The sequence below is a fragment of the Chryseobacterium sp. LJ668 genome (assembly GCF_019613955.1).
GTDB lineage: Bacteria > Bacteroidota > Bacteroidia > Flavobacteriales > Weeksellaceae > Chryseobacterium.
On sequence record NZ_CP080443.1, the window covers coordinates 57,672 to 115,342 of the forward strand.

At 35.8% G+C, this 57,671-nt stretch carries 52 protein-coding genes (2 of these 52 cut by a window edge); 12 read left to right on the forward strand and 40 right to left on the reverse strand.

Features of this window, described 5'->3' with window-relative positions:
* The 7 genes in view from K0U91_RS00305 to K0U91_RS00335 are tightly spaced (at most 26 nt apart) and all read right to left on the reverse strand, a layout consistent with a single transcriptional unit that may run on beyond the window.
* Positions 1–906: the 5' portion of a hemin-degrading factor gene (locus K0U91_RS00305; protein ID WP_220179504.1), read on the reverse strand. It extends 123 nt beyond the left edge of the window; 906 of the gene's 1,029 nt are visible here — the first part of the coding sequence; it begins with the start codon at positions 904–906; its stop codon lies off the left edge, out of view.
* 4 nt (positions 907–910) lie between these two features.
* Complete coding sequence (locus K0U91_RS00310; RefSeq protein ID WP_220179505.1) at positions 911–1,561, reverse strand: class I SAM-dependent methyltransferase; 651 nt, start codon at positions 1,559–1,561, stop codon at positions 911–913.
* Positions 1,562–2,335 carry a heme ABC transporter ATP-binding protein gene (locus tag K0U91_RS00315; RefSeq protein ID WP_220179506.1) on the reverse strand — a complete coding sequence of 258 codons (774 nt, stop codon included), beginning with the start codon at positions 2,333–2,335 and terminating at the stop codon, positions 1,562–1,564.
* On the reverse strand, positions 2,335–3,375 hold the full coding sequence (locus K0U91_RS00320) for a FecCD family ABC transporter permease (protein ID WP_220179507.1): 1,041 nt from the start codon (positions 3,373–3,375) through the stop codon (positions 2,335–2,337). The genes K0U91_RS00315 and K0U91_RS00320 overlap by 1 nt, the downstream gene beginning before the upstream one ends.
* Positions 3,359–4,237, reverse strand: a complete 879-nt coding sequence (locus K0U91_RS00325) for a heme/hemin ABC transporter substrate-binding protein (RefSeq protein WP_220179508.1) — start codon at positions 4,235–4,237, stop codon at positions 3,359–3,361. Before K0U91_RS00325 ends, K0U91_RS00320 begins: the two co-directional genes overlap by 17 nt.
* A 26-nt stretch (positions 4,238–4,263) precedes the next feature.
* Complete coding sequence (locus tag K0U91_RS00330; protein WP_220179509.1) at positions 4,264–5,364, reverse strand: HmuY family protein; 1,101 nt, start codon at positions 5,362–5,364, stop codon at positions 4,264–4,266.
* A 9-nt stretch (positions 5,365–5,373) separates the two neighbouring features.
* A complete protein-coding gene (locus K0U91_RS00335; RefSeq protein ID WP_220179510.1) occupies positions 5,374–7,512 on the reverse strand; it encodes a TonB-dependent receptor plug domain-containing protein in 2,139 nt (712 codons plus the stop codon).
* Positions 7,513–7,607: 95 nt separating this feature from the next.
* Between K0U91_RS00335 and K0U91_RS00340 the strand changes: the two genes are divergently transcribed.
* Positions 7,608–8,435: a T9SS type A sorting domain-containing protein gene (locus tag K0U91_RS00340; protein ID WP_220179511.1), complete on the forward strand. Its 828-nt coding sequence runs from the start codon at positions 7,608–7,610 to the stop codon at positions 8,433–8,435.
* A 138-nt stretch (positions 8,436–8,573) separates the two neighbouring features.
* Here the strand turns inward: K0U91_RS00340 and K0U91_RS00345 are convergent, their stop codons facing one another.
* Together K0U91_RS00345 and K0U91_RS00350 are read right to left on the reverse strand one after the other, a co-directional pair.
* Complete coding sequence (locus K0U91_RS00345) at positions 8,574–8,864, reverse strand: putative quinol monooxygenase (RefSeq protein ID WP_219968531.1); 291 nt, start codon at positions 8,862–8,864, stop codon at positions 8,574–8,576.
* A gap of 117 nt (positions 8,865–8,981) precedes the next feature.
* Positions 8,982–9,389, reverse strand: a complete 408-nt coding sequence (locus K0U91_RS00350; RefSeq protein WP_219968530.1) for an RrF2 family transcriptional regulator — start codon at positions 9,387–9,389, stop codon at positions 8,982–8,984.
* Positions 9,390–9,511: 122 nt separating this feature from the next.
* Between K0U91_RS00350 and K0U91_RS00355 the strand changes: the two genes are divergently transcribed.
* The 3 genes from K0U91_RS00355 (at position 9,512) to K0U91_RS00365 (ending at position 11,411) form a co-directional block, all read left to right on the forward strand.
* On the forward strand, positions 9,512–9,940 hold the full coding sequence (locus tag K0U91_RS00355; RefSeq protein WP_219968529.1) for a DUF4268 domain-containing protein: 429 nt from the start codon (positions 9,512–9,514) through the stop codon (positions 9,938–9,940).
* Positions 9,941–10,023: 83 nt separating this feature from the next.
* A complete protein-coding gene (locus K0U91_RS00360) occupies positions 10,024–10,590 on the forward strand; it encodes a Crp/Fnr family transcriptional regulator (RefSeq protein WP_219968528.1) in 567 nt (188 codons plus the stop codon).
* An 83-nt stretch (positions 10,591–10,673) separates the two neighbouring features.
* The gene (locus K0U91_RS00365; RefSeq protein ID WP_220179512.1) at positions 10,674–11,411 is read left to right on the forward strand and encodes an SDR family NAD(P)-dependent oxidoreductase; all 738 of its coding nucleotides are present in this window, start codon (positions 10,674–10,676) and stop codon (positions 11,409–11,411) included.
* A 103-nt stretch (positions 11,412–11,514) separates the two neighbouring features.
* Here K0U91_RS00365 and K0U91_RS00370 read toward each other — a convergent pair whose 3' ends face one another.
* Positions 11,515–12,192, reverse strand: coding sequence for a YceI family protein (locus K0U91_RS00370; RefSeq protein WP_219968526.1), 678 nt, complete (start codon positions 12,190–12,192; stop codon positions 11,515–11,517).
* A gap of 303 nt (positions 12,193–12,495) precedes the next feature.
* On the opposite strand from K0U91_RS00370, the gene K0U91_RS00375 reads away from it, so the two are divergent.
* Together K0U91_RS00375 and K0U91_RS00380 are read left to right on the forward strand one after the other, a co-directional pair.
* Positions 12,496–13,305 carry a helix-turn-helix domain-containing protein gene (locus K0U91_RS00375; RefSeq protein WP_219968525.1) on the forward strand — a complete coding sequence of 270 codons (810 nt, stop codon included), beginning with the start codon at positions 12,496–12,498 and terminating at the stop codon, positions 13,303–13,305.
* Positions 13,306–13,515: 210 nt separating this feature from the next.
* On the forward strand, positions 13,516–15,051 hold the full coding sequence (locus K0U91_RS00380; protein ID WP_259429435.1) for a serine hydrolase domain-containing protein: 1,536 nt from the start codon (positions 13,516–13,518) through the stop codon (positions 15,049–15,051).
* A 53-nt stretch (positions 15,052–15,104) separates the two neighbouring features.
* Here the strand turns inward: K0U91_RS00380 and gldG are convergent, their stop codons facing one another.
* From gldG to kbl, 5 genes are all read right to left on the reverse strand, one after another.
* On the reverse strand, positions 15,105–16,772 hold the full coding sequence (gldG, locus tag K0U91_RS00385; protein ID WP_220179514.1) for a gliding motility-associated ABC transporter substrate-binding protein GldG: 1,668 nt from the start codon (positions 16,770–16,772) through the stop codon (positions 15,105–15,107).
* A gap of 4 nt (positions 16,773–16,776) precedes the next feature.
* Positions 16,777–17,505, reverse strand: a complete 729-nt coding sequence (locus K0U91_RS00390; protein WP_220179515.1) for an ABC transporter permease subunit — start codon at positions 17,503–17,505, stop codon at positions 16,777–16,779.
* An 82-nt stretch (positions 17,506–17,587) separates the two neighbouring features.
* A complete protein-coding gene (locus K0U91_RS00395; protein WP_220179516.1) occupies positions 17,588–18,136 on the reverse strand; it encodes a CopD family protein in 549 nt (182 codons plus the stop codon).
* A 93-nt stretch (positions 18,137–18,229) separates the two neighbouring features.
* Positions 18,230–18,757: a hypothetical protein gene (locus K0U91_RS00400; protein ID WP_220179517.1), complete on the reverse strand. Its 528-nt coding sequence runs from the start codon at positions 18,755–18,757 to the stop codon at positions 18,230–18,232.
* 27 nt (positions 18,758–18,784) lie between these two features.
* A complete protein-coding gene (gene kbl, locus K0U91_RS00405) occupies positions 18,785–19,981 on the reverse strand; it encodes a glycine C-acetyltransferase (RefSeq protein ID WP_220179518.1) in 1,197 nt (398 codons plus the stop codon).
* Positions 19,982–20,135: 154 nt separating this feature from the next.
* Between kbl and K0U91_RS00410 the strand changes: the two genes are divergently transcribed.
* Positions 20,136–21,047, forward strand: coding sequence for a cupin-like domain-containing protein (locus tag K0U91_RS00410; RefSeq protein WP_220179519.1), 912 nt, complete (start codon positions 20,136–20,138; stop codon positions 21,045–21,047).
* 16 nt (positions 21,048–21,063) lie between these two features.
* Here K0U91_RS00410 and K0U91_RS00415 read toward each other — a convergent pair whose 3' ends face one another.
* The 8 genes from K0U91_RS00415 to K0U91_RS00450 form a co-directional block, all read right to left on the reverse strand.
* Complete coding sequence (locus K0U91_RS00415) at positions 21,064–22,983, reverse strand: M1 family aminopeptidase (RefSeq protein WP_220179520.1); 1,920 nt, start codon at positions 22,981–22,983, stop codon at positions 21,064–21,066.
* Between the two features lie 141 nt (positions 22,984–23,124).
* The gene (gene dacB / locus K0U91_RS00420; protein WP_220179521.1) at positions 23,125–24,594 is read right to left on the reverse strand and encodes a D-alanyl-D-alanine carboxypeptidase/D-alanyl-D-alanine endopeptidase; all 1,470 of its coding nucleotides are present in this window, start codon (positions 24,592–24,594) and stop codon (positions 23,125–23,127) included.
* Positions 24,595–24,752: 158 nt separating this feature from the next.
* Entirely contained in the window at positions 24,753–27,200 is a 2,448-nt protein-coding gene (gene priA, locus K0U91_RS00425; protein WP_220179522.1) for a replication restart helicase PriA, read from the reverse strand.
* A gap of 116 nt (positions 27,201–27,316) precedes the next feature.
* Positions 27,317–29,803 carry a beta-mannosidase gene (locus K0U91_RS00430; RefSeq protein ID WP_220179523.1) on the reverse strand — a complete coding sequence of 829 codons (2,487 nt, stop codon included), beginning with the start codon at positions 29,801–29,803 and terminating at the stop codon, positions 27,317–27,319.
* Positions 29,804–29,938, reverse strand: coding sequence for a GxxExxY protein (locus K0U91_RS00435; RefSeq protein ID WP_219969585.1), 135 nt, complete (start codon positions 29,936–29,938; stop codon positions 29,804–29,806).
* 91 nt (positions 29,939–30,029) lie between these two features.
* Positions 30,030–30,692, reverse strand: a complete 663-nt coding sequence (locus tag K0U91_RS00440; RefSeq protein WP_220179524.1) for a copper homeostasis protein CutC — start codon at positions 30,690–30,692, stop codon at positions 30,030–30,032.
* Positions 30,693–30,743: 51 nt separating this feature from the next.
* Positions 30,744–31,739 (reverse strand): isoaspartyl peptidase/L-asparaginase family protein, encoded by a 996-nt coding sequence (locus K0U91_RS00445; protein WP_220179525.1) that lies wholly within the window; start codon positions 31,737–31,739, stop codon positions 30,744–30,746.
* Positions 31,740–31,825: 86 nt separating this feature from the next.
* Positions 31,826–34,075 (reverse strand): family 20 glycosylhydrolase, encoded by a 2,250-nt coding sequence (locus K0U91_RS00450; RefSeq protein WP_220179526.1) that lies wholly within the window; start codon positions 34,073–34,075, stop codon positions 31,826–31,828.
* A 104-nt stretch (positions 34,076–34,179) separates the two neighbouring features.
* On the opposite strand from K0U91_RS00450, the gene K0U91_RS00455 reads away from it, so the two are divergent.
* Positions 34,180–34,986: a DUF4197 domain-containing protein gene (locus K0U91_RS00455; protein WP_220179527.1), complete on the forward strand. Its 807-nt coding sequence runs from the start codon at positions 34,180–34,182 to the stop codon at positions 34,984–34,986.
* Positions 34,987–35,098: 112 nt separating this feature from the next.
* The gene (locus K0U91_RS00460) at positions 35,099–37,360 is read left to right on the forward strand and encodes a glycoside hydrolase family 3 C-terminal domain-containing protein (RefSeq protein ID WP_220179528.1); all 2,262 of its coding nucleotides are present in this window, start codon (positions 35,099–35,101) and stop codon (positions 37,358–37,360) included.
* A 173-nt stretch (positions 37,361–37,533) separates the two neighbouring features.
* Here the strand turns inward: K0U91_RS00460 and K0U91_RS00465 are convergent, their stop codons facing one another.
* The 11 genes from K0U91_RS00465 to K0U91_RS00515 form a co-directional block, all read right to left on the reverse strand.
* Complete coding sequence (locus K0U91_RS00465; protein ID WP_220179529.1) at positions 37,534–37,911, reverse strand: response regulator; 378 nt, start codon at positions 37,909–37,911, stop codon at positions 37,534–37,536.
* Positions 37,892–39,397, reverse strand: a complete 1,506-nt coding sequence (locus K0U91_RS00470; RefSeq protein ID WP_220571809.1) for a PAS domain-containing sensor histidine kinase — start codon at positions 39,395–39,397, stop codon at positions 37,892–37,894. Before K0U91_RS00470 ends, K0U91_RS00465 begins: the two co-directional genes overlap by 20 nt.
* 526 nt (positions 39,398–39,923) lie before the next feature.
* Positions 39,924–40,865 (reverse strand): hypothetical protein, encoded by a 942-nt coding sequence (locus K0U91_RS00475; RefSeq protein ID WP_220179531.1) that lies wholly within the window; start codon positions 40,863–40,865, stop codon positions 39,924–39,926.
* A 2-nt stretch (positions 40,866–40,867) separates the two neighbouring features.
* Entirely contained in the window at positions 40,868–42,802 is a 1,935-nt protein-coding gene (locus K0U91_RS00480; RefSeq protein WP_220571810.1) for a type VI secretion system Vgr family protein, read from the reverse strand.
* 428 nt (positions 42,803–43,230) lie between these two features.
* The gene (gene tssD / locus K0U91_RS00485; RefSeq protein ID WP_219971757.1) at positions 43,231–43,635 is read right to left on the reverse strand and encodes a type VI secretion system tube protein TssD; all 405 of its coding nucleotides are present in this window, start codon (positions 43,633–43,635) and stop codon (positions 43,231–43,233) included.
* Positions 43,636–43,855: 220 nt separating this feature from the next.
* Complete coding sequence (locus tag K0U91_RS00490; RefSeq protein ID WP_047445827.1) at positions 43,856–44,050, reverse strand: cold-shock protein; 195 nt, start codon at positions 44,048–44,050, stop codon at positions 43,856–43,858.
* Between the two features lie 73 nt (positions 44,051–44,123).
* Positions 44,124–44,768, reverse strand: coding sequence for a DEAD/DEAH box helicase (locus K0U91_RS00495; RefSeq protein WP_219970929.1), 645 nt, complete (start codon positions 44,766–44,768; stop codon positions 44,124–44,126).
* A 233-nt stretch (positions 44,769–45,001) separates the two neighbouring features.
* Positions 45,002–45,562: a helix-turn-helix domain-containing protein gene (locus K0U91_RS00500; RefSeq protein WP_219970930.1), complete on the reverse strand. Its 561-nt coding sequence runs from the start codon at positions 45,560–45,562 to the stop codon at positions 45,002–45,004.
* Between the two features lie 223 nt (positions 45,563–45,785).
* On the reverse strand, positions 45,786–47,297 hold the full coding sequence (locus K0U91_RS00505) for an acyl-CoA dehydrogenase family protein (RefSeq protein WP_219970931.1): 1,512 nt from the start codon (positions 47,295–47,297) through the stop codon (positions 45,786–45,788).
* A gap of 277 nt (positions 47,298–47,574) precedes the next feature.
* Positions 47,575–47,835, reverse strand: a complete 261-nt coding sequence (locus K0U91_RS00510) for a SemiSWEET transporter (protein WP_219970932.1) — start codon at positions 47,833–47,835, stop codon at positions 47,575–47,577.
* Between the two features lie 91 nt (positions 47,836–47,926).
* On the reverse strand, positions 47,927–48,253 hold the full coding sequence (locus K0U91_RS00515; protein WP_219970933.1) for a hypothetical protein: 327 nt from the start codon (positions 48,251–48,253) through the stop codon (positions 47,927–47,929).
* A 136-nt stretch (positions 48,254–48,389) separates the two neighbouring features.
* On the opposite strand from K0U91_RS00515, the gene K0U91_RS00520 reads away from it, so the two are divergent.
* Positions 48,390–48,986 (forward strand): YciE/YciF ferroxidase family protein, encoded by a 597-nt coding sequence (locus tag K0U91_RS00520; protein ID WP_219970934.1) that lies wholly within the window; start codon positions 48,390–48,392, stop codon positions 48,984–48,986.
* Positions 48,987–49,067: 81 nt separating this feature from the next.
* Here the strand turns inward: K0U91_RS00520 and K0U91_RS00525 are convergent, their stop codons facing one another.
* The 5 genes from K0U91_RS00525 to K0U91_RS00545 form a co-directional block, all read right to left on the reverse strand.
* Positions 49,068–49,571: a CinA family protein gene (locus K0U91_RS00525; RefSeq protein ID WP_220179982.1), complete on the reverse strand. Its 504-nt coding sequence runs from the start codon at positions 49,569–49,571 to the stop codon at positions 49,068–49,070.
* Positions 49,572–49,617: 46 nt separating this feature from the next.
* The gene (locus K0U91_RS00530; protein ID WP_220179983.1) at positions 49,618–50,784 is read right to left on the reverse strand and encodes a zinc-dependent alcohol dehydrogenase; all 1,167 of its coding nucleotides are present in this window, start codon (positions 50,782–50,784) and stop codon (positions 49,618–49,620) included.
* Between the two features lie 39 nt (positions 50,785–50,823).
* Positions 50,824–52,968, reverse strand: coding sequence for a catalase (locus K0U91_RS00535; RefSeq protein WP_220179984.1), 2,145 nt, complete (start codon positions 52,966–52,968; stop codon positions 50,824–50,826).
* Between the two features lie 28 nt (positions 52,969–52,996).
* A complete protein-coding gene (locus tag K0U91_RS00540) occupies positions 52,997–53,608 on the reverse strand; it encodes a hypothetical protein (RefSeq protein WP_220179985.1) in 612 nt (203 codons plus the stop codon).
* Between the two features lie 288 nt (positions 53,609–53,896).
* Positions 53,897–54,349 (reverse strand): ferritin-like domain-containing protein, encoded by a 453-nt coding sequence (locus K0U91_RS00545; RefSeq protein WP_219970939.1) that lies wholly within the window; start codon positions 54,347–54,349, stop codon positions 53,897–53,899.
* Positions 54,350–54,629: 280 nt separating this feature from the next.
* On the opposite strand from K0U91_RS00545, the gene K0U91_RS00550 reads away from it, so the two are divergent.
* On the forward strand, positions 54,630–54,854 hold the full coding sequence (locus K0U91_RS00550; protein ID WP_219970940.1) for a glutathione synthase: 225 nt from the start codon (positions 54,630–54,632) through the stop codon (positions 54,852–54,854).
* A 53-nt stretch (positions 54,855–54,907) separates the two neighbouring features.
* On the opposite strand, the gene K0U91_RS00555 is transcribed toward K0U91_RS00550, so the two are convergent.
* Positions 54,908–56,428, reverse strand: a complete 1,521-nt coding sequence (locus K0U91_RS00555; protein ID WP_219970941.1) for a carbon-nitrogen hydrolase family protein — start codon at positions 56,426–56,428, stop codon at positions 54,908–54,910.
* A 557-nt stretch (positions 56,429–56,985) separates the two neighbouring features.
* On the opposite strand from K0U91_RS00555, the gene K0U91_RS00560 reads away from it, so the two are divergent.
* Positions 56,986–57,671 carry the 5' portion of a cytochrome-c peroxidase gene (locus tag K0U91_RS00560; RefSeq protein WP_220179986.1) on the forward strand. 481 nt of this gene lie beyond the right edge of the window, so only the first 686 of its 1,167 coding nucleotides appear in the window; it begins with the start codon at positions 56,986–56,988; its stop codon lies off the right edge, out of view.

A 57,671-nucleotide genomic window follows, 5' to 3' on the forward strand; every position in this document is an offset into this window, starting at 1 on the left:
TTCTCCGTCGTCAGTCGGTTTTTTCACGATCCAGGCTTCGGCAATTTTTGTCACATCCAAATGCAGGTTAAAATCAGGATCCATCACATTGAACCAGTGTTGATGCCACAATGTTTTATTTACCTCCCCTGTATGAATCTGGATAATCCCTCGGTTTCCCACGAAAATCATGATCGGAAGATTTTTTTCAGAAGCATCTTCAAGTATGTTCACGACTTTTGAAGGTTCTATTTTTTTCGCATATCCTTCGGGAGCCAATCTCAACGCCTGCGTTCTTGAAACGCCGAATTTTCTGGTCATCATGAAGAAATCGTGGGTATCTTTCAATTCCGTCCATGCTTTTTTGAAACCTTCGGTATCAATTTCAGAATCGTCTTTTTCAGGAGCTTTTGGTGTAACTGCTTCAAATTCAAAAGTTTCAGTTTGGTTTTCAGCTTTAAAGAGCGTAACAATCGCATCAAACGCTTCTTGGTTGCTGTCTTTCGTCAAATATATTTTATGAAGCGCCAAACCGTCTTTACCGAAAAACTGAAGACTCTTTTTATCTCCTTCTGCCACGGCAAAAGCGAACTTCCAGTGATTCATAAAAATCCGCAGATCAATGTCTTCTCCTACGAAAAGCTGAGCATGAGGACTGCTGAAATCACCATTCAGATAGGTTCCTTTTCGTTCGTGAACGCATTCTTCATTTCTCGTTAATGCCATCACTTTTCCTAATTTTTCAGCCTCTGTTAAGATATTTGCAAATTCAGGTTTCAGAATCGTTACTTCTTCGCCTGTGTTGGTCAATAACAATTCAGCTTCGCTTACACCTAGTTGTGCTGCTGCATTTCTTATTCTCAAATGTGGGTTTTCTGCTTTCAGAGTTTCCCATTTTTCTTTCAGTTCGTTAACTAATGTGTTCATTATTTTATTTTTTTATGGTTAAAACTGTATATATTCTTTTAATGATCTCATCTCCGGATTTGCTTTTTATCTCTTCTTCTTTCTCGGAAATTTTCATTCTTTTAAAATGGCTTTTGGAGATCAATTCCTCCATTTCGTCATTGTTGTATAGCTTAAAATTATATTTGGTGAAAGGCAATTTTTCCATAAAATGTCTTTGCCCGAATGTGAGAACAAAAGTTCCATTATCTTTCAGTAACCGGTAAATTTCATTTAAATATTCTAAAGGGTTTTTCCAGAAATAAACAGTATTTACTGTAAATATTTTATCGAAAGCTTCATTTTTAAAAGGAAGTTTATTGCCTTCATACAATACAAAATCAGCCCGATCTGTAAATTCTGAATTTAATTTCTTAGCTTCATTGTACATTGTTTCTGAGATATCAATTCCCGTATAATGCAGGTTTTTTGCTTTATTAAGAAGACTTTTCAGATGACCGGCATTTCCGTGGCCAATCTCAAGAATCTGCTCGTTATCTTCTATCAGTAAAGCATGAATACTTTCCATCGTCATTCCGATGTTGTTTTCATTCATCATTTTGCCGATTTCAATGCCTTTCTCACCTTGCGGATTGGCTAAATTCTGGGCTAGTATTTTTAAATCTTTCTCTTCCATTTATCCAAAAATAATCATTGGGTTGGCGTTGACAGGATGTTCACAAATTGTACATGGGAAATTATATGCACTACTGATATTTTCAGCGGTAAAAACTTCTTCAGGTGTTCCGTAAGCCGCTACTCTACCGGCCTTCATCAATAAAATTTTGTCGGCAAACTGTGCTGCCAAATTCAGATCGTGTAAAACGACAATCGCACTGTTTTCTTTGTGCGTAAATTTTCTGATGATTTCCAAAGCTTTGTATTGATGCTTTACATCCAAATTATTCAAAGGTTCGTCGAGAAAGACCAGTTTATGATCAATTGCATTATCCAGCTGAGCCATTACTCTCGAAAGGTGTACACGCTGCTTTTCACCTCCAGATAAGGTATTATAATCCCTGTCTTTTAAGTGATAAATATCTGTTTCGTACATCATTGTATTCATCGCTTCGTGATCTTCCTGTTTCGGCTGAGATTCAAAATACGGATAACGCCCCATCATCACAACATCTTTTACCTGCAAAGGAATCTCGTTAGAATTGTGCTGGGAAAATTTAGATTTATGCATCGAAAGTTCTCTCACATTCCATTCAGAAATCTGTTTATGTTTAAATAAAATTTTCTGTTTTCCCTGTTTTACCTCATTCGCCAAAACACTCAGCAGACTCGATTTTCCAGCTCCGTTCGGGCCCACAATCGCAAGAAATTCACCATTTTCCAAAGAAACATCAACCTCATCAAGGATAGAAAATTCTCTGTGCTTATAATTGATCTGATGCGCTTTTATCATTACAGTGACTTTTTAAATTTGATTAAAATTGCAATAAAAATCGGTCCTCCCATTAAAGCTGTCAAAATACCAATCGGCAGTTCGGATGGTGCAACGATACTTCTGCTTACCGTATCTGCCGTCAAAAGCAAAATGCTCCCAAAAACGGCTGACAGAGGTAATATGTAGGAATAATTTGATTTAAATAAAAGTCTTAAAATATACGGTACGATAAGGCCAACAAAACCAATGGTCCCAGAAAATGCGACACACGTTCCTACCATTAAAGCAACAATCACAATGATCTGCTTTTTCAGTCTTTCAACATTGATTCCTAAATGCTGTGCATCTTTTTCGCCCAGCATCATTGCATTTAAAGCTTTTCCTTTTGGGAGCAAAACCATATATGAAATGACTAAGACAGTGGCTAAAGCAATATTTTTCGTCCAGGTTGCTGCGGCAAGACTTCCCATATTCCAGAAGGTCAGATCTCTCAACTGCTCGTCTTTTGAGATGTAAATCAAAAAACCCGTAATTGAAAAACCTATTGCCGTAATGGCAACACCACTTAGAAGCATCATTACAACGTTGGTTTTTCCTCCGCTAGTAGAAATTTTGTAAACGAGCATCATTGCCAATAAAGCCCCTACAAAAGCTGAAATACCGACCAGTGAAAACTGTACCGCTTCTGGAAGAAATTCTTTGAATTGCCCTCCTAAAACAATTGCAATTGCAGCCATTAAGGTTGCTCCCGAAGTTAACCCTATAAGATCACCTGTAGCCAACGGATTTTTAAATAATCCCTGTAAACCTGTACCTGAAACTCCTAGCATACTTCCTACCAAAATGGCCATGATAATCCGTGCTGTGCGTACATCCCAAATGACATATTTATCACTTAATGCTAAATTTGCATCACTTGTTAAAAATTGTTTTAAAACCGTAAATGGCGAAACCGCATTAAAGTCGTAAACTCCAATATAAAGCGCCCCAATTGCCAGAAAAATCAGTAAAAGAGCACTTATGGTTAAATAAATATATAATTTACTTGGTGTTTTCAATTAAAAGTTTGTTTAATGTAACTGCAGCTTCACCTAATCTTGGACCGAAACCTGAGACTAACCCTCCGTCCATAGCAATAATCTTCTTGTTTTTACCTGCATTAGTCTGAGAAACACCCGGCATTTTTAGTACACCGTTATTACCTCCAGATCCCTGTAGACCGCTTAAGAAGAAGAATAACACATCCGGATTAGCTTTTAAAACAGCTTCGGGAGTTAAAGGTTTGAAATCTTCAAAGTCGGTGATTGCATTTTCACCTCCTGCAAGCTCGATCAAGGCTGCCATCGGAGTATTTTTACCTGAAACCATCATCATGTTTCCTCTTGCGTAGATGAATAATACTTTTGGTTTTTTATCAATCGGCTGAACCTGCTTTAAATCAGTATCAATTTTGTCGATTAATTTTTGATAATCAGTATTTCCGACAGCTTTGGCAACGTCAACGATTAATTTTTTGGTTCCGGCAACTGTAAATTCTTGTTTAAATAATTCAGTTTTGATTCCTGAAGCTTCTATTTTCCTTAACAGATCAGGATTAATGTCTTTATCTGAAGCTAAAATCAAGGTTGGTTTTACAGCCATAATCGGCTCAATGGTCATTGATTTTACGTGTCCTAAATCTTTGGCAGTCGCTTTCAAAGTTTCAGGATAAGTGCTTGTAACGTCTGTGGCAACGATTTCCCTGTCGTGACCTAAAGCGCTTACAATCTCTGTTATTCCACCGCTCAGTGAAACAATCTTGTTGTTTGTTTTCGGAGTTTCTGAAGATATATCCGTTTTGTTTTCTGTTGGCTTTGAAGTTTCTTTTTTGCACGAGTATACTGCGGCAAGCACAGAAACAGCGAGAATGATTTTTTTCATACTTTACTTATTTATTTTAATAGTATCTATAAAGGTTTATATTCGAATTGAGGTCTTCCGCGCTCACCTTCAAGACTTGTGAGTCTCATGAATTTCAATTTAAAATAATATCCGTTCGGATCTTTTATCACGTAAAAGACGCTTGTATTTACAGAAGATCCGGAAGGGCCTGCTGTACGCCAATTTCCGCCAATTGTTCTCTGGTCGTCATACACAAACTTAGACTGGTCAATATCTGATGCCTTAAAATTGTTATACGCTTCGACACCCGTCAACGGAGCATCAACTTTTACTTCATACACACCTGCACCTCCGGAAATATTGTGAGTAACAAAATCAGCATATACATAACTTCCTGCGCCATCAATGAGATTGGTAAATACTGTAAAACTAATATCCCATTTCTTTTTTTCGGGCTGAATGGCAACTTCTGCATTATTTTTTAAACTTAAAAACTTAAAGTTATAGGCATTGTTTTTTGTGATTACAGCTTCCTTTACAGTGTTAGAATTAAGTTCTGCATATTTGATTTTATAACCTTCACCATACCTTACAATCTGAATTTTCATCCAGCCGCGATTGTCACCGCCAGTGAGCGCAGAGCCTGTAGGCACGGTGCCATTATAAATATCTTTACCCATATTGATCAGATAGATGCCATTTTCCGCATCATTGGTCTTGATTTCTCCTATTGCTGTACTGCCTGTCGGAAAGTTTCCTCTTACATCATCAATATAAACTGTATTAGCCGGATTGAAGTTGGCCACCTGAATCTGATTCATTAACGTTGCAGCATTCGCTTCTGTAACCTGAGTCAGACTGGTAGCATTATCCACTTTTCCTGCTGCCATAGCAATTGAAGAATTTAAGACTACTCTGAATTCGTTTCCGGAATAAAAAGCGAGATCCCAATCTGTTCTGCGGTTAAAAGTCTGCAGAGGATTTCCTTTTTCATCAACTTCACTCAGGTCTATCCAAACCTGGTTGGGCTGTGCACCGCCTCCTACAGACGGCTCGACTGTTTTCCCTTCGATGGGAGGAACGGCAATGGGATCATCATTATCATTGAGACAAGACTGAGAAATAAAAGAAGTACCTATCAAAAGGCAGAATAGTAGTTTTTTCATTTAATTTATTTAAAAATTATAGTTTAATCTTACGAAATAGCTTCTTCCATAGAATAGATTCTGATTATTGTCAGCCGCGGAATGCCCGTCTCCCGAGAGCACCGTATTTCTGATTGTGGATACGTCAAAAATATTCTTCACACCCGCACTCACTTCAAAATGATTGTTAAAGAAAGGCTGACTGACTGTAAAATTCATCATACTATACCCATCAATCTCGCCCAAAATATATTCACCGGGGTCAACTGCGGGATTAACAGAAGCTTTATGGGTAAACTGTTTTCTTTTTCCTGTGTATTTGTAATAAAGTGCAAAGAGTGTTTTGGTTTTATCTAGGGTATAATTTGCTCCTAAATTTGCCTCTGCATAATAATTAAAATCATTGGGTGAAGTTATTTGCCCAGTGCTTAAAATCTGAGAAATCCCCATGAGCGAAACTCCTGTGTTTAATGAAAATTGATTTTTCCTTAAGTTAATTCCTCCTCCAAATAGTACAGATTTGTAATGGTCTACATTGAGGTATGTGAATTTTAGAGGTTGATTATTAACAATCACACTTTCAATTCTGTCTTTTATATCTAAATACATTGCCGAAAGGCTGAAATTAATTACCCAATTTTTGGATGATAGGGTATTGTAATCCCAAAACAAACCTGCAGAGTATCCAGTTTCCGGATTCAGGTTTTCATTACCTCTTATATCGTGGTTGTTGTCTACAACGTAGGTATATAATTCGTCATAAGTTGGGAATCGGTTTGCAGAACCAAAAACTGCACGCACATCAGACTTTTGAGAAGTATTGTATTTAGCTGTTAAAGAATAATTGTATTGCGAATCGAATTTATCACTCAACGCCAATCTCAAACCGGGACGCACTGAAAATTGATCATTAATTCTCCATTCTGCAGACAAGAAATTTGCATAATTAAAAATTGTACGTTCGATATTGTTTCCGTTATTATTCGATTCGAACGTGGATGCGTCCGCATATCCGCTGGTGCGGTCTAGTTCGTAGCCCAACTGAAAATTGATCTTCTCGCTATCCAGAAAATTGCTGAACATCCCTCTGGAATAAAATATTTTAGAATTGTAGAAAACAGATTTCTCTTCTTCTGAAAAAACCTGTCTGTTGGGAACATCATATTTATATTTTTGAGATTGTCTCTCCTGCGTTTGGTAAGAAAAATCACCGTTATAATTGATCCGCGATCCTATTTTTGCTTGAATATTAAACTGATGGATCCATCTTTTGGTGAAATAATCTATATCTTCTGCCGTATAGGTTCTATTGCCGTTACCTAACGGAAGGTCGGTAAGCTCATCATCATAATAATTGATGGTTTCAGAAAGAAAATTGACTTTATAGAAAAAAGAAGTTTTTCCCTTGGCATATCGAATCGCAGCATTTGTGGTAATCTGGTCTTTTGGCAGCCACTCATTACCTCTCAGCTTTTCATTTCCTTTATTTAGATATTTGTAACCCATAAGATTACCTTTATATCCTTGAAAATCATTATGATTAATATCTGCTGTTACCGACCAGTTATCTGAAATTCTGTATCCCAGATTAATAGTCTGAACATGTCTTCCTTCACCTTTTTTAAACCAGTCATAATCTTTACCTACAGTTTCTTCCTGTAAACTGATTTGAGCATTGAATTTTTTGGCGTAGCTTTTCTTTGTAATAATATTGATAACACCCGCAACTGCGTTATTACCATACTCTACTCCCATAGATCCTTTTACTATTTCTATCCTTTCAATGTTATTGACATTGATCTTGGTAAGATCTACCAGATTTCCCATACCCTGATCACTTACAACAGGAATATTATCGATAAGCACTTTAGTATATTGCCCATTAAGTCCTAATATATTGGCATTAGAATCAGCGCTTCCGGAATTGGGTTCAACTAAAATATTTAAATTTTGATTAAGAACTTCAGCTGCATTTGTGACAGCCATATTTTTAATCTGCTGTGCATCAATCACCTCAACTTTATAAATAGATTTATTGATAGACTGCTGAGTATACTGTCCGGTGATGACAACCTCTTCTATTTTCTTCTGATGTAAAGAATCTTTTTCCTGTGCACTGATCAAAATAACAGCTGATAAAGACACAATTGAAAGTACTTTATTCTTCATAAGCTCAAAAATTTTTGACAAATATATAGCTTTATTTAGAATAATTAAAAATAAATTATTAGTTTTGTAGAATAATTCTAAATAAAAATAACGTTATGAGATTACAATTACTTTTAGGTACTTTGGTTTTTTCTGCTGCTACCACAAATGCACAAATCGCTACAATTGATGAGACTTTCGAGAGTGCAGTTATATCAACTCCTGCAAATTATAACAACCTTGTAAACGGATGGACTAAGAAAGTTACTGTATCTGCGCCACACAGCGTTTATGTAGATCAGGCGAATGGTAATAAATATGCTCAGTTTTACGCAGCAGGCTCTACAAGTACAGATGTTTTTCTTGTATCTCCTCAAATTGTAGCACCGGATGGTTCTCAGCAAATAACTTTTACAGCAACGCCGACAGGAGGGGCTACCCTTGAAGTTGCGTTAGTAGATAATCCTGAAAGTCTTGTTGCCAATACGGGCGTTCCTACATCCTATCAGATCATACAGACCTATACTTTTTCATCATCAAGTACCCCAACTATTACCCCGGTAACCGTGCCTGCTTCTACAAAACAATACATTGTATTCAGGTTCAGAAATCCTCAGTTGATGGGCCCTCCAGGAGTATCGCATGCAGCTTTGTCGATCGACAACGTTAAATATAATACCGCAGCGGTACTGGCAGCTAATGATGTTAAGAAACCTACGGAACAAATTAAATTTGTAATCAATCCTGAAAATACTGAATTGCAGTTTATCAGTAAATCAGAGCTAAAAAATGTACATATCTACTCTGCAGGAGGAGCAAAAGTAGCTGAAGGAAAGCCAAAAAATCAACAGTTAGATATCCGCATTCTTCAGACAGGAGTTTATTTTATCGTCATTGAAGGAAATGAAGGAACGGTTGTAAAATCGAAGTTCATCAAAAAATAATACTTTCTATTTTTTCTATAAAAAAGGCAGTCTCAGATGATGAAACTGCCTTTTGCATTTTTGGAATTAGAAGTTAGAAGTTTAGCAAAAAAACTTTTAAATTTTAATTTAACTTTTGACTTTTAATTTTTAATTTATTCAATAAATCTTGTAGCCTTTATAGACCTGTATTGTTTCCGTTAAAATTTTTGAAATATTATTCCTAAATTCAAAAAGATGATCTGTAGCGTCGTGACGGCTGTGGTGTTCTGCGCTCTCCCACAATTCGATCAGAAAAAAGGTTCCTTTTTGATCTTTGTCTTCCACGAGTTCGTACTGCAGACATCCGTTTTCTTTTCGCGTCTCTCTTATTAATTTTTGAAAAAACTCTACCGCTTCCATCAGATAACTTTCATTAAACTTGAAAAGCGCTACGATATGTAAATTCATTTTTAAATTTTTAGGCTGTAAAAATAGAATATTTTAGTATTAAACTTATAAATGTACTCTGAAATTTAAGTGATTTAAAAATGTTTTTTCCTAAAACAAATCTGAATTAGGTTTAGATCAATCGATTAAATCCAATAAAGTTTTTTCTTCCAGAATTTTAAGAGATGCATCACGCACTTCTATTAAAACATCGTGCAGACCGCAATGCTCTTCGTTACAGTCTTCGCATTTCTCATAGAAATTTAAACTCACACAAGGAAGCATAGCGATAGGGCCATTGACAAGACGAATAATCCTTGCCAGAGTTATTGTTTCAGGCAATCCTTTCAAGAAATATCCGCCGCCTTTCCCCTTTTTACTGTCCAGTATATCAGATTTTTTCAGCTGTAAGAGAATGTTTTCAAGAAACTTTAGAGGGATTTTTTTATGCTCGGCAATTTCCGAAATAAGAACCGGGCCTTCATTTCTCTTTTCTACAAGATATGAAAGTGCTTTAAATGCGTATTGGGATTTCTTTGAAAGCATTATAGCAAAAGTATGAAAATTGTTTGAATTTTGATTTCATTTATGATATCGAGGTTTACTTGATGGACAAAAGTTATCTCATCCAATTCCAATTTCCTGACAAATTTCCTACATTTGTTCGCATGTTCAGTAAACAAGAAGCACAGCAGCTAAAAAAGGAATTTTGGACGGCTTTTGGAAAATCGTTTCCAAGAAAATGGCTTTTGTACGATACCAAAGTCAAAGATTTCTCATTTAAATTCAATGCTGATAACAAAAAAGCGGAGGTTTCTTTAGATATAGAAATGAAGGATGAGGTGTACCGAAACGCTTACTACGAAAAAATCTGGTCATTGGAAGATATTCTAAAAGACTTTATCGGGGAATTTCACAAAGAAGAATATTTTACCTTGGAAAATGGAAAAATAATCGCCAAAATCTGGGTCGAAAAACAAAACGTTTCCATCTTCAATAAAAACACATGGCAGGAAATTTTTGAATTTTTTGTGAAGAAAATGGATGGCTTTGAACGATTTTATTATGAGTATGAAGATTTTATAAAGGATGTTTAATAAAATTATTGATAAATTTAATCTTAATCTCTTTTTTACCAAATGGCAAATCCCAAAAAGCCTACTTTCTTTAATTATGCCTTATGAATGAACTACACGATTATATTTTAAGATTTGGCAACCTCAATCAGCAGCAGATCGATTTTATCACCAGCAAAGCTCAGGAAATTGATCTTCCAAAAGATGAGTATTTTTCTGAAGCAGGTAAAATTGCGCGACAGGTTGCATTTGTAATAGACGGAATTATGCGGGTTTGCTATTACGATAACAAAGGCGAAGAAATTACCAAGTATTTTATTGAAGAAAATAACCTTGTTGTAGACTTAGAAAGTTTTGATAATGAACTCCCGTCAGTTGCTTATGTACAGGCTATTACAGATTGTAAAATGATTGTGTTTTCAAGAAAAGACTGGCTTGAGCTTCTGCAGACCATTATTGGTTGGGATGCTATTGTCCACAAAATTATTTCCAGAGCATTGATGCAGAAAGTAGAAAGAAGAAGTCCGCTGGTTTCCGTAGATGCAAAAACGCGTTATCTGAAGTTTCTGGAGATCTATCCTACTGTTGCCAACAGAATTCCACTTTCTTACATTGCTTCATATCTTGGGGTTACCCAGTCTTCATTGAGCAGAATCAGAAAAAGTATTTAGCCAATATATTGCTTTTTGCCAAATGACAAATTTTATTTGATTTAATTACCGGACTTTTACACCAATAATTAAAACAAAAAAAAATGATAACAGCATTAATTACAGGAGCCAACAGAAGCATTGGTCTGGAAACCGTAAAGCAGCTTTCAAAAAAAGGAGTATTCGTTTATTTAGGAAGCCGGGACCTGTCAAAAGGAGAGGCAGTAGTAAAAGATCTTAATGAAAAAGGCTTTCAAAACATCAAAGCTATCCAGATCGATTCTACAAAACCTGACATTATTTTAGCCGCAAAAAACAAGATCGAAAGCGAGCAGGGAAAGTTGGATATTTTGATCAACAACGCAGGTATCAGCGGAACCTATCCGCAAACAACTTCAGATGTCAAAATAATGGAGGTTCGGGAAGTATTTGATACCAATTTTTTTGGTGTTATCAGTGTTACTAAGGCCTTTTTAGAACTTCTTAAAAAATCTGACCGACCCAGAATCAGCAATATCACTTCCGGTTTAGGATCATTAACATTGCACAGCGACCCTACCTGGAAATACTACAACTTCAAAGCGATAAGCTATGTAACTTCAAAAGCTGCACTCAATTCATTCACCATTATACTTGCTTTTGAACTTAAAGATCTTAATTTTAAAGTAAATGCGATAGATCCTGGCTACACTGCAACAGATTTTAATCATCACAGCGGTCCCGGTTCTGTGGAGAGTGCTGCCAGTTTTATTATCAAACATACTTTAACTGACGATCACGCGCCGACAGGACAGTTTTTCAGCAATGATATTGAGGATGATTCAGGAATCAGTCCGTGGTAGATGTATTGGAAAGATTATGATATTTATTTAATTTCAGTTTTTTAAAAAGAAAAAGACATCTGCACAATTACAGATGTCTTTCTTATTTTATTTGTTGTGTTGCTTATTTTTGAACAGCTTTTACATCAATACCGATCTCGATATCTTTGCTGATCATCCATTCTGCAGGATCTGTTTCGTCAGTACCGAATTTGATTCCCCAGTCTGCACGGTTTACCGTAAATTTAGCAGCTACATTTGCAGATTTGTCTACAATATCCACTTTTGCAGGGAAAGTAACATTCATTGTTTTACCCATTAAAGTAAGGTTTCCACTTACCGTTTTATTGGCTCCTGCTACAGCGTCACTTGCTGGTGTAGCTAAATCTTCAACTTTAGTGATTTTAAAATCAGCAGTCGGGAATTTTTCTACGTTGAAGAAATCTTCATTCTTCAAGTGACCTTCAAGATCTGTATATTTTTTATCTTTTTCAGTAACAGAAGCTGGATCTACTTTGATTGACTTCATATCAATCACAAATTCGCCCGAAGCCAACTGGTTATCTGCAACAGATAATTCACCGGAAGTTACAGAAAGAGTTCCCCAACGTGGTGCAAGACCTCCTTTATGGAAAGCTTTCCAGTTTACTTTAGATGCAGCAACATCTACTGCAAAAACAGCACCCTGCTTTTCAGCAACAGTCTGTTCCTGACCTGCAGCCACAGTATCTGTTTTTTTATCTCCACATGATGCAAGAAGTAAGCCCATTCCTGCTAAAGCGATTACACTAATTTTCTTCATTTTTTAAAAATTTAATATTAATATTGATTGAGTATTGTATTACTAAAACGCAAAACTACTGTTTTATTATTTTCTATTCTGCAAACCTCCGAAAATTTATGATTTGAATCATTAACATAGGGTAAGAAAAAGAAAAAAATTAAATAATGAAGGTTTTGTTGCCAGAAAACATATTGCCTTCCCAAAACTTAAGAAAAATATAGCCATGTTTAGAAGTCTCTTTTCTAGTATTGTCTTTTGTGTGGGATTTTTTCAAACATTTTTCTATATTTGAGTCTGGTTATTTACAACTTAAAATAAAAAATGAACCAATCCCGAACTGGCGAATTCTACGGACAAACTAACAAAACGATAAATCTGGAAGGAATTACCTTGACTGATACGGTTTATACCCACGACAGAGTAGACTGGCATTATCATGAAAATGCATATTTTACGTTTATCCTTCAGGGAAATGTGATTGAGGGAAATAAAAAAGAAATTTACAGCTGCTCCGCCGGTGATTTGTTATTCCACAATTGGCAGGAACCGCACTATAATATTAAACCTGAAGGTTTTACAAGAGGTTTTCATATTGAAATTGAGAAAAATTGGTTTGACGAATTAGATTTTAGCACCTCAAATTTACAAGGCAGCATGAAAATTGTGAATCTCGATTTAAAATTTTTACTGCATCAAATTTTCAGAGAAACTAAAGCCGATGATCTTACAAGTCAACTTTCAATCCAATCTTTATTGTTAGAAATTTTGTCTGAAATGCTTCAGGAAGACAAAACTCAATCGCATAAAAATCCAGTATGGGTTTCTGAAATCAATCAAATCTTGAATGATCAATTTTCTGATCATTTGACTTTAAACTATTTAGCGAAAATAATAGACATTCATCCTGTACATTTGTCAAGAGATTTTTCAAAATACTTTAATTCCGGTTTGGGAGAATATATCAGAAAACTAAAAGTTCAAAAATCCCTGCAACTTATATCACAAAAAAAACAGGATTTGACAACAATAGCTTTTGATTGTGGCTTTTCAGATCAGAGTCATTTTACACGTTGCTTCAAAGAAATCAACGGAATCACACCTTCGCAATACAGAAAAATTCTTTTCGGTTAATTTTTCCCTAGTGTTAATTTTGTTCTATTTTTAAATAGTCTTTTGGGTTTAGTTTTGCGGTAAATATTTGAATTAATTATGAAAAGGATTTTGATCACAATTTTACTTACCCTATTTTGCATAAAAGGATTTTCGCAGAGCCAAGATTTAGTAAAAACTGATGGAATTACAAACAATTTGCATCGGTATAACATTGGAAAAGTGACCTTTATGAATGGTAACATTCCTTTAGATCAGTACAAACAAGCTGATTTTCTTACATCGTTTCCGTTAACGTACAAGTCTGATCTGAACATCCGTGTTTTTATGGAAAATTCGATTGCGAATTATCTCCATCAGCTGGCTCCTGAGTTATCATCTGATGAATTGCTTGAAAAAGGAAATCTGCAATTTTCCTTTTTCGTTGATCATCAATTTATTTACAAAGATAATATCAGTCCCGGATGCTGGATTGGAAATGCCAATGAGTTAAAAAATACTTTGACGACATTCAGAATTCCCCTCACCAGCAGTAAAGGTGAGAATCTTTGGGCGTTGCATCTGTGGGAAAGATTTCAATTAAACGGTGGTGAAAATGCCTTAAAAGAAGGAAAGCATCAACTTAAAATTGAAATTAGGCCCTACTTTAAAATCGATGAAAAAACTGAAGCAAAAGTGGGCAAATTAATAGCAGAGGGACAAGTAGAGCTCGTTATAGAAACTCCTAAAGCGACGGCTAAACAGATTGCTATACCAATGATTCAACATAATAGCGATTGGAAAATTTCAGATTTTAAACTTGACAAGAAAAAAATTGAAGCGCTAAACAAAGAAATTGTAACTTATAACCTGAAGGAGATCACCAGTATAGTTGTAATCAACGATGGGAAGCTTTTGCTTGAAGAATATTTTAATGGTGCCGACAGAAATACTTTACACGATCCACGTTCAGCAGGAAAATCATTTGTCTCAACATTAATGGGAATTGCCATTAAGGATGGTTATATTAAGGATGAAAATCAAACATTGAATCAATTTTACAATTTAAAAAACTTTGAAAATTATAATGTTAAAAAAGAACAGATCAAAATAAAAGATCTATTGACAATGAGTTCCTCTTTTGAGGGTTCAGATGCAAACAGTGATTCTCCTGGTAATGAAGAAAATATGTACCCGACTGATAATTGGGTGAAGTTCACTCTGGATCTTCCAGTCGATGATGCGAAAAATAATGGTGGAAAATGGGACTATTTTACTGCGGGTACAATAATCTTAGGCGATATTCTTGATAAAAAAGTTCCTGGCGGACTGGAAAAATACGCAGATGAAAAACTGTTTAAACCCTTAAATATTAAAAATTACCAATGGCAATACACTCCGCAGAATGTAGCAAACACAGCCGGAAGCCTGCAGATGACATCGTTAGATTATGCAAAATATGCTGTACTCTATAAAAATAACGGTATCTGGAATGGTAAACAAATCTTACCTCAGGATTGGGTGCAGAAAACATTTACACATCAGATTAAAATCCCAGAAAGAGAAAATGAATTTTACAGTTATTTGTTCTGGAATAAAACGGTAAACTACAAAGGTAAAAATTATGAAACCTATTATTGTGCAGGAAACGGAGGAAATGAATTCATTATTTTTAAAGATCTTCCAATTGTCATTATTATTACTGCAAAGGCTTACAACAAACCTTACGGACACCCGCAGGCAGAAAAGATCGTGAGAGATTTTATTTTACCAGCAATTTTGAAATAAAAATCAATTTGAAAACAAAAAAAGAGAAACCTACGTTTCTCTTTTTTTATGATCTATCCAAATTTCTTTTTTCGCAGCCAGAAAAATAAACCACCCAGCAACCCTATAATTGCTAAAGGAAGCAGCAAATTCAGCCATTGCCAATTGCCTTTTTCATCGCTGATTCTATGGCGATCCAGGAGACGTTCTTCGATGTTTCGGTTTCTAAGCTCCATCAGATTACTGTCATCAAGGAGGTAATCCAGCGTATTTCTCAAGAACTGCTCATTGCCAAACTGCTCATCCGTCAAACGGTCTAGGCCAAGCGGCAAAGGCTCGCCTTTATGCGTTTTATTTCTGCCGACATCTCCGTCTGCGATGACAATCATTTTGTTTTCGGGACTTGTTGCTCTAAATCCGGGATACGATTGCCTTTCGATTCTTGATGCGTAAGCTGACGAGAATTTTCCTTCCAGCGCGACAGCAAAAATCTTGGGTGTGCTTGGCTTTTCCATTTGTCCGAGACTATCTACGCTGGCAATTTCACTTAATTCAACATAATTCGGAACCTGCTTCAGCAATGTTCTTTCGCTTGATTCAAAAAGAACATTAGTTTTAAATTTCTTTCCACCCAAAGTATCGATAGAAGTCGGGAATTCCAATTTCACAGGATTAATATTTTTGGTAATCGGATTGTTGTTTTCAGCAATTCCCAACGGAAAATACGGCCATGGAAGACTCGTGTATTGCGGGTTTCCTCCTACCTCACCGGTAACCAGTTTCAACAAAGCGAATTTCTTAACATCTTTTACCAAAGCCGGATTAATTCTCAACCCATAATTAAAAAAGAAATCAGTCATATTGATGTCAACCGGGAACGGCATTACTTTTTTAGATCGTGTCAGTGTATCCATTTCAGCATTCACGGCGTCGATCATCCAAAGGGTTTTTCCGCCGTTCATGATGTATTGATCCAAAATTACTTTTTCACCGTCTGTAAATGCTTTTCTTGGCTTTGCAATCACTAAAGCGCTCATCTGCTTTAATAAAGGTAAGTCGGCGAGAGTCAGCTCCACATTATTTTTTGGAATGACTGGACCTGCATCATAACTTTCTAGAGCCAGATTCATAAAACCCTGGAATTCTTCAGGTCGCAATTCGTCCTGATTGACTAATATGCCAACCTTTTTTCTCTGATTGATTGAAACTGCTTTAATATTTGAAACTAAATTGTATTCTAAATTTTCTATTGACTTTCTAAGTTGTTCGTCTGCATTAATGTTTGCCTGCTGAACAACCAACGGAATGGATGCTCCATTTTGACCTTGTTTTACCACAGCATACGGAAACAAGGTGATCTGCGAAACCTTTCCGTCTTTGATGTCAGGAAGAATAGACGGCTGCATTCCCATTGCCATCAGAGTGTCCTGCGACATTTTTGTTTTGATAGGATCGATAAATTTAAAATCTATTTTAGGATTGATCTTCCTGAATTCTTCGAGCATAAATTTTGTCTCGTTCTGCAGTTGTTTAAAACTCGCCGGGAAGTCTCCTTCAAGATAAACATCCACCGTTACAGGTTTTTTAATCGATTCTAAAACTTTGATTGTACTCTCAGAAAGTGTATACCTTTTTTCCTTGGTTAAATCCAGCCGTATCCCTGAAAACATCAAGATGATGCTAAAAGGTAAAACTATAAACAGTAAAATTCCGAATGGAGATTTTAGAGATATCTTCTTCATGTTTTTACTTCTTTTTATTGATAAAATGGTTGGACAATGCTAAGGTAAGACCGATTACAAATACAAAATAAGCGACATCTTTAAAATCAATCAGGCCTCTGGTGAAACCTAAAAAGTGCTGATAAAAACCGATATTCTGAAGAATAAAATCTGCGCCACCCAATAATTTATAACTTGCAAGCTGCTCAATCCCGAAATACATTATGAAACACATAAAAACTCCCAGCAAATAAGCCATGATTTGGTTTTGTGAGAGTGATGAAGCTAAAATTCCTACTCCGGAAAAAGCTGCAATCAGAATAATTAATCCAAAATAGCTTCCGAACGTCATTCCCAAATCAATATTTCCTTCGGGGACGCCTAATACGTAAACCGTATACAAATAGATCAATGAAGGAATTAAACATAAAATACCAACCACCCAAACTGAAAGAAATTTCCCGAAGACAAGCTCTGAAACTTTCAGCGGCTGAGAAAACAGCCAATTCAGTGTTCCGGTCTGCTGCTCTTCAGCAAATGTTTTCATAGACAATGCCGGAATGATGAACATCAACAGCCAAGGTACCAAAACGAAATAGCTTTGTAATGAAGCCAGCCCTATGTCGAAAATATTAGAATCATTTTCGAAAAAAAACAAAAACAAAGTCGTTATCAGACTGAAAGCTGCAATGATGACCCATGCACTCCAGTTTCCGAAATAACTCCAAAGCTCTTTTTTAAAAATTGCAAACATGTTTGTTAGTTATGAGTTATAGGCTATTAGTTATGAGCAATGACTGAACTTATTATTCATCACTCTAAACTTATAACTTTATTTATTTTTTCTTATTCTTATTCACCAGTTTCACTGTCATCATTATTAAAAATACCAAAACGAAAAATCCTGTAATTAATTGCCACCAATATTCTATTACAGAAGATTTTAAAATTACCGTAAAAACAACGAGAAATAAAATGAATGTCGCAATTTCATTGGCCTGTCTCAGCTTTAAATTGGCGGTTTCTAAGGTGTTTCCATTGAGTTTGGTCAATTCCTTTACTTTTTTCCAGCACCAGTAGTGATATATGGCTAATCCTATTAGAAAAGTTAGTTTCAGATGAAACCATGGTGTTTTCATCAATCCTGTATTCAGAAAAATTAAAATCAGCCCGCAAACTGCCATGATAATTCCGGCCGGAACCGTAATGATGTTCCATAATCTACGAGCCATAAAGGTGTATTGCTCTCTCAGAATTTTCTTTTTTTCTTCTTCAAAAGCATCGGTATCTTTATAGTACACAAAAATTCTGACGAGATAGAAGATTCCCGCAAAATAACTGACCATAAAGATAATATGCAACGCTTTGATGATGGTGTATAGCATTGTGAAAATTTGTGTGCAAATATAACGATTTTGTGGCTGTTTTTTTTAATTAAAACTCTCGAGAAAATGTGAAATAAAGTTTATTTTAAATATTTATTGAACAACTGTAATAATAGATTCATCAGGTTTTAAAATGATTCTTTTTGCACCCAGTTCAGTGTAGTATTTCTCCATTTTGTTGAGGTGGTCATCACTGGTTTCTTTGCCTTTAAGTTGCAAACTGTAATCACTCCAGATTCTGATGTAGAAAAGATCTTTTACCAAAACTCTATAATTGGATTGCTCAAAGTTTTGCTTGAGGTAATTTTGAAGATCACTTTTTGTTTTGAATTCATAAATATAAACACCACCATCATGAAGATCGTCTTTCGGATTGTTATAAACGAAAGCATATAAATTTTTTATTTTAGATGCCTGACCTTCATTTGCAATTTTCGAAATGATATCAGGATTATTCGTTATAAAAGGATTTTGAGTAATCCCGACATCTTTCATTTCCTGATTTACTTTCACAGGCTTCATTCCCTGCAGCTCAACGTTTTTTAGATCCAAATCCAGGATGTTTTGTGAAAACAGAATTTGGAAACTTACAAAAGCAATGAGAAGCAGTAATTTTTTCATGAAGCAAATATTAAATCATTTATTTTTTTAAGAAATTACATTTAATTCTTTTCCTACTTTTTCAAAAGCAACAATGGCTTTATCCAAATGTGCTCTCGTATGGGCGGCAGAAAGCTGAACTCTTATTCTCGCTTTGCCTTTCGGAACTACAGGATAAAAGAATCCGATCACATAAATTCCCTCATCCATTAGCTTTTCAGCCATTTTCTGAGCAAGCGGCGCATCGTACAGCATTACCGGAACAATGGCTGCATCTCCATCAGGAATATCAAATCCTTTAGATTTCATTTCGGCTCTGAAATATTCTGCATTTTCCATCACTTGATCTCTCAGCGAGGTATCATCAGAAATCATATCTAAAACCTTCAAAGCTGCACCTACAATTCCGGGAGCCAATGAATTGGAGAATAAATACGGACGAGAACGCTGTCTCAGCATATCAATGATTTCTTTTTTACCGGAAGTAAATCCGCCCAAAGCACCGCCTAAAGCTTTCCCTAAAGTGGAAGTGATGATATCTACTCTTCCCATTACTTCGTTGGCTTCGTGAGTTCCACGACCAGTTTTTCCTATAAAACCTGTTGCATGAGAATCGTCAACCATTACCAAAGCATTGTATTTGTCTGCCAAATCGCACACACCTTTTAAGTCGGCAACAATTCCATCCATAGAGAACACACCGTCTGTAACAATAATTTTGAAACGGTGATTTTTTTCAGAAGCCGCAATTAACTGCGCCTCCAGGTCTGCCATATTGTTATTTTTGTAACGATATCTTGCAGCTTTACATAAACGAACCCCGTCAATAATCGAAGCATGATTCAGTTCATCTGAAATAATAGCATCTTCTTCCGTAAACAAAGGTTCAAAAACACCTCCGTTCGCATCAAAACAGGCGGCATATAAAATAGTGTCTTCAAGGCCTAAAAATTCAGCGATTTTTTGTTCCAACTGCTTGTGAATATCCTGAGTTCCACAGATAAAACGAACAGATGACATTCCGTAACCATGAGACTCGATCATATCCTGAGAAGCTTTCATCACTTCCGGATGATTGGATAATCCCAGATAATTATTGGCACAGAAATTTAATAATTTCTTTCCGTTGGCTTCAATTTCAGCACTTTGCTGAGAAGTGATGATTCTTTCTTTTTTAAAAAGCCCGTCGTTTTCGATATTTTTCAGTTCGTTCTGTAAATTTTCAAGATATTTTTCAGAGATCATTTTAATTAATTTTAGATGCGCTAATTTAATAAAAAGGCTTTAAATATTCGATTTTATAATTGTTTAATCCCAAATTTGATCACAAGTTTTTAATTTTTACAAATAGTCTACAAAATTAGTAGGATAATAATTATATTTGACAAAAATTTGAAACATGAAACTGACACCGGTACCAAAAATTACAAATATAAATTCTGATGATTTTTTAAATAACTATATGAAACCCTGTAAGCCGGTAATATTAGAGGATTTCGCAGACCCGAACAGTCCTGCTTTTACAAAATGGAATTACGACTATTTTAAAGAAATAGCAGGAGATATCCTGGTAAATGTTTATGGTAATGAAACACAATCTCATGACAAAGTTGCCAGTGAGCCTATTGCAAAGACGGCATTTTCTGATTATCTTGATTTGATCGCTTCAAAATCAACTGACCACCGTCTTTTTCTATTTAATCTTTTGAATATAAAACCTGAATTAAAAAATGATATTCAATACAAAGATATTACCAAGGGAAAAATTTTAAAATGGCTTCCTTTTGTATTTTTCGGAGGAGAGGGTTCTGTTACAAGAAATCACGTTGATATAGATATGTCCCATGTTTTTATGATTCAGTTTCAGGGGATTAAAAAAATATGGCTTTTTCCTTGGGAACAATCTGATCTTTTGTATAAACTGCCCTATAATTTTCATAGCGTGGTCAATCTAAAAGAAGCAGATTATGAAAAATATCCCGGAACTGAATATCTCAATGGTTATGAAGTCATTATAAAACCTGGGGAAACGCTTTACATTCCTTCCGGATGGTGGCATTATATACAATACGAAACACAGGGATACTCTGTGTCTGTACGCGCTTTACCATCAAGTGCGCTGCAAAAATGGAGAGGTTTTAAAAACTTATTTATTACCCGACATTTTGACAACGCAATGAGAATAATTTTTAAAGAAAAATGGTTTCACTACAAGATAAAAACGGCCCACGAAAGAGCTGAAAAAGCAATTAACGAGATACATAACCATGGTTTCTGTGAAGATGAAAATGTAGATTATTTTATTTTTTAAAGAATAGTGCAGTGAATTATTTTTTTATAAATTTAATATTTTTGTCATTTATTTTAAAAATATAAGCTCCGGGAACCAATTCTGAAATGCTGATTTCTTTCCCAGGCTGATAAATACCTTGTCTTACCAGTTTCCCATCTATAAAATGAATAGTAAAATTGGTAGGTTTTTTAACTCCTTTCAGATTCAGCTCATTTTTTGCAGGATTTGGATATAATGCAACATCTTCTTTATTAAAATCTTCAGTGCTCAAAGAGTTATCCTGAGCAACGGTAGAATTTTTCTCAATAATCTGGTATTCATAATTAAATTCTACACTGGCAACCGTAAATGGTACAGATTCTACAAAATACTGATTATTTGATGTATTGTTTAAAGCAAAATAAGCCACCTGTCCTCCGGTTCCGTTTACTTTTATCGGTAACGGCATATCAAAAAAGCTGACTGATGAATGACTTTGAGTTTGTCCTGCTCTGAAAGTCAGTGTACTTCCGGTTTGTTTCCATCGGATATCGTATGTTGGCTGACCTTGACCGTAAATCCAATCAGCAAAAAACCCGGTAAAATCTTTTCCTGTAGATTGCAGCAATGAAGCGTTCAAATCTGAAGTTTTAACATAATTGTAAGCTAAATTAGGTCTTGCGTGATAATCTTTTAATGCCTGATAGAATATGGTTTCACCTAAAATCCATTTGATCATTCTGACAACGTATCCTCCTTTTGCATAGGTTAACCTTCCGTCAAAAATGGCTCCTACGCTTCCCAAATTAGTATCAGCAACATATACGCTTCCGCCTGTAGCACTTGTAATAAAATTTTTCTGACCGTCTAAGTAATTCATAAATTCAGAATTGGTCATCAGCAGCTTTTCATTGGCAACGTGTTCACCGAATGTGGCAAAACCTTCATTAAGCCAGATATCATTCCATGCGCCGCAAGTTACTTTATCCCCAAACCATTGATGGGCAAGTTCATGGGCAATTAATTGCTTACTCCATGCACCCATTGATGTCATTGTCTGATGCTCCATTCCGCCACCGGCAGTAAATTCCATGTGTCCGTATTTTTCATTTCTGAAAGGATAGGCTCCGAAAAAAGTTTCAAAAGTATTCATCACCGTCTTCGTCCACTCTATATTAGCCATACTCGTAGTGTTGATAGAGGTTCCCGGATAAATATAATTGACAAATGGAAATGGTGGTGTTCCTATGGTGTCATTCAATTTCACAAAATTGGTAATTGAAAGTGCAACCAAATATGCTGCTGTAGGATATTGCGTTCTCCAGAAAGTCAGTTTTTGTCCGTTTCCTAATATTGTTTCACTCATCAATCTCCCATTGGATGCCACACTGTATTGTGAGGGAGTTGTCACTTTAATATCAAATCTGTCAATTTTATCGTTTAAGCTTTGTTTTGTCGGAAACCAATCCTGCGCACCATACGGTTCACTCAATGTAGAGAGAACGGCTGTACCGCCTTGGGTGTTGGTAAAAAAAGAATTGTTGGCAGTGGGAGGAGTTCCGTTGTATTGTATCGTCAATGAATCTAAAATATTAGCGGGAAGTGACGATATGAAATCTATTTTTAATTCTTTGGTTGCCAATTGCTGGAAAACCAGAGGCTGCCCATGAAAAGTAACCTGAGAAACCGTTAACTGATTGGTCAAATCAAAATAAATACTACTCATTGCCGTTGTCGGCTTAAAATGAGAAGTCACTGAACCTGAAATCTGAGCAACTGACGGATTTAAAGAAACATCCATTCTTTGGTACTGCAGATCGTAGTTTAATGTATTCGGATTTGTATTTCCTACATTCATTTTAGCGGTAAAAGATTTCATCTCTTTTGCCATCAAGCCCTTCATTTCAAGATTATTCTGAGCGAATGATGATTGAATGGCCAGAAAGCTTAAAAATAAAAAATAAATTTTTTTCATATCCTTTATATACGATTGTCTACTTATAATGGTTTTGATTGAAAATAATCAATTTTCAGGATCAATCAAATTAAGTGTTAAAGATAAAAAAAACCTTTCAATCAAAGATTAAAAGGTTGTATATCAATTTAAATCATTAATTTAAAGATCTAAAGCCGGCTGAAGAATTTTTTCAATTCTGCTTTTCACCATATCCACAGATCCAGAATAGTTGTTTACAAGTATAGAAAACACCAAAGTTCTTCCAGAATTCGTTTTCATATAACCCGTCAATGCTTTCACTTTATTCAGTGTTCCGGTTTTAGCAAAAATCTGCCCGTTTCCTTGGCCGATAAACATTCTTTTTAGAGTTCCTGACTGACCTGCAATTGGAAGAGAATCAAAATAGGTTTTGTAGTATTTCTGATTCATTAGAGAAGTTAAATATTTTACCTGAGAAATTGGGGTTACTTTATTGCTTCTCGACAATCCGCTTCCATCCATGTAATTTAAGCCTTCAATATCAAAAGCAACTTCTTTTAAATGGTCGTTCACCACAATTCTCCCGGATTCAGAAGTCTGATCGCCCATTTTCTGGAAACCGACTGTTTTAAGCAAAGCTTCTGCTAGACCATTATCACTTCGCTGATTGGTGTAGTAAATAATATCCGAAAGCGTCGGAGATTTGTATGCAGAAATCATTTTTCTCACTTCAGGAGCACCATCTGTTGTTTTCGGAGTTACTTTTCCGGTAATTCCTACTCCGCCTTTCACCAATGTTGCTCTGAATGTATTAGCTAAAAATGCAGGTGCATCGGGAAGTTTTGTGGTTAAAATTCCGTCACCATCATACTTTTCAGCATATACCATTTGATTGGCGTAAGGTGAAACATAGAAGTATTTTTTATCTGAAGCTAAACCGTTCCCTTTTTTTACAATCAGTTTTTCGTTTGCAGGATTGATTTCACGAGTGGTACCAACAGGAAGATAGTAATTATTGTTTTCTAACCACACAACATTTTCCGGAAGTCTCGAAATGTTACCTTTGAAAAGCGCTGTCTGAATAATAATATCACCATTTACCTTTTTGATTCCCTCACGAGACATTCCGTTTACGAAGTCTGAAACGATTTCTTTGTAAGACCAGGCTCCGGCTTTGTTGGTTCCCAATGACGGGTCACCGCTTCCCACAATGTAGAGATTACCGTTCAAAACTCCATTTTCGTCGATTGCTCCGGAATATTCCAGCTGCGTCATCCAACGGTAATTTTCTCCCAACAAATGCAATGCAGTTTCTGTGGTTAATAATTTTGTGGTTGAAGCAGGAACGAGAGGAGTATTTTCATTATACGAAGAGATCACTTTCTTCGTTTTCGGATCAAAGATTACAAATCCCCAAGTTGCATTTTTCAGCACGGGATCGGTCATCATTGTGTTTAAGTTTACATCTACGAGTTCTTTAGGAGACAAAAAAACTTTCTCTACCGCTGCTACAGGTGAGGGCAAATTTAATCCGCTTTTTTGACCTTCGAAATTTGGAGAATAAAGAACTGTAGATACGGTAGATTGGGCAAAGATAAAACCAGTGGCCAAAACCGCAATACCTGAAATATACTTTCTGTAATTTATCATCAATTTTTCTTTTTATTATACATTGGATGGCATAAAATATGATAAGTTAAACCATTTGCTTTTATCCAAACACGTAATAAACGTTCAAATGTAGATATTATTGTTGGAATGAGGTTTATAAAAGAATAATAAAACCGTGTAAAGTTTGTTAATAATTGTTAAAAATCCACAAAAACCTCTTTTTTAATGCTGTGATACGCAGTGATTTCGTCAAATTCTTTGAGACTTAATAATACAAGATTTTTAAATTTTTCATAGTTTTTTCCTCTGGGAAGCTTTAAAAGTATCTGAAACTGGTACAAATTATTCAGCCTTGCGATCTGAGCTCTTTCCGGACCTAGAATACAGTCTTCAGGAAGATACTTTCTTAAAATTGAGCCTAAAAACTGTGCGGCACGGTTGACCTTATCATCTTTGATATGCTTCAGCTCGATCATGATTAGTTTTGTGAATGGCGGATAGTGAAATTTCTGCCTTTCGGTGAGAAAATATTTATAGATTTTCGCAACATTATTCATTTTAATCAATTGAAAAACAGAATGGTCCGGATTATACGTCTGAATTAAAACTTTTCCATTACCAGAAACTCTTCCTGCTCTTCCAGAAACTTGTGTAACCAACTGATAGGCTCTTTCTTCGGCCCTGAAATCCTGAACATACAACATAGAATCTGCCTTAGGAATGGCTACCAATTCGATATGATCAAAATCTAAACCTTTGGAAATTATTTGTGTCCCAACCAAAATATCGGTTTCCCGATCTTCTATTTTTTCATATAATTTTTCATAGGCAAATTTTTTCCGCATCGAATCGACATCCATCCTGTCGACCTCATTTTCAGGGAAAATCTTTGAAACTTCCTCGTGAATCTGCTCTACACCGACTCCTCTTTCGTTTAGATTTTCAGAGTGACATTTCGGACAGGTTCTCGGTTTGGACGCTCGCTGACCACAGTAATGACATTTCATTTCGTTAGCAGCTTTATGATATGTCAAAACCACATCGCAGTTTGAGCAGTAATTGACATAACCGCAAGTCTCACATTCTATCACACTAGCATAACCACGGCGGTTATGAAGAATAATGGTCTGATTTTTTTCATCTAAAGTTTTCTTAATTTCATCAATCAACTGCAATGAAAAATTCCCGGATACTTTTTTGGAATCCTGGGCTTCTTTAAAATTAATCAGTTCAAATTCAGGTAATTTCACATTCCCGAATCTTTCGTTGAGGAAAATATAATGTAATTTTTCTTTCTTGGCTGAATAATAACTCTCAACTGATGGTGTTGCCGAACCTAAAATCACTCTTGCGTCATAAAACCCCGCCAAAACTAAAGCCGCATCTTTTGCATTGAAAAAAGGTGACACTTCTCTCGGTCTGTAGGCAGAATCATGCTCTTCATCAACGATAATCAATCCTAAATTCTGAAAAGGCAGAAATAATGCATTTCTTGTGGCAATAAGTATTTTAATATCATTATTTTTGATTCTTCGCCAAACTTCTACTTTTTCAAAATCAGTGAGTTTCTGGTGATAAAAACCCAGCTGTCGACCATATTTTTTTTCTAATCGCTGCGTAATCTGTTTGGTTAAAGAAATTTCAGGAAGTAAAAACAGAACATTTTTTCCTTCGTTAACGCATTCTTCAATTTTTTCTAAATAGATGTGGGTTTTACCGGAGGAAGTTACGCCATGAATTAGAACATTTTTCTTTTCTTCAAAAGCTTCATCGATTTCTGCTTTCGCTTCTTTCTGCATTTCAGAAAGTTCTTCTATTTCCTCAATTTCACCTTCGTAGCTTTCTATCCTGTCTTTCTGAACATAATATTCTTCGACCAGATTTTTATCTGCCAAAGCTTTAAAATGTGAACTTCCAAAATATCCGTCTACAAATAATTCTGATTTTTTGATATGTAAATCAGGATTTTCGGTCTGTTTTTCGATGATATTCAGGAAAAGCTCTTTTTGCTTCTTGGCTCTGTTGAGTTGTAAAAGAATTTCTGTAAGATTCTGGTTTTTCAGAACCTCGGCTTTCACTTTTACATAGGCCACTTCTTTGGCTTTATATTTTTCTGCTACTTTTTCATCAATTTCAATGTATTGCAGATCAATCAGAGAATTGATGGTTTTAATGATTTCCTTTTTGGGTATAAATGCTTCAATATCTGTCAGATTAATCAACTGTCGAACTTCCAGAGCCTGGATGAGATACATTTCGTTGACGTCCAGATTCTCAAATTCAATAACGGCATTAGGTTTAAGCTTTAAATAAGTTTCACTTTCGAGTTTTAAAGAAGAGGGAAAGGCAAAGCGGTAAATTTCGCCCAAATTGCAGAGATAATAATCTGAAAGCCAATTCCAAAAGCTGATCTGTTCTGCGGGTACAATCGGGTAATCATCTAAAATACTGATCACTTCTTTGGCTATAAAATTTTCCGGTTCCTCATGGTGAAGCTCAAAAATAATTCCTGTATAAATTTTTTTTCCGCCAAAAGGTACTAAAACACGCATCCCGTTTTCAATTTTAGAAGTGAGCTCTTCAGGAACTTTGTAAGTGAAAGTTCCTTTTAAATTCAACGGTAAAACGATTTGGGCGTATTGCAAAGAAATAATTTAGAATGTAAAATTAATCGTTTCTTCAGAGAATTGCAATAATTTCTTAAGCTAAGGTTTGAGTAAAGTTGCTTCGATAAAAAAATTACAGCATCAAATTTAGCAACTTATTCGTTCATTGTATCCCACAAACTCATCAACTCAATTTTTTCGAATGGTTTTGAGAGTGTAATTCTTTTTGAAGTTTTCGGAAGCAGATCAAAGAAATTATCGCTGAAATGTGTGTCACCCATTAAATAGACATCTTTTGCCAGAACATCTGTGGTGATTTCGATTTCTGTCGGAGAGATTTTTGTGATTTTGATATCAGGTTTTGTGAGTTTTAAATCTTTTGGTTTTGAGAAAAAGTGGATATTTTCTGCAATGATTTTTTTGTTTATATCTGTTAGAACCAATTTTAAAAAGACTTCATTTTTATTGGAATATTTAATTAAATTTTTAATTTCTATGAGCTCAATCTTTGCAATTCCATCCAATATTTTCTCATTCTGAACCGTAGTTAGATCATTAAAAATTTTCCCGTTAAAATCAACAACCTGAATTTCTACTTTTATATCTTCGAACTTTTTTAATTCATCATTTATGGCATAAAAGTTTAAAAAACCCTCTATTTCTTCCGTTAAAATTACCTGATTTTCAAAACTTCTTTTGATCTGATAATGCAACGCTTTCCAATTGCCCAGATAATCAATTGATGACCAAGAAATGACCGGCCAGCAATCATTGAGCTGCCAATAGAGAGTTCCCATATTGTACGGTTTTGCACGGCGATGGGCTTCAATGGCAATCTGCATTCCACGAGCCTGAAGCAGTTGCGAAACATAATTATATTTCACAAAATCCTTCGGAACGACATAATCCCGCTTCATATATTCATGGATGATATGAAAACCGCGGGCATTTTTTTCGTGCGCTTTGATGGTTGAATTTTCTAAACTTAAATCCTGATTTCCCGAAAACATTGATTTCATGGTTTCTAAACTCGGCATTCCCTGAAAACCGTATTCAGAAGCAAATCGCGGAACCTTTTCGTTGTAAATTTCAAATGGAAACTCGCCCCACCACACGCCCCAGTAATGAGAATCGCCCTCTGTTAAACTTTCTTTGTGTCCCCAACCAATTGATGGTGAAGTCGGCCAGTATATATTTTTTTCCGAAGTTAAATTTTCCTTCAAAGCATTAGGAATGACTTCATGAAAAACCTTTTTGTAATCTTTCCAAACCTGAAGAGAATCTTCTTTTGAATATTTGAACTGTTTTTGATAGCCCCAATTGACGATGGCTTCGTCAATTTCATTATTTCCGCACCACAACGCAATCGATGGATGATTTTGAAGCCGGTTGACCTGATCTTTGACTTCTTCTTTCACATTATTCAAAAAATCTTCGTCAGACGGATAAAAACTTCCTGCAAACATAAAATCTTGCCAAACGAGAATTCCGTTTTCGTCACAGGCCTTGTAAAATTCATCATCTTCGTAAATCCCGCCGCCCCAGACACGAATCATATTCATGTTGGCATCTTTGCAATCTTTGATGAGTTTCTGATATTTTTCTTTGGTAATTCTTGGTATAAAACTGTCTGACGGAATCCAGTTGGTTCCTTTGGCATACATCGGATTTCCATTGACTTTAAAATAGAAAGATCTGCCTTTTTCGTCTTTTTCCTGAATTAATTCGATGGTTCTTAAGCCAATTCGTTCAGCTTTATTATTTAGAATTTTCGAATCTTTTTTTAATGACATTTTTAAATCATATAGATCCGGTTTACCCCAACCGTTTGGCTGCCACAGCTTTGGATTTTGAATTGTAAAAGGAATCTGAATTGTATTTTTTCCTTTTTTTAATTGGATATTGTTGAGTTTGTCATTAATTAAAACAACATATTTTCCGGTCTGATCAGCTAGAATTTCAGTATAAATAATTAAATCTGCATTTTGTTTTGTTAAACTTTTCTGCTCGATTTTTACATTTTCAATCTTTGCATAATTCCAGAAATTCAACTGAACATCTTTCCAGATTCCAGCGGTGACTAAGCGTGGTCCCCAATCCCAACCGAACTGGTATTGCGCTTTTCTCACAAAACTTCTGGGAGATTCTGGTAATGCAAATGAAACTTTTTTTGCTAGCTCATGCCCAACATTAACGGAAGATCTGAATTTTATTTGTAAAATATTATTACCGATTTTCAAATCATTTTTAACCGGAATTTGCCATGTTCTGAACATGTTGTCTGCCTTCTCCAGCAGTTTTCCGTTTAAATAAATCTCAGAAAACGTATCCAATCCGTTAAAAACCAAATCTGCATTTTGATTTTCTAATTCTTTAGCTGCTATTTTAAAAACTGTCTGATAATCCCAATCTTCATTTTCTACCCACTGCACTTCTTTCTCGTTCTCATCTTTGTATGGATCAGGAATGAGCTGATGATCCATTAAATCCAAATGAACTGTCCCCGGCACCGATGCCGTGAGCCAATTATTTTCTTTTGAATTTTTAAATTGCCATTTTTCTGACGACAGATTTCGCTCAGAAAATTGTGCGTTGATGAATGTTTGAATGAAAAATAAGGCAAAAAGTATAGTTTTGTTCATTTAAAGTTTATTTACAATTCTGTGGATTCCGTTCTTGATTAAAGGTGTATTAAAATTCATCAATAAACCTAGTTTAATATTGGTTAACCTTAAATACGTTGTTAATTTGCCTGTTTGTAAGCACTTTCCATTAATCCAGCACTAAGATTTGTATAAATCTCTAAAGACTTTGTCGCAATCTCTGCTTACTTAATTATTTTGCGTGATTACATTTCTCATTTTAATTTTAAATATTCAACTTCAACTTTTTAATCTCCTCCGCATTCGCGAATGACTCATAAGACAACACTGCAGAAGAATGAAAATACTTTCCATTCGTTACTTTTTTTAAATCTGAGATATTATTCGAACGAACACCGCCACCAATTAAGATTTTAATGTCATCACCACAATTTTCAATTAGTTTTTTTAAATTTTCTTTCCCTTCCATTGCAGAATTTTCTCCACCGGAAGTGAGGATTTCTCTGAAACCTAATTCGATCAGTTTTTCTGCCGATTCAAAAATATTTTTGGTTCGGTCAATAGCTCTGTGAAAAACACATGGTTTTCCGTTGGCGAGATCAACCAAAAGTCTGTTTTTTTCGTAATCAATTTCCTGATTTTCATCTAAAATCCCGAAGACAAAACCATCAGCTTTGGCTTTTGAAAATTCAATAAGATCTCTTTTCATTCGCAAAAATTCAGAATCGCTGTACATGAAACCTCCACTTACAGGGCGAATCATGACATGAATCGGCTTGGAATATTTTTCTTTTAAATATCTCAATTCTTCAAGGTCGGGTGTAATTCCACCGGAATTGATGTCAGCACAGAATTCAATTCTGTCGGCAACGGAATTTAACGCAATTTCAGCGGAAGTGAGATCGAAAGTGGCGATTTCTAAAATCATATTTTGTTGGATGTTTAATGATAGGTGATGGATGTCTAATACTTACACTAATTATTTCAAAGCAAAATCAGGTTTTTCCAGACGGTTTCCTTTCTGGTCATAAACGGCGAAATTAAAACCGTCCTGAATACAATAAGATCCGTATTCTCCTTTTTTATTGATGGCAATGAAGCCAACCTGAATATCTTTCAGATTTTTATTTCTTTTTTGAGTTATCTTGACAATTCTTTCTACAGCTTCTTTACATGCCTGTTGAGGATTTCTACCCTGTCGCATCAGTTCCACGACCAAATGAGTTCCTACGGTTCTGATTACTTCCTCACCATGACCAGTTGCGGTTGCTGCACCTACCTCATTATCAACAAATAAACCTGCACCGATAATTGGTGAATCTCCTACTCTGCCATGCATTTTGAAAGCCATCCCGCTCGTGGTACATGCTCCGGAAAGATTTCCCTCGGCATCCAAAGCAATCATACCAATCGTGTCGTGATTTTCGATGTTGACAATCGGTGAATATTTACTGCTTTTCAACCATTCTTTCCATTCTTTTTCAGATTCTGCCGTTAGAATATTTTCTTTTTTAAAACCTTGGGAAACGGCAAACTGAAACGCTCCATCGCCTACCAACATTACATGAGGTGTCTTTTCCATTACCATTCTTGCAACAGAAATCGGATTTTTAATATTTTCAAGACAAGCAACTGAACCAATATTATAATTTTCATCCATAATACAGGCATCCAACGTCACTCGTCCATCTCTATCGGGACGGCCGCCGTAGCCAACACTTCTTTCATTAGGATCATTTTCAACCAGACGAACACCTTTTTCAACCGCATCTAGTGCTCTTCCGCCTTTTCCTAAAGTCTTCCAGGCTTCCTCATTTGCTTTTAGACCAAAGTCCCATGTCGAAAGAACGATGGGTTTATTGACCAACCTACCTTCACTTTCCGGAACTTCTTTAGCGATTAGATCTAATGGATTCAAGATTAATGCTGATGATAATATTCCTGTGATTTTTAAAAATTTTCTTCGTGAGTTCATATTTTAAGGTTGAGGATTAGGTTAAGGTTATTCTTTTTAGAGTGTTTGAAGATGTTGAAAATTTGAATATTAATTTTAAACCTGAATCAATTTGCTCCGATTTCATCTACAAAAAGCCAGGCTTTTGAATCTGCTCCAGGATTTCCTACGGGGATAGTGCCTGCATTTTCTATTTTAATTTTGATATATTTTGAGGTTTGATTTCCAACGTTCAATTTGACTTTCCCTTTGGAACTTTGAATCTCATTTTTCCCGATTTCTTTGATCTGCTTAAAATCTATTCCGTCATCAGATATAAAAACCTGCGCAGATTTTGCCAGGTGAATCCAGCTTCCTATATTTTCCAAAGTGTTAAAATATACTTCTGAAAATTTCGTTTTTTCGTCTAAATCAATTATCGCCACCACATCTTTTCCTTGAAAACCGAGCCACATTTTTCCCAACTGCTTTACATTTCCGATAATTCCGTCAACCAAAGTAAAAGCTCCGCCAAAAGAATAATTTTCACTCGGTTGTTGTTCTAAAGTAATATTTTTTCCTGTAGTTTTTGAAGTGGTAAATTCTTGTGTAGAAACCGCACTTTTCAATCCGCCTTCAAAATAAGCTGATTTGATGGTCATTGTTTGTGAAACCGGAATAGGAACATCATAAGTCTGAGAATTTGCAGTCGGAATGCTACCATCTGCAGTGAAGCGGATACCTTCAGGCTTTTGGGAAGTAGAAAGTCTGTACGAAACGCCTCCTACTCTTGGAATCACTTTTCCGTTGATATTATAAATACTTTTTGCGTAGTTGATGTTCATTTTATCTAAAATTTTAAAATGCTCAACTACTCTGTCTTCAAATTTCTTGTAGTTTTCCGGATTTGAAGTTCCCCATCCGACTTCAGAAAGCGCGAACAGTCTTGGGAAAATCATGTATTCAACCTGTTTAAAATCAAGAATATATTCCGTCCATAAATTGGCCTGGACTCCTAAAATATATTTTGCCTGCTCTGCATTTAATTCAGCAGGAATCGGATTGTAGGAATACACTTTATCCAAAGGCGTGAAACCTCCGAACGCATTGGGTTCGGTCTGTGGATCGCCCTGATAATGGTCAAAATAACAATAAGCTCCGGGCGTCATCACAGCAAAATGACTGGTTTTTGCGGCTTCAATTCCTCCTTTGATGCCTGTCCAGCTCATTACAGCTGCGTTTGGTGCTAATCCGCCTTCCAAAATCTCGTCCCAGCCAATAATTTTGCGGCCTTTTGAGTTGACATATTTTTCAATTCTCTGAATGAAATAACTTTGCAGACCATGCTCGTCTTTGAGATTGTTTTTTTTGATTAATCCCTGACAATGGGCACATTCTTTCCATCTTGTTTTTGGACACTCATCGCCACCGATGTGAATGTATTGTGAAGGAAACAGCTGCATCACCTCATCCAAAACATTTTCTAAAAATGTAAAAGTTTCATCTTTCGGGCAAAAAACATCATCAAAAACGCCCCACTTTGTCGCCGCTTCGAAAGGTCCTGTTGTACAAGCCAATTCAGGATATGCTGAGAGTGCTGCCAAAGCATGACCTGGCATTTCAATCTCCGGAACGACTGTGATGTGTCTATCCTGAGCGTACTGTATAACTTCTTTGATCTGGTCCTGTGTATAAAAATACGGTCCGTAAGGTTTCCCATCAAAGGTATTCTCAACATAAGCTCCGATCATCGATTGTTTACGTTTTGAGCTGATGTCAGTCAGTTTTGGGTATTTTTTAATTTCAATTCTCCAACCCTGATCATCTGTTAAATGCCAGTGAAATGTATTTAATTTATACATTGCCAGATAATCAATATATTTTTTTACTTCTTCAACAGTGAAGAAATGCCGACAAACATCAAGATGCATTCCACGCCAGGAAAATTTGGGCTGATCATCTATTTTTAATGAAGGAATTTTTCCGTTTTTGTGAGTTTCAAATAATTGAATTAAAGTTTGAATTGCTAAAAAATATCCTTGATTTGTATATGATTCTATTACAATTTTATCTGAAGAAATTTTAAGTGAATAAAACTCATCATTCTTATTTTTACTATCTGATTTCGCAAGTTGGAAATAAAGCAATTGAGAATTTCCTTTTTTTGTATTCTTAAATTTCAATGAAGAACTCAGGCGTTTTTTGAAATATTCAGTTTCTTCCTTTGGTAGATTTGGGTGTAAAAGAAGTATTTTAGGAATAATAAATTCTCCCGTTTGAAACTCAATTTTTTGCGGATAAGGAATCAAATTCAGTTTTGCCTGAGAGAAAAAAAAACTTGAAATCAGGAGTGTAAAGACCGAAAGAATACGCAGCATCTTGTTGAGTTTAGATTTTAGCGAATATAAATATTTTCTGAAAAATTCAGTCTATGATTTAACTTATTAAACTTCAAAAGATCTAATTTTGTATAAAATAAACGATGAAAAAAACATTTTTCTTAGCAGCTGGATTATTATTTTCAGTTTCTACACAAGCGCAGATTTTAGATATCATCAAATCTACCGTTAAAAATCAAACCGGAGTTGATCTCAATAATCCGGTAAAGACGAAAACCACAACCAATACTACCACAACATCAACAAATACTCAATCTTCAGCTACCAACATCAACAGTTTGAGCTCAACTCAGATTTCTTCAGGTTTAAAAGAAGCTCTGACGCTCGGTGTAACAGAAGGAGTGAAAAAACTGGGTGTTACTGACGGTTTCCTTAAAAATGAAGCTGTGAAGATCTTAATGCCTGAAAAACTAAGAATAATTGACACAAAATTACGCGCATTTGGATTAGGAAGTTTAGCCGACCAAGGTGTAAAATTGCTCAACAGAGCCGCTGAAGATGCTGTCACAGAATCTGCTCCTATTTTTACCAAAGCCATTACCTCAATGACGATTACCGATGCGAAAAATATTTTGCTAGGTGGTAACAATTCAGCGACCAACTATTTACAGAGCAAAACCCAAGGTCAGCTTTTCACTGCCTTTCAACCTAAGGTAAAGGCTTCTTTAGGAAAAGTGGGTGCCGATAAAGTTTGGAACAATTTAATTTCAAAATACAATACGTTGACAGGAAATGCTGTTTCCACCGATCTTAATGAGTATGTAACCAATGAAACCATCAACGGCGTTTTTAAAATGGTAGCAGAAAAGGAAAGAGGAATCAGAAATAATTCTGTGATGAGAACGACAAGTATACTCCAGAAGGTTTTTGGAGCGCAGGATAGAAAGTAATTTTACTAAGAACCAGGATTAGTTTCTCATAAAAAAGAACTAAAACCATTATCTCAAATTGAGATAATGGTTTTTTTTTATTATTTTTGTTTGCTATCAATAAATGATTTTTATGCTAAAGAAAACTGCCATTGTAGGTTTACTCACAATAATATCTGCTTCTTTTATGGCTCAAAATACGACAATCCCTGTCTATCTGGACGAGTCAAAATCGGTCGGTCAGCGTGTTCAGGATGCACTTGCGAGGATGACACTTGAAGAAAAAGTGGCGATGCTTCACGCACAGTCAAAATTCAGTTCGCCAGGTGTACCAAGATTAGGAATTCCGGAATTCTGGACAACAGACGGGCCGCATGGAGTACGCCCGGAAGTGATGTGGGACGAATGGAACCAGGCAGGCTGGACGAATGATTCAATCATTGCCTACCCTGCTTTAACAGCTTTATCTGCAACATGGAACAAAAAAATGTCCTGGAACTACGGCAAAGCATTAGGCGAGGAAGCCCGATACCGTAAAAAAGATATTCTTCTCGGACCCGGAGTCAATATTTACAGGACTCCCCTTAACGGAAGAAACTTTGAATATATGGGTGAAGATCCGTACTTAACCTCAAAAATGGTAGTTCCTTATATTAAAGGAGTACAGTCTAACGGGGTTGCCACTTCTGTGAAGCACTATGCGCTCAACAATCAGGAAATGTTTCGCCATACAAGCAATGTAATCATTGATGACAGAACGCTTTACGAAATTTATCTCCCGCCATTTAAAGCAGCTGTGACAGAAGGAGATTCGTGGACGATCATGGGTGCCTATGATATGTACAAAGGTCAGTACGCAAGTCAAAATCAATATCTTCTCAATGATATTCTAAAAAAAGAATGGGGATATAAAGGGGTTGTAGTTTCGGACTGGGGTGCTGTAAACAATACTGAACAGGCAATTCACAACGGATTAGATCTAGAGTTCGGAAGCTGGACCAATGGCCTTTCTGCCGGAACCAAAAATGCATACGACAACTATTATCTTGCTCAGCCTTATCTAAATTTAATTAAATCAGGAAAAGTAGGAACTCAAGAATTGGATGATAAAGTGATGAGATTGCTGAATTTGGCCTACAAAACTACGATGAATACCAAGAAACCATTCGGAAATGTAGCTTCAGAAGAACATAAAGCCATCGCAAAGGAAATTGGTGAAGAAGGAATCGTTTTGCTTAAAAATTATGGAAATGTTTTGCCAATTGATTTAAATAAAGGAAATAGAATTGCTGTTATTGGTGAAAATGCAATAAAAATCATGACTGTCGGCGGAGGTTCTTCTTCGCTAAAAGTAAAATATGAAACATTACCACTAGATGGCATTAAATCTAGATTTGGAAATCAGGCTGATGTACAATTTGCCAGAGGATATGTAGGCGACATAGGTGGTGAATACAATGGTGTAAAATCCGGGCAGGATCTGAAAGATAATCGCTCTGCAGATGAATTGTTAAATGAAGCTGTAGAACTGGCAAAAAAATCTGATTACGTAATTTTCGTTGGTGGGTTGAATAAATCAGATTTTCAGGACAGTGAAGGAAACGACAGAAAAAGTTACGGCTTACCCTACAATCAGGATAATGTAATTGCTGCTTTGGCAAAAGTTAATAAGAATTTTGCAGTCGTTTTAGTTTCCGGAAATGCAGTAGCGATGCCATGGATAAAAGATGTTCCTACAGTTCTCCAATCATGGTATCTGGGTTCTGAAGCCGGAAATTCTCTTGCAGCCATTCTTTCAGGTGATGCAAATCCTTCCGGAAAACTTCCGTTTTCTTTTCCTGTAAAGCTTGAAGACAATGCAGCGCATAATTTGGGTGAATATCCTGGAAATAAAGAAGAACTGGCTGCAGGAAAAGGAAAGGATCAAAAAAACCCAATCAACATTCGCTATAATGAAGGGATTTTTGTGGGTTACCGGTGGCATGATACAAAAAAGATTAAACCTTTATTCAGTTTTGGTCATGGTTTAAGCTATAGTACATTTGAATTTGGCAAAGCAAAGACTGATAAAACCATAATCAGTCAGGAAGATAAAATCACATTTACGGTCAATATAAAAAATACAGGTAAAAGAGCCGGTGCTGAAGTGGTACAATTATACATCAGTGATTTGAAATCATCCGTTCAGCGACCTGTAAAAGAACTGAAAGGCTTTGAAAAAGTTTATTTAAACCCTGGTGAACAAAAAGAAGTTAGCATTACAATCGATAAGACTGCATTAAGCTTTTTCGATGCTGAAAAACATGAGTGGGTGGCAGAACCCGGAGCTTTTGAAGCATTGATTGGAAATTCTTCTGATGAAATTAAAACCAAAGTGAAATTTACTTTACAATAATCAAGAATAAATCCCTGTCAAATCTGAACGGGGATTTTTTTTGCAGCTAATAAAATTCTCATCGTTATGGTTACAAATTTCTATTAATTCACTGCAAAAAATACAGCAGTTAATCAAGAAAATAAAGATAATATTGAGATTGTTTGAAATTAAAATCAATTTGCTATCAAATGTTATAGACGGCGCAACAGTTCTTTTATTTTCGCAATCAGATCATCCATATCAAACGGCTTCGGAACAAAATCTGTAGCACCGGCGTTACTTGCAATACTGCTTCCGTCTACACTAGCAGATAATACAATAACAGGAAGAGTTTTAAATTCCTGGGTTGCCCTTATGGCTTTTAGTACCTGATCGCCTGAAAGTACAGGCATCCAAAGATCAAGCAAAAGAAGGTCAGGAAGTTGTGTTTTAATTTCTTTTATCAAATTTGTACTGTTGATTTCGGTGTAAACATCATATCCTTCAGATTCAAGCAACATTTGTAGCACATCTAGGATCCCCTGGTCGTCATCACAGACCATTATTTTTCTATTTTCTATTGTCATCATCATTCATTATTGGTAATGTAAAGCTAAAGGTGGATCCTCTGCCTATCTCACTCTCTACCCAAAGAGTTCCCTTGTGATTAGCGATAATTTCGTGCGAAATATACAAACCAATTCCCAATCCTGGAAATTTTTTCTGAATATCTCTTGCCCTGAAGAATCTTTCAAAGATTTTTGCCTGGTCTTGCGGGCTTATTCCCATACCATGATCTGTTACCGATATTTTTACAAAATCTCCTACTTTACTGAGATATATTTCAATTTTATCTGATCCTGGCGAGTATTTTATCGCATTTGAGATGAGATTATTCATGACCTGTGAAATCTGTAATTCGTCACCTAAAATCATTCCATTTGCGTGTCCGGATAAAGTGATCTGATAAGCAGGTGTTGCTAATGACAAATTTTCGACAGTATCTTTAATCGTCTTATTGATATCAAATGGCTCGTTATGCAATTCTATATTTCCTGACTGTATTTTTGAAGTATCTAAAAGTTCTGTAATTAGATTATTAAGACGGTCGACATATGTTCCTACTTTGTCAACAGTCGACAGATATTTTTGGGTAGCACCTTCCGGCGGCATTCTTTGAAGAAGCTGTACAAGTCCTTTAATAGTCGTCAAAGGAGTTTTGAGTTCGTGGCTTGCAATAGAAAGAAAGTCATCTTTGCGGCGGTCAATTTCTCTTTTTTCGGTAATATCTTCAATGGCAATTAAGATTCTATCCTTATACTGACCTTCAAACTCTACACGGTATGCATTGAGAAGCATTATTTTTTTTCCAATATGCGGAAAATCGTGCTCTACCTCAAAATCTATTACCGGATTACTGGTAGGCAATATTTTTAATAAAAGTTCTTTTAAAGGTTCAATATCCCACTGATTGTTACCCAACTCAAATAATAATGTGCCAACGGTATCTTCGGATGTCACTTTAAAAGTGTTTAAAAAATGGCTGTTGGCGCTTATCACCGTATAATTAGCATCTAAAACCAATAGGCTTTCTCTTACAGTTTGAATAATACTTGAAAGGAAAATTTCATTTCCGAGAAGCTCCTTGGTTCTTTCCTGAATTTTTCTTTCAACAGATGTTTTTTCTTCGCGAAGTTCATGCTCTGCTTTTTTACGATCTGTAATATCATTTTGCACTCCTATAAAATGAGTAACTACCCCTTTGTCATTTATAACAGGAGAAATAAAAAGCTCATTCCAGAATAATTTACCGTTTTTTCTGTAATTTCTAATTTCAACCTTGCATTCCTTACCGTTTTTTATGGCTTCTTTCAGTTCCAGCCTCTCGGGCTGCATTCTGTCCTGAGATTGTAAAAAACGACAATTGTGACCTATAATTTCGTTATTTTTGTATCCTGTAATGGTCTGGAATGCTTTATTACAGTAAATAATAGGATTATCTGGCTGAGTATTGTCAGTGATGATAATTCCTGAACTTGCCGAATTTAAAGCTTGGAGATAAAGATCAAGGTTCATATTTGAACTGCTCGTTTGATCGTTGCGGGAGTCTTTTGATGTTTCCAAATCTAAGCTGTTTTATTAACACTGTTCTACAAACAAGAAAATTAATAAAATTATTTTATGTTGCAGATACAATCGTAAACCAAATACTGTGCCCAGATAGTAACATTCTCAAATTGTGTATGATTAGTTTTTGAATATATCGAATAAATAATCTTATTGAAGTTTTTGTAACTGAAAAGTACAGCTTATTAAATTTTTTGACAGTAAGTGACGTAGTTGCGGTGACAATAGGACCTTAAAATTTTACCTCTTTTGACGGTATCTTATTATCAATAGTAATAGTAATGAAAATATTGCTCCAAAAAATCCATATGATAATAGAATCAAATAATCCATATTTCTTAAAAGTTCATGCGGTTCAGGGTCAATAGAAGATATTTCCGAATTACTTATGCTCAGATTGAGAAAATAAAATAGTATACCTAATAAAAAACCTGAAAAAAAAACAATATAATTTATTGTACTTCTCATAGCTGAATTATTCATTTAAAATTTTTGGAGGGAAATAAACTTTGGATTCATCTCTATATTTTAAGATCACCTGCATTTCTTTTTTATCTTCAAAAGCAAGCAATTTGATTTTGTTTGTGATTTCTTTCCATGTACTGTTTGAGGCGATGTCATCATAATCATCATTATCTGATGCTTTTTCTGCCAACTCAGGCGTAGAATAAATATCATCTTTGGGTATATATGCGAAACATCCATAAGAGCCTCCTAAATGATCATATCCTTTCATTTCATATGATCCGCCAATATGAATCATAACATCGGTTGCAAAATTCTGATCTTTTCTGGGTGAATCTATGTTCTTTCCATCTAATCTCGTCTGCGTTCTGAGCTGTTTTGCAGGAATTTTACGACTTCCAAATCTTGTAAAGATGAAAGCATCCATATCAGATCTTACATATCGTGCTGAAATATTCGGATAGCTTGGAATCCAGTGAAGGCCATACAAATTTCTCTCATAATTGTCAGGAACAAATGCTCTGTTCAAAAGCTCATATTTACCATCTTTATTTTTACCTAAACTATACCAAGCATCTCTTGTAACATCAAATTCACCTTTATTTTCAGTTTTACAATCCTCTCCTTTAATATTTTTTTCAATGTAAAAAATATTAACTTTATAAGTAGGTACTACTACTGCAGGATCATAAAAATTATAATCTAATCCTTTTAGTCCCTGTATTGTATAACCGGTAATCTCATTTGTGATCTCGATGCGTATAATCTTTTTTGCAATTAAGTTTATTTTGGGTGGAGGCTCATTGACATTGTAAGTAACTCCGGTATCTAATCCGTTTTGTGTAAATTGATTTCCAAGAGATGAATTTTCTATATTAGCTCCTGCAAAATTTTTAGCTGAACCTCCGGTAGTCTCAATATAGTCTCCTCCTATAAAAGATTCCTTACTCATTATTAATGATTTTTTGAAATTTCCGCAGAATTATTCTTAATCTCTTTTTGAGAATGCTGTTCAAAAACGCCCTGACTTTGATTAGTAATCTTTCCGTTAGCCACTCTCAATCTGTCTTTATCTGTATGAGATTCTTTATTTCCTTGGATAAATTCAGTCATTTTTCCTGTAACATTCGTTATAAAATCTGTCCCAACTGAAAGCATATTGAGCAATCCGACACCCGTAGTTTTATTCATTCCCGCAGTTTCAGAAATATTCATGCCTGCATTAGTCGTAATATTTTCAGCAATATTGACATTCATATTTTTTGCCGTAATATTGATCGTTTCCGGAGCTGTAATATTGATATTGCTTCCAGTCGTATCCAGGTGAATCTCATTTCCCGATTTATCGGTAATAATAATGCTCTCATCTTCCGTGAAAACTACTTTATGACCACTTCTGGTCTGTATAGATTTTACGCGGTTATCCATTCCCCCGCCCAAACCTACTTGTCCGTGGAACATTCCGCCCATGACAAACGGTCGGTCGGGATGGTTGTGCACAAAATTGACCATCACCTGGTCTCCCACTTCCGGGATGGCTACGTAGCCCCTGTTTTGCGTGATCTTATCGGTTCCCCCTGCATCAGGACTCATCATCCGGATAAAATGGGTCGTGTCATTCGTCTGCCAGTCGAATCTTACCTGAACCCTCCCCTGTCCTTCCGGGTCAGTGTTGGAGATCACCGTTGCGATCTGCGGCTCGGCTTTGGGAATTGTAAATTCTGGCTTTGGCAAAAAGCCCGTGTCGGAGGCTATCCCCAAGAAACTTCCGCTGTAATGGCCGATCGTATCGATCTCATGCGTGGCTTCTGTGACCATGATTCTTGTAAAATACGAAGTTTCGTTTGTATCCGGTTTGCGCATTTCGATATCTACCGAGCAGCCCGGATGAAGGAAAGGAACCGTAGTGGAACCCGAGATATTAAAAACATTCACTGCCTCGCTTCCCGAAGTGCTTTTCTGTGAGTATTCCACATCAAGATGGGTCGTTGCCTTGATAGGGGCCACTCGCAGTGAGGGTGTTTTATAAATATTGTCGTTATGCCCGTAAGCTGTTTTGGCCAGATCTCCCACATGCTGAATAGGAGTCGCCCCTGAAGTCAGCTTCTCGTGCCTGCTGCTGTTGTAGCCGTAAAACTGAGGCTTGGTGTGCACCGCTTTCAATTCAACTTTAATATCATTGGCACTGCTGCCGTAGGTAAGCTTGATCGCTTTATTCTGGGGCGGAAGTTTCCCGAAGTGTAAAACCTCACCGTCGTAATAAAACTGCTCGCCGTAGGCTTCTGCCATTCTCGCAAGATAATTGTAATGCGTCTCGTCGTACTGGCTGCTGTAGACGATCTGTGAATAATCGTTGGTATCGATTCTGATGTCGAAACGGCTTTTGTCTAAACCCTGCTTGATCACTTCTTCTGCAATAATCCCCATATTCACCGGCTGGCTGCCTCCGAAGCTCTGGATATGGGGCGCACCATCGAGCAAAATAGTCGGGCTGTAACCGGATAATACGATATTCCCGAGGCTCATTTTCTCCTGGCTGAAACCTACTCCCGTAATGACGCCAACGAATGTTCTTTCCGGGCTGTTGTCGATATCTTTGTAGGAAATTACAGCCGTGAGACGTTTGCCTAAAAACTTGTTGGCTTCTTCCAGGGTGTGTGTCTGGCGGTCGCCCAGAGTGTCGTGGGAAAGCGTAAGGGTAAACTCATGATGGCGCTGAGCGCTTTGGGTGAGTTTGAAGTGTTTGTAATATCTGATAACTTTACCTTCAATTACCAAAGATAATTTTACCAAACGGTTGATGCCGTTGTGATGGCTTTCTGATACCCCTTCTGCATTCTGCGAGGGGCGAAAAGAACTGCCTCTGGATGGTTCTAAGGTGTTTGACATAATATGTGTGATTGTGGTGATTTAAAGTTATTCATTTTTTTTCATTCAGCAGCCTTCCGGGGTGAACTTTAGCATACTTTTAAGATTGCTGTAATCTAAAGGGCTCTGCCAGAATTTATACCGCATGATCTTCAGCACTCTTTTCTTTACTTGACTCATGGTGAATACTTTAGAATTATTTTTTTAGTTATTATTTTAAATATTTTCTTATTGTATTTAAATTTAATGTGTGAGTCTGCTCAAGCAAAAATTCCATTGGTTTTGTCTTGCTTTATCAAAAGATATCGGAAACATTCTTGGGAGCAGAGCCTTTTAATAAAACTAAAAAATAAAGTCAATAAATACGACCCAAAAATAAATTTCAGACAAAAAAGACCGTCTTGAGGGACAGTCTTTGTTTACCATAATACTTGATTGATAACCGGATTTTAGCTTGACGGCCAAAGTCCTTCGTAAGCTGCTGTCCCATAGTTGATTTTCTCGGCGCTTACCACAAAGCTGATCAGCATGGAGTTTTCGTCTACCGCATCGAAGTCTACCTCGTGCTGGATCACGTAACCGTTTTCCCAATTAAGGGTGATCAGAGTACCTTCTTCGTGAGATTTGTTGAAGGTGATCTCTCCGGAAGTAGGCTTGTATTTTCCGTTTAACAGTGATTCCAGAATGTCAGATTTTTCTGTCGCCTCGATCGTTAGTTTGATAATTGCATTTGAAGGATCGGAGGCTACTCTACCCGATACGTCTGTAGATCGGGACACGCTGTAGTTCAGCTTTAATAATTTCTGACCCTCACTGCCGTTGAATTTTAAGATTCCTCTTGAATTTGCTGCCATGATAGATAAATTTTAATCGTTAATATTTTTGTTGATCTGTTTTCTATACCAAAGATAATTACACCAAAATAATCTCAATGCCTTTTTTTTAAATTTCTCAATTTTTGTAGTAATTCTACGATTGCCTGTCGTAATTATACGACTGAATATGAAGGGAAAATTAAGCACACAAAAAAAGCTGCCTCTTACGAAGCAGCTTACTTTTTACGATATATATCGATTATGCAAGTCTTACATTAACTGCATTTAGTCCTTTTTCGCTTTTTTCTACGTCAAAAACCACTTTATCATTCTCACGAATCATTTTAGTGTTCAATCCTGAAGAATGTACAAAAATGTCTTGTCCTCCTTCTGCTGGAGAAATAAATCCGAAACCTTTTGTTTCGTTAAAAAATTTTACTGTGCCTTGTTGCATTGTATTGGTATTAAAAATTGTTTTATTATTGATTTGCCTAATTCTGGATCAGACTGTTTTTTTATTTAAAGACTCAAGACACTGCTGAATAAACTGTTGTTTTCTTGATTTCCATTCCGTCATCAAATATCTTATCAGCAAATGTACTAACTTCTTGCGAGATAACCGCTGAAAAAAGAATATTTTGTCTTTTTAAAGGAAGTTTACCGATAAGCCTTTTAAGTTCATGGGTATTATTCTCCAGCAAAATCTCTATATCATCTATAATTAAAACTTCTACTTTTGAAAGACTGATATGTCTCTGATCATCAAGTTCTAATAGCTTTTGCGGTGTTGCAACCAGCACATCTAATCTTCTTCTGAGTGAAGAAAGCTGCGTTCCGTTTGAAATACCCTCATACACAGAAAGCTGTGATAGCGGTAAATATTTTGTATAAATCTTAAAATTCTCCTCAATTTGTAACGCCGTCTCTTTAGTAGGCGTCAAAACCAAAACTCTCGTGTCATTATGATCAGGATTATTCTTTTTCAGTGCCTGAAGAATTGGCATTGTAAAAGAAGTCAACCTTTCCGTTCCGCGCGGAATGCAGCATAAAATATCTTTGCCGTTTAAGATCTGCGGAATGATTCTGGTCTGCAGTTCCGTAGGCATCGGACATCCTGCTTCTGTAGCGGCACGTACGATTGGATTTATTAAGTTCAGGTTTTTAAAACTCATAGTACTTTTTGCCGAGTTACGGCTTTCCTTATTCAAAAATTGATTTTGGAAACATGTGTTTTGTCAAATATATCGATGACAGGTCTTGTTTGCATTTTAATAAGAGACGAACTTTTTCTATTCTCATTATTCAAGGCCAGTCTTCGGGTATTTATATCACTTCACAAAGATGAGCGAAAAATTTCATTTAAAATTTATATAAATAAATATCATATTTACATAAATCACACATTTTATAAATCTTCAAGATTTCGTTGCCTTTTTAATTTGAGGTTTTTATAGAAAGACGGCGTTAAACCTGTGATTTTTTTGAATTGATAAGAGAGATGTGCAACACTGCTGTAATTGAGTTTATAAGCAATTTGAGTAAGATTTATCTCATTATATAACAACAGCTCTTTTACCTTCTCAATTTTATTGATAATGATAAAATGCTGGATCGTATACCCATTGACTTCCGAAAATACATTGGAAAGATAAGTGTAATCATACCCTAATTTTTCGCTTAAATACAGTGAATAGTTTTCTTTTGGCTGCTCATCGGCATTATGAACCATCTCTGTGATTGTGGTTTTTATTTTTTCAATTAAAATACTTTTCTTATCATCTAATAATTCAAGACCCAAATGTGCTAATCTTAACCTGAAAACGTCCAACTGTTCTTCATTGAATCCTTGCTGAATATCGACAGTACCGAGATCTACAATTGCATGCTGTATTCCTAATTTTTTAATTTCTTCCTGCACCATCATTTTACATCGCAGACTGACCATATATTTTATGTATAATCTCATACAGCTGTTTTTTATGGCGATCTGAAAAAATTGATAAAATTTAAACGACAACCTAATAGATTAGGTAAGATACATAATTTTAAAACATTAAAAATCTTAAAACAGATATAAAACATACTCTTAAAATAAATTTAATAATGATTAATAAACCGAAATTTTGTCCCTAAAAAAAATTCTCCACAGAGATTACTGCAGAGAATTGTTATTTCAAATTTTTTTGAGGTTAAACCAGAGACATCCAATTGCTGTTTTCTGAGTAATCATCTAAAGGCTTTAAATCCTGGTGGTGATTCATTGATGCGAGAAGTGTAACAATCTCCTGTCTGGTCATTTCGACAGAATTATCAACCAATTTTTGGTTAAACCCTGCATTGCTAAGTTCCAAAAGATCATTTACGGTGATAATTCTTGCCACAACTTTTCCTAAATCAATCATTTTTCTCTGAGAAATTGTAGTATTGATTGTGAAATCTAAATTTTGTGTATACAATTTTGCTGCATTTTCACTTAAAATATTCTGCTGCAAATATTCACCTACATTTTCAATTTTCTTTTTCTTCATATCCTTCAGAATTCCTTCTGAAATCTGGGTGTACAACATTTCGTTTGAACCTTCAAAAATCTGGAATGGACGGCTATCCATAATACCTCTTCCGCCAATGTGGCTCATTCTGTATCCTTTTCCACCCGACAACTGTACCAGAATCTGTGCAGCTTCCTGCATCATATCGGTAACCAGAGCTTTCATAGAATTGGCATGAACACCATCTGATGAAAGGTTGTTTTCAATACCGCTGATCTTAGAGCTCTTCGCACACATTGCAGAACAAAGTGTAAAGAATGATTCTAATCTCGTCAGCTGATACTGCACTTGGTCTAGTGCGTAAAGATTTGAATTTCCTACAATTCTGTTTCTTGTATGATCGAGCGCTTCATCAAGCATTCTTTTCAGAAAGCCCATCCCCATTCCCGGAAACTGAAATCTGCTTCTGTGAAGAATATCAAGCATCATTTTAAGGCCTGTGGATTCAGGAATCAATTTGTTTGCTTCAGGAACTTTAATGTCAATCTTATTAAGTCCGTAAGGAATCATGTATAATCCCGGATTGTCATAATATTCTAAAACTTCAATATTTTGTGCTGGCTGATGTGTATCTGCAATGAAAAAATCTACATCTCTTGAAAGATTTCCTTCTGCATTAGCATTTCTCGAAGTAATTAGCCAATAATTAGCCAATCCGGTAAGACCCTGCCAGTGTTTTGTACCTTTTATTTCAAAAGAATTTCCTTTTAACTCATTTTGAGTTTTCATATTTAATGCATCACTTCCGAAATCTGGTTCTGTGATCATCAAACCACCCATTGCACCATAATCTAAGAAATGCTTAAATATATTTTCTTTAATAGATTCATTCCCATATTTGGCTAAGGGCTCTAAAAAAAGAGCAATATTAATCCCGAAAGTCAACGATAACGGCAGAGATTCGTAAGAGGCAGCAGATAGAATCCCCAAACATTCTTTCACCTTCAATCCTCGCCCGCCGAATTCTGATGGTACTGCGACAGAAAGGGGTTTCAAATTCATGATTTCTTTCCACACGCTTGGTGGGAGACCTCTCGAAAGACATAGCTGGTCGATGTTTTCCCTTTGAAAAAGTTGGTTGAGTGAAGTTTTAAAATGATCAAGAAATTCAGGATAAGACTCTCCTGAAGACTTGTAAGAAGATTCATTCATAAAATAAAAAATATGTGCTGTATGCCATCGATACAACGAAATTACCAAATGAAGCGAATGGCACAACTTATTATTTAAATCAGCAGCTTCACAAAATCTGCGACTAAGATACGAATTTTCAGACACCTTAGACAGTAAATCTTGAAAAATTGATATATTATTAAAGCAATATTGTAAATATTGTCAAAAATTCAATATTTAAATGATATTCAGTATTTATTCCAAATACTAGAGAATTAGATTAGAATAATTCTTTTTAAATTCACCATCAAAGGCGTTATGATTTTTTCCTAAACAAAATAAAACATAGCAGTAAAGTCAAATTAACAAGTACTGCGAATGCATTTGAAAGAATTATAGGTAGTTCATTTTTTATAATCCCATACCAAACCCATAGAGAAAGCCCACAGATCAATACAATTATCATAATCCAGGAAAGATCTTCCACATTTTTATCTCTAATCACTTTTATCAGTTGCGGAATCATTGATATGGAAGTAAGAACTCCCGCGATAATGCCTAAAGTATTTTCGTCCATAATGATATAAGAAATATAAAAATTTACTACAAAACGAAATAGTTATAAAGTCATCTCTATTTAATTTTGTAGTAAATCTTCTGGAATAGGATTAACGATGTCTTTGCCCTTTTTGGTGGTAATCAACGTGTTGTGGTTTAGACTGATAATTTTTTGAAAATTTGTCATCGTGTAAATGGTTGAAAGCATTCGTGGAATGAATATCATTTTCAAATTCTAAATGATCAAAGTGCACCACTTTTCCGTTTTTGTAAGATTTTCCTTCAGCAGTTTGATAAAGCTGATTTTCTTTGTAGGTATTTCCATCTGGAGCGGTAAATGTTTTTTTTCGTTGGCTCAGTTTTTTTCTTCTTTGATTAAGGAGCAATAAAGTTCCTCCGGCTAAGAATGCCAATGCTACTTTTATTTTATTATTCATAAGTTTTTATTTTCTTTAAATTAACAAAACACCTGCCAAGAAATAATTTTACAAATTTTTATTTTTAAATGATTTACTGTTCTTTGGTCTTATAATTGAATTGTAATTGGCAATATAAAATCAAAAAATAAACATTATGGCAACTAAAACGTCAACAGCTAAAAAACCTGCTGTACCAAAGAAAGCCGCCGCTCCTAAAAAGTCTGCAGCTTCAAAGTCATCCGCTAAAGCACCTGCAAAAAGTGATGCAGCAACAGATCTGAAAGATTTTTTTGAGGATGCTTTAAAAGATATTTATTGGGCAGAAAAGGCTTTAACAAAAGCCCTTCCGAAAATGGAAAAGAATGCTACCCATCCTCAATTAAAAGAAGCAATTGCTACCCATTTAAAAGAAACTGAAGTTCATGTAATGAGACTTGAAGAATGTTTTAAATCGTTAGGGTTAAAGCCTGAAGCTAAAAAATGTGATGCAATGCAGGGATTATTGGATGAAGGTAAAAGCATCATGGAAGAAACTAAACCAGGCGCAATACGTGATGTAGGGATTATTGCAGCTTCGCAAAAAGTGGAGCATTATGAGATCGCTACTTATGGAAGTTTGGCTGCTTATGCTAAAGTTTTGGGTGAAAAAAAATGCCTGAGCAATTTTCTGGCTACCTTAAAAGAAGAAAAAAACTGTGATAAGCTGCTTACAAGCATTGCAGATACCGCTTTGAATGCAAAAGCAAAATAAATTTTAAGCATAATTTTATAAAAAAAATTCCTCAATTAAATTGAGGAATTTTTTTTTAAAGGCTGTCTTTTTGATTGATGATCAGTTATTTAAAATCAGAAGATTATTCAGTTCGCTCTTAAAGCACCCTAAAATAAATTCTGTATAATACAGTTGCGCATTAAGAGCCTGAGTTTTTGGATGCAGCTCTAGTTTTTTAGATAAAATAATTTCTTCCTTATAAGCAATCGAATAGTATGCATACACATTGTAATCAGAATTTCTTCCCGGAGTGCAGTAGCCTGTTGTAGCGATAGACCAATCACTTTCAAATAATTTGGCAACATTCAGAGCCATAGTTTCTGCTATTTTTTCTGACACACAATCACATTTTTCTGCTTCACTTTTATCAACCCTCAGCAATCTTACTTTTTCGTTAAGTGTATATGAAGTCATACCGCCTTTATAAAACATCGATGCATTCGGCATTTGCGAAAAGGCAAGCTGTAGCATTCCGGAAGTTACACTTTCGGCAATAGCAATGGTTTCATTACTGTTTATCAGGCATTCGCTGATGTACTCCAGTGTTTTTTTTTGAAATTCCATAACAGTGAAATTTTAGTTTAGTTAAAATTTAGCCCTAACGTTGTAATTATTTCCAAGGATCTAACACAACCTTTACACAACCATCTTCTTTTTTATCGAAAATCTCATATCCTTTTGAGACTTCGTCTAAAGAAAGTCTGTGTGTAATAATATCATCCAGTTTTACCTGCCCCGTTTCTACATACTTCATCAGTTTATCTACGATTACGTGTACTGGTGCTTGACCTGCCTTAAGCGTAATTCCTTTATCAAACATCTGTCCGACTCTGAAATTGTCATAATTCATAGGATATACTCCTAAAATAGAAACAAAACCGCCACGTCTTACGCCGCTCATGCAAGCATCCAGGACTTTAATCGAACCTTTTTCAAAATTCACCACAGCTTTTGCCTTATCAAGCAAATTTCTTTCCGGCTCAAAACCAACCGCATCGATGCAGACATCTGCACCTCTTCCGGCAGTCATTTCTCTTATTTCCTCAACGGTCTGGTCTGCATCTTTCCATAAAATGGTTTCGCAGCCTGTGAGTTTTTTAATCTGATCAAGTCTGTACTGAAGGGTATCGATAACAATCACTTTTTTAGCATTGTAAAGAATTGCACTTTTTGCAGCCATTGATCCTACAGGTCCTGCGCCGAAAATCGCAACGGTTTCCCCACCTTTCATGTCTGCCCACATCACTCCAGTATATCCTGTTGGAAAAATATCTGTTAAGAAAAGAACCTGGTCATCATTTAAACTTTCCGAAACTTTTCTGGGTCCGAAATTCGCATAAGGAACCCGTACATATTGCGCCTGTCCGCCGTTGTAGCCCCCGTAAAGATCGGTGTAGCCAAACATTCCGCCGCCTTTTTCCGTAAGAATTCCACCTTCAGGACCATAATGATCAGGATTGGAGTTCTCACAGCCTGCGGGAAGATCGTGATTACAGAAATAACAGCTTCCGCAAGCAATTGGGAAAGGTACTACTACCCTGTCTCCTACTTTCAAATGCGTAATATTTTTGCCAACATCTTCTATAATTCCCATAAACTCGTGTCCCATTACCATGGGCCGAGCTTGAGGAATTCCTCCGGAATACATGTGAAGATCACTTCCACAAATTGCTGTGGAAGTAACCTTTAAAATAATATCGTTCTGATCTTCAATTTTTGGATCGTCAATCGTGTCGCAAGTAATCTTGCCGGGTGCGTGAAAAACTGCTGCTTTCATAATATATTTGGTTTTGGTGTATAAAAATCTTCTCTAACTTTATGCCATTGAATTACGTTCTTTCTCAAGATCCCAGACTCTGTGATTAGCGATTGCAGAAATAAATCTACTGTCAGAATCGTCGGCTCCGCTGGTAATTATCGCAGGATCTTCGTGTTTCTTTTTGCTTACGTTGCTTGCATTATAAATCTCATCGGTATCTTTACCAAAATAGATAGCCTTACAATGTTTGTAAGCTTCGTTGATAAATTCTGTGACAATCGGTTTTCTTTCAGGATGCATCAATTCCTTAGCCGATTTTTCACCTGAACAGACATACAAAGCATCAAAAGATACACTCGCAGTACTTGTAATAGAATGTTTAGGCTCAAATTCACTTCCGTCATCCGCTTTCACTGGCGCAACACTTGGTGCAATGATCTGGACAACAGCACCTTTGTCTTCCAATTTACTTTTTAGGGATTTTACAGCGTGAGTATTTACTCCGTCTGCCATGATAAAACCAATCACGCGGCTTTCAATAGTATCTTTTACTGTATCTTTCATGCTTAAAGCTTCAGAACTTTTAGTTTCCGGCTCTCTCTCTTCACTTTGTAAGCTTGAAGGATCTGCATCTGCAGGAATGCTTCCGTTTGGCATATCCAGTTTTTTAACTTTTACTCCAACTTTTTCAGCAACATTTGCAGCAAGTTCAGCGTCGATAAAAGCTAATTGACCAACTACTCTTTCCCTGATTTCTAAAATGGTCACTTTAGACAATTCAAAAACCAAGGCATTCTGAAGGTGAGTTTTTTCCGGAGCAGACTGACTGTTTAAAAACATTTTTGCCTGAGAATAATGATCGACAAAACTATCGCTTCTCGCTCTTATTTTATGACCGTCAACTCTTTCGTTATTCGAAGAGAATCCACCGTCTTTCATCATTGCCTGAAAAGGACAGCCTCCACCAATAGAATTTGGTTCGTAACTTACTTTTCCTTTTACAATCTGCTGTCTCATGTGACCGTCACGCTGATTGTTGTGAACTGTATTGATTGATCTGTTGATCGGAATCTCGTGGAAATTGGGCGAACCCAGTCTTGAAAGTTGGGTATCTGTATAAGAGAATAATCTCCCCTGTAAAAGCGGATCATTGGAGAAATCGATTCCCGGAACCAAATGACCGGGATGGAAAGCTACCTGCTCTGTTTCAGCAAAAAAGTTATCCGGATTTCTGTTTAAAGTTAAAGTTCCGACAAGCTGTACCGGTACTAATTCTTCAGGAACTATTTTAGTAGGATCAAGAAGGTCAAAATCAAAATCAAACTCATTTTCTTCAGGAATAACCTGTACTCCGAAATCCCATTCAGGAAAAGCACCATTTTCTATAGATTCCCAAAGATCTCTTCTGTGAAAATCAGGGTCTGTGCCTGAAATTTTCTGAGCTTCGCTCCATGCTACCGAGTGCACGCCTAATTTTGGTTTAAAGTGAAATTTCACAAAATGAACTGCACCTTCACTATTGATAAATTTAAATGAGTGAACACCAAAACCTTCCATCATACGATAGCTTCTAGGGATCGCACGATCGCTCATTGCCCACATAATCATATGCATACTTTCCGGCATCAATGAAATAAAATCCCAAAATGTATCATGAGCAGAGGCAGCCTGTGGAATTGCATTATCAGGCTCAGGTTTTACAGCATGGACCAGATCCGGGAATTTCATAGCATCCTGGATAAAAAATACCGGAATATTATTACCTACCAAGTCATAATTGCCTTCTTCCGTATAAAATTTCACAGCAAAACCTCTTACATCTCTTGCCAAATCTGTACTTCCGGCACTTCCGGCAACGGTAGAAAATCTCACAAAAACAGGTGTTTCTTTTCCAACTTCGTTTAAGAATTTAGCTTTTGTATATTTTTCAAGACTTTTATTCAGCTTAAAAACTCCATGAGCACCAGAGCCTCTTGCATGAACTATTCTTTCAGGGATTCTTTCGTGGTCAAAATGCGTAATTTTCTCTCTTAAAATAAAATCTTCAAGCAAAGTTGCACCTCTTTGATCGGTCTTTAGTGAATCCTGATTGTTGTTGATTTTTAATCCCTGATTGGTTGTCAGTTTTGTGTCCTGATTATCAGTGGTGTGATTTTGAAGCTGATTTAGCTTTTCGTTAGGCTGTAAATCTTTATTTTCCATATAATTAGTAGTTGTATAAATGTTATGATTAATTTTTTATAAATTCTTCCGTGAAATCCTGCCACTGCACCTTGCTCCCGCCAAAAATTCCTCCGCTTGCTACAAAAAAGTTTCTTAGTGAATTAATAAGACCTAATTTTTTTGTGTTCGGAATTTCATTCCGTCCATGAATACTCATTTGGATAATTTTATCTTTTTGAGCTAAAACAAATGTATTTGATGCAGCTTCCGTATAAAAATGGGCAACATTTTTTTTGCTGCTTATCGGGCATGAGTGAGGTTTCATTTGTAAAAGGAAAACTTTCAGCTCAGGTTGATCAATAGATTGCATGTCATTTACCATAACCCAATCAAAACCTTTTCCCGACTGGTTTTTTGGAGCGGGCATCTTTATTTTTACAAAATCTTTTAACTGAGCAATTGCTGATTTTTCATTTTCTTTCTGATGAAGATAAAACTCGGTAGGGTTTTTACGAGCATATAATTTCCATTGATTGATTTTTAAAAGTTTTTGCGAAAGTTCACTGAATTTTTCAAAAGCTTTAGCTTCAGTATCGCAGATTAGAAAAGCTACCGCATTATTTTTTGAGCCGTCTTTGTTGGGGGGTAATAAATGCTGTATATCTATTTTGTATTTCATGATGGAAGTAAAAGAGTTGGTGTAATTGTCTAATTATTAAAAATTATCTTAAGGCTTTTTCTGAATCATTTGTAGAAGCTGTATCTGAATTTGACGCAGTTACCAAAATATTAATATGAGAAGAAACTGGAACTTTATGATCAATTTTCGGAACAGTGCTGTGTGAATTATTTTCATTTTCTATTTACGTAGCTTATCAAATGTGTATTTAGAAAAGAAAATCTTAATATCTTGAGTACAAAAAAGCTGCCTTATTTTTGAATAAAACAGCTTGATATTACAAAATTTTTACGAACGTTTCTGTTCGAGATTTTCAAACTTATTATATGAGGCTTTCAAATGATGAAGCTGATCCTGAACTGTTTGGGAACTTTTTGTACAAAGATCTCCACTGTCTAAAGCATCTTGATAAGCTTTGATGGCTGCATCTTCCCCAAAAACAACATTCTCTAATGTTGATTCATCTTTATTTCCGGCAAAAGAACTTTTTATATCAATCCAAGCTCTGTGAATTGCTCCTGCAGCAGTTGTAGTATTTTCCGGTTCTCCTCCACGCTCGGTAATTAATTGTACAAGATCAGATTTCATTTTTTGAGAATTTGACACCATGTCATCATAATCTGACTTTAATCCCGAATAGGTTTCCCAAACCTTATCCTCCACTTTTGAAAAGCCTTCAATTCTGTCATTGGTAATTTTTAGCAGGTCATTTAAAACCGATACTGTTTTTTCGTTAGTCATAATATAATATGTTTGATTAGTGTATAAATTTATTGGCAATTTCTATGCCTATCTTAATTTTGAAATTTATTTAACATAATATAATTTAGGCACAGAATTTGAACATTGCTAAAAAGGTAAATAATAAGAAAACCAACACCAAAATCACATCATATTAATACTGAAAAATCCCTGAAATCTATGTTCAGGGATTTTTGTGTCTATGTAAACATGCTGAATATTAAAATAATTCAGATAAGATTTTTATTATTACTTTAGTTAAACTTTAAACCAATATATAATGGCAAAAATAGATTTTAAAAAAGAAGATTTTGTAAAAACTCAAAATGATGGTTATCAATTGGAATACACCAAATCTGAAATTGGTGAGGGAAGTAATCTCACGATTGAGAAAAAAAATGAAGACGGAACTTATACTGTTATTCAGGTTCCTATCAGAAGATTTAAAGAAAGTATCTTCATTGCGGTGGATGAGGCCATTGACGGCAGAATTATTTTTGAATAAAAACAATCCCCATTCACTGTACCAATAGAATGGGGATAATCATTATTTTCTTATTAAATTAATGGTAACTTTTCTTTAAGGGAAGTTTCATAGAGATCTTTTCGTCTGTCATTGAGAATTTGAACTGAACCATGGTAATGGAGATCTTTCAATAAATTCAAATCAACATCAACAATTAACGTCATTTCCGTATTCGGAGTTGCCTCTCCTTTCACCGCATTCGACGGGAAAGCAAAATCTGAAGGTGTAAATACGGCCGCCTGTCCAAACTGGATATCCATATTATTAACTCCCGGCAGATTTCCTACGCAGCCTGCAATGGCAACATAGCATTCATTTTCAATTGCTCGCGCGGCTGCACACTGTCGTACTCTCATATAAGCATTCTGTGTATCTGTGAGATAAGGTACAAAAAGAATTTTCATTCCCTGATCTGCCAACAGCCTCGGCAATTCGGGAAATTCCACATCATAGCAGATCACCAGACCAATTTTTCCGCAATCGGTATCAAAAACTTTAATTTCGTTGCCCCCTTTCATCCCATAATATTTTCTTTCGTTGGGAGTAATATGTATTTTTCTGTATTCATCCATCCGGCCATCACGATGCAGAAGGTAACTCACATTGTACAAATCATTATTCTCAAAAACAGGCATGCTTCCTGAAATAATGTTGACATTATAGCTGATTGCCAATTCGGAAATTTTGTTTTTTATCTGCTCTGTGATCTTCGCAAGCTCAATCATACTGTCGCGTTCAGACAAATTATTAAAAGGAGCAAGCAAAGGTGTATTGAATAGTTCAGGAAAAAGCACAAAATCTGATTTGTAGTCTCCCATCACATTCACAAAAAACTCTACCTGCTCATAGAATGCATTGATATCTTTAAAATGCCTCATCTGCCACTGCACCAAGCCTAACCGAATGGTACTATCCTGCATGGTATTGTATTTTTTGCTGTAATAAATATTATTCCATTGCAGTAAGACAGCGTTTTCTCGGGAAGCTTCATCTTCGGGAAGATATTTTTTTAAAACTCTGATCGGTAAAAAATTATTCGAAAGCTGAAAAGAAAGCACAGGATCATAGATCTCCTTATCCCTTACCCTTCTGATATATTCTCTTGGTGAGATTTCATGACTGAATTTATGATAATCCGGGATTCTTCCTCCTAAGATAATTGATTTTAAATTGAGCTGTTCGCAGAGTTCTTTTCGAGCGTCATAAAGCCTTCTTCCTAATCTCAGCTCCCGATATTCTGGATCAACAAAAATTTCAATTCCATACAAAACATTCCCGGTGTTTGAGTGGGTATTAAATGTATAATTTCCCGTAATATCACTGTAGGTATGTTCGTCATCAAATTCTTCATAGTTAACAACGATAGATAGCGCAACTGCGGCGACTTTCCCGTCAACAGTAATACAAATCTGCCCTGCTTCAAAAATTTTTGTAAGTTTTGCAATGCTTTTTTTAGACCAAACGTATTCGGACATTTTCGGATAGGCACGGCGCATGGCCGATACCAATTCATCATAATCATTAATATTCAGAGTACGTGTATCTATCTGCATAAATTTATTTTTACTAAAGTTAGGGAAAATTTAAAGGAAATCACACATACACTTCAGAATTATGAGGCAAATTATCATTGTATTTGAATACTTTTCAGTTGAAAATTATAAGATTAAATCTTATAAATTGGAAAAAAATGTTTGGGAATTAAATCGTCGATACAAAGTCATAATTAATTTAAAATCAATAAGTTAAAATTATATACAGGCGTAAAAATTTATAAATTTTCACGTATATATTTATAAATGGTCCCTGCATTACATTGCATCTTGCAAAAGATGTTTATACTTTAGCAGTGTAATAAATAAGAAGAAAGATTGCTAACAACAATCTGTTAATTATTAAACATTCATCATTATCACATTTAAATATATTGTTTCATCACTTAGTTTCTATTAGTAGTATGCCAGGATCTCACCATCCTGGCATCTACTATTATATACCTACTGTAACTTTAAAGATATCAATAGAAGTTAAATAATTTGAAGTTTAAAGATTAAAATCTAGAACAAGATTGTTACAAAAATCACTATTTTAGCGGTAAATTATCAGGTGAATGAAAAACACAGTAAGCTGGGTTTTAATCTTATTTTTAACGCTATTACTTCTGAATAACTGCTTACAAAACAGAACTTATTATCAGGAAAGTGATAAAAAACAGTCTTTCATCAATCAGCTGAGGCAGATCTATTCTTCAGGTGACATCTCAAAGTGGCCAAAGCCAATCCTTGATCCTTCAAATCCTGAATTTTCTGAGATCGGGCACCTACCAAAAATCGATTTTCCGGCTGACAACCTTTTTTCTAAAGACAAAGCACTATTAGGTAAAACTCTTTTCTACGATCCGAGACTGTCAGGTTCTGATCAAATAGCCTGCGTATCGTGTCATGATCCCGAAATGGGGTGGTCTGATAACAAAACTTTTTCTTCTGGTCACGAAAAACAGCTGGGAGTCAGAAATTCAATGACTATCCTGAATGTTGCGTACGCAAAATCACTGTTTTGGGATGGCAGAGCAGGCTCACTTGAGGAGCAATCGAAAATTCCGATTGAAGATCCAAGGGAAATGCATGGTCATATTGATATCTCAACCGGCAAAATTGCAAAAATTAAAGGGTATGCAATTCTTTTTGAAAAAGCTTTCGGGGATAAAAACGTTACGAAAGAACGAATTGCTAAAGCTCTGGCAACATTTGAAAGAAGTAATGCGAGCCTCAAAAGCAGATTTGATCTATTCATTGA

Bases quoted from the DNA above. Each gene is read 5' to 3' on its own strand.
- K0U91_RS00490 (WP_047445827.1), bottom strand. From the start codon at position 44,050: ATGCAACAAGGCACAGTAAAATTTTTTAACGAAACAAAAGGTTTCGGA.
- kbl (WP_220179518.1), bottom strand. From the start codon at position 19,981: ATGATCTCTGAAAAATATCTTGAAAATTTACAGAACGAACTGAAAAAT.
- K0U91_RS00510 (WP_219970932.1), bottom strand. From the start codon at position 47,835: ATGGACGAAAATACTTTAGGCATTATCGCGGGAGTTCTTACTTCCATA.
- K0U91_RS00515 (WP_219970933.1), bottom strand. From the start codon at position 48,253: ATGAATAATAAAATAAAAGTAGCATTGGCATTCTTAGCCGGAGGAACT.
- K0U91_RS00415 (WP_220179520.1), bottom strand. From the start codon at position 22,983: ATGAAAAAAATTTATTTTTTATTTTTAAGCTTTCTGGCCATTCAATCA.
- K0U91_RS00505 (WP_219970931.1), bottom strand. From the start codon at position 47,297: ATGAATGAATCTTCTTACAAGTCTTCAGGAGAGTCTTATCCTGAATTT.
- K0U91_RS00525 (WP_220179982.1), bottom strand. From the start codon at position 49,571: ATGGAATTTCAAAAAAAAACACTGGAGTACATCAGCGAATGCCTGATA.
- K0U91_RS00530 (WP_220179983.1), bottom strand. From the start codon at position 50,784: ATGAAAGCAGCAGTTTTTCACGCACCCGGCAAGATTACTTGCGACACG.
- K0U91_RS00360 (WP_219968528.1), top strand. From the start codon at position 10,024: ATGAATGAACTACACGATTATATTTTAAGATTTGGCAACCTCAATCAG.
- K0U91_RS00390 (WP_220179515.1), bottom strand. From the start codon at position 17,505: ATGTTTGCAATTTTTAAAAAAGAGCTTTGGAGTTATTTCGGAAACTGG.
- K0U91_RS00460 (WP_220179528.1), top strand. From the start codon at position 35,099: ATGCTAAAGAAAACTGCCATTGTAGGTTTACTCACAATAATATCTGCT.
- K0U91_RS00445 (WP_220179525.1), bottom strand. From the start codon at position 31,739: ATGAACTCACGAAGAAAATTTTTAAAAATCACAGGAATATTATCATCA.
- K0U91_RS00540 (WP_220179985.1), bottom strand. From the start codon at position 53,608: ATGAAATACAAAATAGATATACAGCATTTATTACCCCCCAACAAAGAC.
- K0U91_RS00535 (WP_220179984.1), bottom strand. From the start codon at position 52,968: ATGGAAAATAAAGATTTACAGCCTAACGAAAAGCTAAATCAGCTTCAA.
- K0U91_RS00350 (WP_219968530.1), bottom strand. From the start codon at position 9,389: ATGCTTTCAAAGAAATCCCAATACGCATTTAAAGCACTTTCATATCTT.
- K0U91_RS00310 (WP_220179505.1), bottom strand. From the start codon at position 1,561: ATGGAAGAGAAAGATTTAAAAATACTAGCCCAGAATTTAGCCAATCCG.
- K0U91_RS00465 (WP_220179529.1), bottom strand. From the start codon at position 37,911: ATGATGACAATAGAAAATAGAAAAATAATGGTCTGTGATGACGACCAG.
- K0U91_RS00495 (WP_219970929.1), bottom strand. From the start codon at position 44,768: ATGAGTTTTAAAAACCTGAACTTAATAAATCCAATCGTACGTGCCGCT.
- K0U91_RS00410 (WP_220179519.1), top strand. From the start codon at position 20,136: ATGAAACTGACACCGGTACCAAAAATTACAAATATAAATTCTGATGAT.
- K0U91_RS00315 (WP_220179506.1), bottom strand. From the start codon at position 2,335: ATGATAAAAGCGCATCAGATCAATTATAAGCACAGAGAATTTTCTATC.
- K0U91_RS00550 (WP_219970940.1), top strand. From the start codon at position 54,630: ATGGCAAAAATAGATTTTAAAAAAGAAGATTTTGTAAAAACTCAAAAT.
- K0U91_RS00365 (WP_220179512.1), top strand. From the start codon at position 10,674: ATGATAACAGCATTAATTACAGGAGCCAACAGAAGCATTGGTCTGGAA.
- K0U91_RS00325 (WP_220179508.1), bottom strand. From the start codon at position 4,237: ATGAAAAAAATCATTCTCGCTGTTTCTGTGCTTGCCGCAGTATACTCG.
- K0U91_RS00555 (WP_219970941.1), bottom strand. From the start codon at position 56,428: ATGCAGATAGATACACGTACTCTGAATATTAATGATTATGATGAATTG.
- K0U91_RS00440 (WP_220179524.1), bottom strand. From the start codon at position 30,692: ATGATTTTAGAAATCGCCACTTTCGATCTCACTTCCGCTGAAATTGCG.
- K0U91_RS00455 (WP_220179527.1), top strand. From the start codon at position 34,180: ATGAAAAAAACATTTTTCTTAGCAGCTGGATTATTATTTTCAGTTTCT.
- K0U91_RS00345 (WP_219968531.1), bottom strand. From the start codon at position 8,864: ATGAATTTACATATCGTAGCGCTTTTCAAGTTTAATGAAAGTTATCTG.
- tssD (WP_219971757.1), bottom strand. From the start codon at position 43,635: ATGGCAGCAAATTCAAGAGGAATCTTAAAATTCAACGGCAGTGAGGGT.
- K0U91_RS00395 (WP_220179516.1), bottom strand. From the start codon at position 18,136: ATGCTATACACCATCATCAAAGCGTTGCATATTATCTTTATGGTCAGT.
- K0U91_RS00545 (WP_219970939.1), bottom strand. From the start codon at position 54,349: ATGACTAACGAAAAAACAGTATCGGTTTTAAATGACCTGCTAAAAATT.
- K0U91_RS00340 (WP_220179511.1), top strand. From the start codon at position 7,608: ATGAGATTACAATTACTTTTAGGTACTTTGGTTTTTTCTGCTGCTACC.
- K0U91_RS00370 (WP_219968526.1), bottom strand. From the start codon at position 12,192: ATGAAGAAAATTAGTGTAATCGCTTTAGCAGGAATGGGCTTACTTCTT.
- K0U91_RS00520 (WP_219970934.1), top strand. From the start codon at position 48,390: ATGGCAACTAAAACGTCAACAGCTAAAAAACCTGCTGTACCAAAGAAA.
- K0U91_RS00500 (WP_219970930.1), bottom strand. From the start codon at position 45,562: ATGAGATTATACATAAAATATATGGTCAGTCTGCGATGTAAAATGATG.
- K0U91_RS00470 (WP_220571809.1), bottom strand. From the start codon at position 39,397: ATGAACCTTGATCTTTATCTCCAAGCTTTAAATTCGGCAAGTTCAGGA.
- K0U91_RS00430 (WP_220179523.1), bottom strand. From the start codon at position 29,803: ATGAACAAAACTATACTTTTTGCCTTATTTTTCATTCAAACATTCATC.
- K0U91_RS00475 (WP_220179531.1), bottom strand. From the start codon at position 40,865: ATGAGTAAGGAATCTTTTATAGGAGGAGACTATATTGAGACTACCGGA.
- K0U91_RS00375 (WP_219968525.1), top strand. From the start codon at position 12,496: ATGAACCAATCCCGAACTGGCGAATTCTACGGACAAACTAACAAAACG.
- K0U91_RS00380 (WP_259429435.1), top strand. From the start codon at position 13,516: ATGAATGGTAACATTCCTTTAGATCAGTACAAACAAGCTGATTTTCTT.
- K0U91_RS00400 (WP_220179517.1), bottom strand. From the start codon at position 18,757: ATGAAAAAATTACTGCTTCTCATTGCTTTTGTAAGTTTCCAAATTCTG.
- K0U91_RS00330 (WP_220179509.1), bottom strand. From the start codon at position 5,364: ATGAAAAAACTACTATTCTGCCTTTTGATAGGTACTTCTTTTATTTCT.
- K0U91_RS00355 (WP_219968529.1), top strand. From the start codon at position 9,512: ATGTTCAGTAAACAAGAAGCACAGCAGCTAAAAAAGGAATTTTGGACG.
- K0U91_RS00450 (WP_220179526.1), bottom strand. From the start codon at position 34,075: ATGCTGCGTATTCTTTCGGTCTTTACACTCCTGATTTCAAGTTTTTTT.
- gldG (WP_220179514.1), bottom strand. From the start codon at position 16,772: ATGAAGAAGATATCTCTAAAATCTCCATTCGGAATTTTACTGTTTATA.
- dacB (WP_220179521.1), bottom strand. From the start codon at position 24,594: ATGATAAATTACAGAAAGTATATTTCAGGTATTGCGGTTTTGGCCACT.
- K0U91_RS00480 (WP_220571810.1), bottom strand. From the start codon at position 42,802: ATGTCAAACACCTTAGAACCATCCAGAGGCAGTTCTTTTCGCCCCTCG.
- K0U91_RS00335 (WP_220179510.1), bottom strand. From the start codon at position 7,512: ATGAAGAATAAAGTACTTTCAATTGTGTCTTTATCAGCTGTTATTTTG.